Origin of the sequence: Streptomyces sp. NPDC005483, assembly GCF_040606035.1 — a bacterium.
GTDB lineage: Bacteria > Actinomycetota > Actinomycetes > Streptomycetales > Streptomycetaceae > Streptomyces.
This window is the reverse complement of the sequence record NZ_JBEXEA010000038.1, coordinates 1-57,671: the sequence shown is the minus strand read 5'-3', so window position 1 is coordinate 57,671 and position 57,671 is coordinate 1. Positions and strand designations below refer to the sequence as shown.

Sequence of the window (57,671 nt, the reverse complement as noted above, 5' to 3'; positions counted from 1 at the left end):
GGTGCTCCTCGAAGTCGACATGCCGCCATTCGCACCGGTCGGCACGAGCTTCGTTGACTGCCGCTGCGACCAGCGCGGCGCCAACACCGGTTCTCCGGAGGCGCTTGGCGACCACGGTGTCCAGGATGAAGGCGTGAACTCCGCCGTCCCACAGCACGTTGACGAAGCCGATCAGCACGCCGTCTTCCCAGGCGCAGACCCAACCCAGACTGTGACGCTCAAGTCGTTCCCGCCAGTCGGCCCCGGCGACCGGGTGGCCGAAGGCGTCGGCGTGCGGTGCACTGAGGGCTGCGCGGTGTCGAAGTCGCCTCGCCACTCGTACTTGATCGTCACTCCTCGACCGCAATGTGCGCGCAAGACCGGCGATCGGATCACGGAGTGCGGAGAACGCGCCTGCGGTCATCTCGCGTGTCGCGCAGATCGTCAAATACGGGCCAGTCGGAGAGGACGGCCTCAGGCGGGTGAGGCGTCGGCGAGTGACGGCAGGAGTTGATGGGGGAGGGGCTCGACCAGCTAGCGCCTGCCGCGCAGGCCGGGCTGACGCAGTCGCGGCGCCATCCGTACGAGAACCACCACATGCGCTTCGACCAGCACGTGCCCGGCGACAGGGCGAGCCGGTCTTCGCCAGCGGCGCGACCTCTCGCGCCTGATCGGCCGCCCGACCACCCCCCTCGCCGAGTCGACCAGGGTTGCGCTGCTGAGCCAACTGCCCGGAAGGGCTACCCGGGCGTCCTGGATGCAGGTCCGGCTGTCCACATGAGTCGCATGGACCGGCCCCCTTCACGGGGCGCGCCAGGAGCCGCGAAGGGCCCGGTCCAGCGGGCTTCGACGGTCCGCGCCGCGACGCGGAAACAGAACGCCCGGGCACCAGGAGTACGAGGGGAGCGACCGGGCTGCCGGGCCCGTCACGCGATCCGCGTCTCACGCGTTGCGGGAAGGCGGAATCGAATCGATTCGGCGCAAGCGCTTCGACGAGACGATACGACCGTCGAGGGGCGGGGGCAATGGCGTGCCGGACGTCGAAGAGGGCGCCCGGGACGGATCGGGGACCGCCTCACCGGCTGGTGCGGTGCGCTCTGACCCCTCGTCAACCGCAGTTCGGTGGCCGCACCCGAGGTCAGCGGCGTGAAAGCGGGTGCCCGAGCGATCGCGGCCCGGCCGTCGGTCCGACCCGCGCGCCGCGCCGCGCCGCGTCGGCGTGGGGGCGCGCCACCGCTCATCCGCTGTCACGCCGGATCTGTTCGAGCGAGCCGGTCGACGGGGAGCCGGGGAGATCGGCGATCGAACCGATTCGGCAGCCGGGCCGGACGGAGGAGGCCGGGGCCCTTGACAGCACTGCGGAATCGGGAGCACCGTCTCCCCCCGAAACCTCTCTGCAATCCCGCTGAAAGATCGGCACCTTCAGGCGCGTCCGCATGTGTCCGCGCCCCCCGCACAGAACCCGCCTGGGTTCCGTCGGCACGGTAGGGAGATCGGATGGGAACGACAGGTACGAGACGCCATGTGCTGTTCGGGCGCGGTGGCGTCCAACGACTGCTCGCTGCGGTACGGCGCCGCGGAAGGCCGGGAAATGAGGTGGTCCACGCATCTGCCCGATCGTGGGAGCGCTCCCGCAGCTCTGGGCCGAAGGCATTCGCACGGGTGGGGGCGGCGACCGTGCTCGCCGTCGGCGCACTGACCGGTGTCATGGCCACGACCGGGAGCGCCCGGGCCGCCACGTCCGGACCGTGTGATCTCTACGCGGCAGGAGGAACGCCCTGTGTGGCGGCTCACAGCACGACGCGCGCGCTGTACGCCTCGTACAACGGGCCGCTCTACCAGGTGCGGCGTGCCTCGGACAACACCACCCGGGACGTGGGCGTCCTGAGTGCGGGCGGCTACGCCGACGCCGCCGCGCAGGACTCGTTCTGCGCGGGGACGACCTGCCTGATCTCGATCATCTACGACCAGTCCGGTCGCGGAAACAACCTCACCCAGGCGCCCGGCGGCGGTGCCGCGGGTGGTCCCGACAACCTCGCGAACGCGACGGCCGCGCCCACCATGGTGGGCGGTCACAAGGCCTACGGCGTCTTCGTGGCACCCGGTACGGGTTACCGCAACAACCACACCAACGGCGTCGCGACCGGGGACAACCCCGAGGGCATGTACGCGATCTTCGACGGCACGCACTACAACGGCGGCTGCTGCTTCGACTACGGCAATGCCGAGACGGACAGCAACGACGACGGCAACGGCACCATGGAGGCCATCTACTTCGGCAACATCAAGGTCTGGGGCTACGGCTCGGGCAACGGCCCCTGGATCATGGCCGATCTGGAGAACGGCCTGTTCTCGGGGGTGAACCAGCACTACAACGCGAACGATCCGACCATCAACCACCGGTACACGACCGCGATCGTCAAAGGCGGCCCGAACCACTGGGCGATCCGCGGCGGCAACGCGCAGTCGGGCAGCCTGTCCACGTTCTACGACGGTCCGCGGCCCAACGTCGCGGGCTACAACCCGATGCGCAAGCAGGGCGCCATCATCCTGGGCATCGGCGGTGACAACAGCAAGGGCGCCCAAGGCACCTTCTACGAAGGCGTGATGACCTCCGGCTATCCGTCGGACGCCACCGAGAACGCGGTGCAGGCCAACATCACTGCGGTCGGCTACAGCAACGCGACCGGCGGTACGGGCACGGGCGCGCTGCACGCGGTGGGCGCGGGCAAGTGCCTGGACGTGCCGAACTCGTCCACCACGGCCGGCACGCAACTGCAGATCTGGGACTGCAGCGGCGGCGCCAACCAGAGCTGGAGCCGCACCTCCTCCGACCAGCTGACCGTATACAGCGGCAGCAGCCAGCTGTGTCTGGACGCGTACAACAACCAGACCACCGCCGGCACCAAGGTGGTGACCTGGCCCTGCAACGGCGGCGCCAACCAGCAGTGGCGGCTGAACTCCGACGGCACGATCACCGGCACCCAGTCCGGACTCTGCCTGGACGTCACCGGCGCCTCCACGGCCAACGGCGCCCTGGCCGAACTGTGGACCTGCAACGGCGGCTCCAACCAGCGATGGAGCCTCGGCTGAGGGGAACGGCTCCAGCCCGGGGCCGGTCTCACCACCGGCCACGGACCGCGCGGGACCCGGAGCCGGTGCTTCGCCGCTCCCGGTCCCGCGCCCTGCGCACCTCCCGATTTCTTCCGCCCGTCCGACCGAATCGCAGGCGGGCGTCCAGTCGTCGGGCGGCGGCGCGTTCCCCACCGGCTGCAGGACAGGCCGTGGCGGTGTCGGGCGGCCCCACGGCCGCCGTACACCGAACATCGTGCAGCAGGCCGCCGACGGAGCGGCCGCCGGCGCGCTGTGGCTGCCGGTACAGCCCTCGGACGGCTCGAATTCCTTCAAGAACCAGAACAGCCAACTGTGCTACCGATTCACGCCCCCGGTACGCCCACACGGACCGGCGGTTCGTTCACCCCCACCCACTGACCCGCACCCAGTGAGGAACGCTGATGAAGAAGTACCGGGCACCCTCGGCAGCCGCGTTGACGGCCACCCTCGTCATGGGCGCTGCGTGGCCCGCCGCGGCCACCGCCGCCGAGACGCAGCCCTCCGCCGTACGCGCCGCCGCGGCCACGCCCCTGCGGCTGATGCCGTTGGGCGACTCGATCACCTGGGGCGTCGGCAGCCCGTCCGGGAACAGCTACCGGGGCTTCCTCGCGAACAAGCTGGCGGCCGAGGGGCACACCCTGGACCTCGTCGGCTCGGGGCGCAACGGCACCATGTCCGACCCGGACAACGAAGGCCACTCCGGCTGGCGGATCGACCAGATCGCCGGCATCGCGGACTCCGTGCTGGCACGCTACCGCCCGAACGTGGTCACTCTGGAGATCGGCACCAACGACCTGAACGGCAACTACCAGATCCCGACCGCTGCCGACCGGCTCCACGCGCTCATCGACCAGATCACCAGGGCCGTACCCGACGCGACCGTCCTCGTCGGCACGGTGATCATCTCCACCAGCGGCACCGAGGAGGCCAACCGGCCCGCGTTCAACGCCAAGTTGCCCGGGATCGTCCAGGCCGAGCAGGCCGCCGGCAAGCACGTACGCCTGGTGGACATGAGCGCCCTGACCGCCGCGGACCTGTCCGACTCCCTGCACCCCAACGACAGCGGCTTCGGCAAGATGGCGGACGCCTTCAACGCGGGGATCCAGGCGGCGGACGCGGCGGGCTGGATCAAGCCGCCGGATGCCACGGGCGGGCAGGTGCGTTCCGGGATCGCGGGGAAGTGCCTGGGGGTGAGCGGCGGAAACAGCGCCAACGGGACCGCCGCCGAGATCCGGTCCTGCGACGGCTCCGCCGCCCAAACCTGGTCCGCGCGCTCCGACGGCACCCTGCGGGCGCTCGGGAAGTGCCTCGACGCCACCGGCCGCGGCACCTCCAACGGCACCAAGATCGCGATCTGGGACTGCAACGGCGGAACCAACCAGCAATGGCAGACGTACAACGGCGGATACCGCAACCCCGGCTCCGGGCGCTGCCTCGACGACCCCAACGCGTCCACCGCCGAGGGTACGCAGCTGGTCCTGTGGGACTGCAACGGCGGAACGAACCAGCAGTGGACCGCTCTGCCGGTCTCCTGAGCGCGGTTGATCCTCGATGTCCTGGCTCAACAAGAACCCCCTGCTCCGCAGGGCGCCGACCTCGGCCACCGGCTTGGTGGGCGCGGCAGCCGGGAATCCAACATGATCACCCCGGAGAACGCGATGAAGTGGGACACCACCGAACCGTCCGGCGGCAACCTCACCTTCGGCCCGGCCGACCGGATCGTCAGCCGCGCCACCGCACAAGGTCAGCGGAGACGTGCTCGGCAACGGCTTCAACGGCTCCCACGTGCTGACGAACATCGCCGGCGGCAGGGTGCTGGACGAACCGGGCGGCCAGCCGAGCAACGGCACCCAGATGGAGATCTGGAACTCCAACGGCCGCGCCGACCAGCACTGGAGCCTCAGATGAAGTGACCCGGCGCGCAGCGCGCGCTCCCGCCCCCCGGAGCACTTCGGGGTGACCGGAACATACACCCGCGCCCGGCCCGGTGGCCCTCGCCGGACGCGGGCTCCGGCATGCCTGCAGAACGCTCTGACCAGGTGCAATACATAGGATGGATCAGAGCCGGATTGGGTGTGTCGAGCGTATTGACTCGATGATGGACCTGTGGAATCACTAGGACATGGGATGTCTGAGTGGTTCCTGTGAGTGCTTTCGAGCGCCCGCACCACCATGAGGCGTCCGGATCCCGCGGCCATGCCGGTGGCGGCGGCGGTCCACGGACATCCCTTCGGCCAGGCACAGCACCCTCTGTCCCCTTCCCCCACATCCCGAGGAACAGAATGCGGCCTTCACCCCTTTCCCGTCGGAGTCCTACTGCTCGCAGACGACGCTTACCGGCGTTCGCCGCTACAGCCGTGATGGCGCTGCTGGCCATGATGCTGGCGACGTCGCAGACCTGGTCCGCGCCGGCACCCGCCCCGGCGTCGACGCCGGCGCCCTTGGTGAGTTCGGCGTCGGGACGGTGCCTGGACGTCAAGGGCAACGTCGACACACCGGGAACGGCGCTCGACGTCCGGGACTGCGACAACCAGCCGAACCAGGCGTTCGAGTTCACCCCGGCGGGCGAGCTGAGGACGATGGGCGGCACCCGATGCGTGGACGCCTACGACAACCGGACCGCGCCGGGCACCCCGGTGATCATCTGGTCGTGCAACGGGCAGTCGAACCAGGCGTGGCGGCAGAACGCCGACGGGTCCGTCACCGGTGTCCAGTCCGGCCTGTGCCTGGACGTCAACGGGGCGGGCACGGCCAACGGCACCGCGGTCATCCTGTGGACCTGCAACGGCCAGACCAACCAGAAGTGGACCACCTCGACACCTCCGCCCGCGCCCGGCGGGTCGGGCCCCTGTGACATCTACTCCGCGGGCGGTACGCCGTGCGTGGCCGCGCACAGCACCGTGCGGGCGCTCTACGGGTCGTACAGCGGCAGCCTGTACCAGGTCAGGCGCGCCTCGGACAACGCGACCAGGAACATCGGGGTACGGGCGGCCGGCGGCTTCGCCGACGCGGCGGTGCAGGACTCGTTCTGCGGGGGCACCTCCTGTGTGATCACGGTCGTCTACGACCAGTCCGGACGCGGCAACGACCTGTGGTACCAGGGGTCGGCCCAGGTTCCGGGATCGAGTCAGAGCAGTCCCGCGAAAGCGACCTCCGAGTCGCTGACCGCCGGGGGCACCAAGGCGTACTCGCTGTACATCAATCCGGGCAACAGCTACTGGCGGGACGGTCATCTGACGGGCGTTCCGACCGGCAGCGCGCCCGAGGGGGCGTACATGGTGACCAGCGGCACCCACGTCAACAGCGGCTGCTGCTTCGACTACGGCAACAGTGAGACGACACGGAAGGCCGACGCGGCCGGGGCGATGGACGCGATCAACTTCGGCACCGAGTGCTGGTTCGGCGGCTGCTCGGGAAGCGGTCCCTGGGTCCAGGCCGACCTCGAATGGGGTCTGTACTCGGGGGGCAGCCAGTCCTGGAACCCCAACCAGCGGGCCTTCCCCGTCAAGTTCGTCACCGCGATGCTGAAGAACAACGGGACGTCGAGGTTCGCCCTCAAGGGCGGCAACGCGCAGTCCGGCGGTCTGACCACTCTGTGGGACGGCGCGCTGCCCGGCGGATACAGCCCGATGAAGAAGCAGGGCGCCATCGTTCTCGGCAGCGGCGGTGACTGCTGCAAGCCCGGTGGGGGTGCCAACCTGAGCGCCGGCACCTTCTACGAGGGGGCCATCGTCGCCGGCTACCCCTCCGACGCGACCGACAACGCGGTCCAGGCCAACGTCATCGCGGCCGGATACCGCTGAGACCTTCTGTCCCACGCGGGAGGCGGCCCTCCGGCACGCCCGGAGGGCCGCTGGGGGCCTACCCCGCTGCCCCGCATGCCCCTGATCGACGGATGCGCTCCGCGAGTGGGCGTGTTCTGCCCAACCCGGCCCAGGAGTTGATGACATGCACATGATCATAATGAAAATCGGTCGCCTCTTGTCACGCCTGCCCCGATCGTCCCTGCGCCGGACGCCGGCGATCGCCTTCTCGGTTGCGCTGTTCTGCGCAGGCGTCCCGCTCGTCTCCCTCGGCACCGCGCAGCCCGCCGCCGCGCTGGGCAACGGGCTGGCCCTGACCCCGCAGATGGGCTTCAACGACTGGAACGCGTACGGCTGCAACGTCTCCGAATCGCTGATCAAGTCCACTGCGCAGGCGATGCACACCAACGGCATGCAGGCGGCGGGCTACTCCTACGTCAACATCGACGACTGCTGGATGACCCACAACCGCGATTCCGGCGGCCACCTGGTGCCGGACCCGGCCAAGTTCCCCGACGGCATCAAAGGCACCGCCGACTACGTGCACTCATTGGGGCTGAAGCTGGGGATCTACGAGGACGCGGGCACCGCCACCTGCGCCGGATATCCGGGCAGCCTGGGCCACGAGAGCACGGACGCCCAGTCGTTCGCGTCGTGGGGCGTGGACTACCTGAAGTACGACAACTGCAACAACAACGGGGTGTCCGCGCAGAGCCGGTACACCGCCATGCGGGACGCCCTGGCGGCCACTGGCCGGCCGATCCTGTACAGCCTGTGCAACTGGGGCCAGGACAACGTGTGGACCTGGGGCGCCGGCGTGGGCAACAGCTGGCGCACCACCGGGGACATCAGCGCCGACTTCTCCAGCATGCTGTCGATCTTCCACAGCAACGTGGGACTCGCCTCCTACGCGGGCCCCGGCCACTGGAACGACCCCGACATGCTGGAGGTCGGCAACGGCTCGATGACGACCACCGAGAGCCGCAGCGAGTTCAGCCTGTGGGCGGAGATGGCCGCGCCGCTGATCGCGGGCACCAACATCCCCTCGGCCAGTGCGGAGACCCTGTCCACGCTGACCAACGCCCGGGTGATCGCGGTCGACCAGGACCCCCTCGGCAAGCAGGGCACCATGGTCTCCTCCTCGGGCGGCCGGGACGTGCTGGCCAAGCCTCTGGCCAACGGGGACGTGTCGGTGGCGCTGTTCAACGAGACGGGCTCGACGGCGACCATCTCGACCACCGCGGCCGCGATCGGCAAGACCGGGGCGTCCGCCTACACCCTGACCGACCTGTGGTCGGGGGTGTCCTCCACGACCTCGGGCACGATCAGCGCCTCGGTCCCGGCGCACGGCACGGTGATGTACCGGGTCGCGGGCGGCACCAGCGGCGCCGGCGTGACCGGCGCGGTGCACGCGGTGGGCGCGGGCAAGTGCCTGGACGTACCCCACTCGACCACGACCGCCGGCACCCAGGTGGAGATCTGGAGCTGCAACGGCGGCGCCAACCAGACCTGGACGCACTCCGCGTCCCACCAGTTCACCGTCTACTCCGGCAGCGCCCAGATGTGCCTGGACGCGTACAACAACCAGACCACACCGGGGACGAAGGTGGAGATCTGGTCGTGCAACGGCCAGAGCAATCAGCAGTGGACGCTGAACACCAACGGCACGATCACCGGCGTCCAGTCGGGCCTGTGTCTGGACTTCGCCGGAGGGGCCACCGCCGACGGCACCCTCGCCGAGCTGCAGACCTGCAACGGCGGGAGCAGCCAGCGGTGGACGTTGGGATGACTCCGCATGCGAACCCCGAAGGAGGTCTCCATGCTCGAACCAGCCGGTGATCGCCGACGCAGGCGATGGAAGACCGTGCTCCTTGTCGCCCTGGCGATGGCCGTGGCCGCGTTCGGCGCACCGGCGTTCGCCACCTCATCGCGGGCCGACTCGGAGGCCGCCGCCCATCCGGTGGCCCATCACGTGGCGGACGCGTCGCTTCCGTGCGACCTCTACTCCGCGGGCGGTACGCCGTGTGTGACGGCGCACTCCACGACCAGGGCGCTCTTCGCGTCGTACAACGGACCGCTGTACCAGATCCAGCGGGCCTCCGATTACAGCTACCGCGACATCGGGCTGCTCAGTGCGGGCGGGTACGCGGACGGCGCGTCCCAGGTGTCGTTCTGCTCGGGCACGTCGTGCACGATCACGAAGATCTACGACCAGACCGCCCAGCACGACGACATGCCGATCTCCTGGGGCGGCTACTGGAAGGGGCCCGGCCCCAACGGCTCCGACGTCGGCGCGGACGCCATGGCCCTGCCGGTCACCGCGGCCGGCCACCAGGTCTTCGGCGTGAAGGTCACCCCCGGTGTCGGCTACCGGCTCGACCACGCGAGGGGCGTGCCCACCGGGGCCCAGCCCGAGGGCATCTACATGGTGACCTCGTCGAACTACACGAGCCAGTGGTGCTGCTTCGACTACGGCAGCGGTGAGAACTCCCACACCGACACCGGCAACGCCACCATGAACGCCATCTACTGGGGCACCGCCTGCTGGTTCGGCGGCTGCACCGGCAGCGGCCCGTGGGTCGAGGCCGACCTGGAGAACGGCATGTTCCACACCAACACCGGCTCCAACAAGGACCCGAACAACCCTGGTGTGCGCTACCCGTTCGTCAGCGCGTGGCTGAAGAACAACGGCACCAGCAACTTCACTCTCAAATACGGCAACGGCGCGAGCGGCGGCCTGACCACCACCTTCTCCGGCCCCCTGCCGAACGGCTACTCACCGATGAAGGTCGACAGCTCGGTCCTGCTCGGCACCGGGGGAGACAACAGCCCCAACGGCGTGGGCGAGTTCTTCGAGGGCGCGATGACGGCGGGCTATCCCTCCGACGCCACCGAGAACGCCGTTCAGGCCAGTATCACCGCGGCCGGCTACGGCGCGGGAGGAGGCGGCGGTACGTCGACCGCGCTGCACGCGGTGGGCGCGGGCAAGTGCCTGGAAGTGCCGGGCGCGTCCACGACGCCGGGTACGCAGACGCAGATCCGGGACTGCACCGGAGCGGCGAACCAGACCTGGTCCCGGACCGACTCCCGCGAGCTCGCCGTGTACTCCGGCGGCAGCCGGCTGTGCCTGGACGCCTCCAACCAGGGCACCACCCCCGGCACCAAGGTCATCACCTGGACCTGCAACGGCCAGGCCAACCAGCAGTGGAACGTCAACGCCAACGGCACCGTCACCAGCGCCCTGTCGGGCCTGTGTCTGGACGTGACCGGCGCCGCCACCGCCAACGGCACCACCGTGGAGCTGTGGACCTGCAACGGCGGATCCAACCAGCAGTGGTCGCTGAGCTGACCCCGTGACGTGCGACGCAGGAGGACCGAATGAGGACGAGAGCGAGACCCGGCCGTCTGGTACTGGCCGTCGGCATCGTGTCGGCGTTCGTGCTGCAGCTGTCGGCGACGGCCGAGAGCCGGGCCGTCTCGGGCGAGATGCTGAGCGTCAACCTGGCCTCGACGCGGGGCCCGTCGACGGGTGTGGGTGAGGGATTCCTCTACGGTTTCACGCAGGACGGCAGCCAGCCTGCCGACCAGTTCATCAAGCCGCTGGGGATCAACGCCTTCCGCGGCGGCGGATGGTTCTCCGGCGGCTGGATCAGGGACAACTACCAGTACGGATCGGCCACTCGGGCCGACCTCGACTCGATCGTCGCGCAGGCGAAACGGCTCACCCAGCCGCCGTACCACGCGCAGTACCAGGTACTGGTCAGCGACATCTACGGCGCCAACGGCGGGCAGCCGTCCAACACGAAGTACCCGTGCGACAACGGAGACTGCTCCAACTGGATCAGCTTCATCGACTCCACGGTGGGAGCACTGCAGGCATCGGGGCTGAAGTTCTCCTACGACATCTGGAACGAGCCGGACATCTCCGTCTTCTGGACCCGGGGGGTGAACAGCGCCCAGTACTTCCAGATGTGGGACACCGCCTACCGGGAGATCCGGCGCATCGCCCCCTCGGCGCAGATCGTGGGACCGTCGCTCGCGTTCACCCCGCAGAGCAACCCGGGTGAGTGGCGGGCCTGGCTCGCGCACGTGAAGGCGGCCGGGACGGTACCCGACATGATCACCAACCACGACGAAGGGGATGTCGACGACCCGGTCACCGTCTCCCAGTCCCTCAACAGCGCCCTGACCACGGCGGGCATCGGCCCGCTGCCGCTGTCCGCGAACGAGTACCAGCCCGCCGACCGGCAGACCGCCGGAGTGACGGCCTGGTACCTGGCGCGGTTCGCGCAGTCCGGGTACACCAACGCGATGCGCGGCAACTGGGTCTGCTGTGTCACCCCCAACCTGACGGGAGTCCTCACCCAGAGCGGCGGCACCTGGCAGCCGACCGGCAACTGGTGGGCGCTTCGCGACTACGCCGACATGACCGGCACTCTGGTCGACACCTCCGGCCAGGTCGGCTCCACCGCGATCTCGGCCTCCGAGGACCCCACCAACAAGCGCGCGGTGGCGATCATCGGCGACGCGAACGGCAACTCCGGTACCGCGTCCGTCACCTTCAACGGCCTGTCGTCCGTACCCTGGCTGACCAACGCGGGCAGCGTGCACGTCACCGTGCAGCGCATCCCGGACCAGGCACCGCTCGCCGCCCCACAGACCGTCTACGACCAGAACCTGAGCGCCTCGGGCGGCTCGATCACCGTCCCGTTGACGTACCAGGGCACGCACGACGCGTTCGCCGTCTATCTCACCCCGGCCTCCTCCGGCGGCGAGAGCTTCCCGGCCGGCAACCACCAACTCGTCGTCGCCAACAACAACTTGTGCGTCGACGTGTACGGCAACTCGGGCAGCGCGGGCGCCGCGATCGACCAGTGGACCTGCAACGGGCAGAGCAACCAGCAGTTCCAGTTCGTGCCGACCTCGGGCGGCTACGGCGAACTGCGGGCCCAGAACTCCGGCCAGGACGTCGCGGTCGCCAACAGCTCCACGACGGCAGGCACCCCGAACATCGTCCAACAGCCCCCCGGCGCAGCGGCCAACGGCCTCTGGCTGCCGGTCCGCCAGTCCGACGGTTCCTACGCCTTCCAGAACCGCAACAGCGGTCTGTGCCTGGACGTCTACGGCGCCGGCAGCACCGCGGGCCAGCAACTCGACCAGTGGCAGTGCAAGAACGCACCCGGCACCAACCAGGACTTCTTCGTCCGCTGAACCGTCCGCTGTCCGCACCATCCGTGGACACCCCCCACCTGCGAAGGGAACCCACCGTGTCAGCAATCGCACGGCTGTTACGGCGCCTGCGTGTCCCGACGGCCGTGGTCGCGGGCCTCGTCCTGGCCGCGGGCGGCGTCGTGGGCACAGCCGCCGCTCCGGCCCGGGCGGCCACCTCCATCACCCTCAACGGCGCGTCCGGCGGACGAACCTTCGACGGCGTCGGCGCGATCAGCGGGGGAGGTGGCAACAGCAGACTCCTGATCGACTATCCCGAGCCCCAACGCGGCCAGGTCCTCGACTACCTCTTCCGGCCCGGCTACGGCGCCTCCCTGCAGATGCTGAAAGCCGAGATCGGCGGGGACACCAACTCCACCTCGGGAGCCGAGCCCAGCCACCAGCACAGCCGCTCCGACCTGAACTGCGACCGGGGCTACGAATGGTGGCTGATGGAACAGGCCAAGGCCCGCAACCCGAACATCAAGCTGTACGGGCTCGCCTGGGGCGCCCCGGGCTGGATCGGCAACGGCAACTTCTGGTCCACCGACATGGTCAACTACCTGGTCTCGTGGCTGGGCTGCGCCAAGCAGCACGGGCTGAGCATCGACTACCTCGGCGGCTGGAACGAGCGAGGCTACAACGTCTCCTGGTACCAGCAGCTGCGGAGCGCCCTCAACAGCAACGGCTACGGCAGCGTCAAGATCATCGCGGCCGACTCGGACTGGTCCGTGGCGAACGACGTCAACTCCAACCCGGCGTTCGCCTCCGCGGTGAGCGCCATCGGCACGCACTATCCGTGCGGCTACCGGTCGTCCCAGTCCACCTGCTCGGTGCCGTCGGCCGCCATGTCGTCCGGCAAGCCGTTGTGGGCGAGCGAGAACGGCTCGGACGACTACAACGGGGGAGCGCAGGCCATGGCCCGCGGCATCAATCGCGGATACATCGACGGACGGATGACCGCGTACCTCAACTGGCCCGTGGTCGCCGCGCTCACACCCAACCTGCCGTACCCCACCATGGGCATGGCCCTGGCCGCGCAGCCGTGGTCCGGCTCCTACTCGATCGGCAAGAACACCTGGGTGATGGCGCACACCAGCCAGTTCACCAGCCCGGGATGGCGTTATCTCGACGCCTCCAGCGGCTACATCGGCGGCAACCGCGCCAACGGAAGCTACGTCTCGCTCAAGTCCACGAACAACTCCGACTACTCCACGGTCATCGAGACCATGGACGCCGGCAGCGCGCAGACGCTGAACTTCAACGTCACCGGGGGACTGACGGCCGGAACCGTCCACGTCTGGTCCACCGATGTCGGGTCCGCCAACCCGGCCGACCACTTCGTGCACACCGCGGACCTCACCCCGTCCGGCGGCGGATTCAGCCTGACCGTCCAGCCCGGCCACCTGTACACCCTGACCACCACGACCGGACAGGGCAAGGGCACCGCCACCGGCCCCGCCCGGAGCGCACTGAAGCTGCCGTACAGCGACTCCTTCGACGGCTACACCACCGGCACCGAGGCGAAGTACCTCATGGACTGGCAGGGCGCCTTCGAGGCGGTGGGCTGCGGCGGCGGCCGCAGCGGAAAGTGCGTGCGCCAGATGAGCCCGCAGAAGCCGATCACCTGGGACTCGCTGACCGATCCGCACGCCCTGCTCGGTGACGTGAGCTGGGGCAACTACACCCTCACGTCGGACGTGCTGCTGGAACAGCCCGGATACGCCGAGCTGATCGGCCGTGCGGGCGGGCACGACTACGACCGCACCGGCGGTCAGAACGCCTACCGCCTGCGGGTGAGCGATACCGGGGCCTGGTCGATCCTCAACTCGAACACCAACGGCAACGTCACCACCCTGGCCCGCGGCACGACCGCGGCACTCGGCACCAACCGGTGGCACACCGCGGCCCTCACGTTCTCCGGGACCACGATCAGCGCCGTCATCGACGGCGCCACCGTCGGTTCCGTGAACGACCGCACCTGGGCCGCCGGACAGATCGGCTACGGGACGAGCCAGGACGAGACGGCACAGTTCGACAACCTGTCCATCACGCCCGGCAGCGGCGGGAACGACGGCGGCACGACCGGCGCGATCGTCGGGGTCGGCTCCGGCCGGTGCGTGGACGTACCGAACCAGTCGCAGGCGGCCGGCACCCAGGTGGCGCTGTGGGACTGCAACGGCGGCAGCAACCAGCAGTGGACGAACACCTCCGCCGGTGAGCTGCGGGTCTACGGCAGCGAGTGCCTGGACGCCGCGGGCCAGGGCACCAGCCCCGGCACCAAGGTGGACATCTGGGACTGCACCGGCGGCGGCAACCAGAAGTGGACGATCCACGCCGACGGCACGATCACCGGCGACCAGTCCGGCCTGTGCCTGGACGCCACCGGAGCCGGAACGGCCAACGGCACCCTGCTGCAGCTGTGGACCTGCAACGGCAGCAGCAACCAGAAGTGGACGCGTGACTGATCCAGGTGGCCGGCCGACGACCAGCGACTGAAGGCACCACCTCCGTCAAACATCCCCGAGAGGCCCCCACATGTCCTCCTCCTCCCTGCCGCTGAGCCGGCGCCGACTGCCGGCGGCGGCCGGCGCTGCGACGGCCTACGGCCTGCTGCGATTCGCCCCCGAGGCCGCCGCGACCGACGGCCCCGGAAGCTACACCGCGAGCTGGTCCTCCGTGGACCAGCATCCCCCGGCCCCGGCATGGTTCCAGGACGCCAAGTTCGGCATCTACTACCACTGGGGCGTCTTCAGCGTTCCCGCGTTCGGCAACGAGTGGTATCCGCGCAACATGTACATCGGCGGCTCGGCCGAGAACAACCACCACAAGGCCACCTACGGCGACCCCTCGGCCTGGCCGTACAACAACTTCATCGACGGCGCCCGTGACAAGGCGGGCAGCTTCGTGCAGTTCGCCCCCAAGCTGGTCTCCCAGGGCGGCAAGTGGGACCCGGACGCCTGGGCCCGGCTGTTCAAGGCCGCGGGCGCCCGGTTCGCCGGCCCGGTCGCCGAGCACCACGACGGCTTCTCCATGTGGAACAGCCGCGCCAACCCGTGGAATTCGGTCCAGCGCGGCCCCAGGCTCGACCTGGTGGGTCTGCACGCGCAGGCCATCCGCGGCCAGGGCCTGAAGTTCATGGCCTCGCTGCACCACGCGTACCACTTCAACGGCTTCTACGACCACGTGCCGAACCAGTCGGACCCGACGCTGCGCATCCTCTACGGCCAGCAGGGCACGGCCGCGGAGAACAAACTCTGGTACGACAAGCTGGTCGAGGTCATCGACGGCTACCAGCCGGACCTGGTCTGGCAGGACTTCGCCCTGAACCAGGTGCAGGAGTCCTACCGGCTCCAGTTCCTGGCGCACTACTACAACCAGGCCGTCGCGTGGAACAAGGACGTGGTCGCGACCTACAAGGACGGCCTCAACAACAAGGGTGAGGTCTTCGACTTCGAGCGCGGCGGCCCGGCAGATCTGCTCACCCCCTACTGGCTCACCGACGACAGCATCTCCTCCTCCAGCTGGTGCTACACGGTGGGCATCGGCTACTACTCGACGCAGGCGCTGCTCCACTCGCTGATCGACCGGGTCAGCAAGGGCGGCAACATGCTGCTGAACATCGCCCCGATGGCCGACGGCACCATCCCCTCCGGACAGCAGTCCATCCTGCTCGCCATGGGCGACTGGCTCGGCCCCTTCGGAGAGGCGGTCTACGCCACCCGCTCCTGGGCCAGTCACGGCGAGGGCCCCACCAAGATGGGCGGAGGGTCCTTCAGCGGACCGGTGGCCGGCAAACCGCAGGACGTCCGGTTCACCCGCAGCCGGGACAACAAGGTCCTGTACGCCACCGCGCTGGGCTGGCAGGGCGGCACCATGACCGTCACGACGCTGAACTCGAACCAGATCAACCTCAGCAGCCTGACCAGGGCCCAACTGCTCGGCAACACCGCGGGCACCTACATCGACCTGCCCGCACCGACCCAGGACGCGTCCGGGCTGCATCTGACGATGCCCTCGTCCAACCCGCCCTTCAGCGCACTGGCGTACACGGTCAAGCTCACCTTCTCCGGCGAGATCCCCGTCCCGGGCGCGCCGGGCGGCTCCACGACCTGGGTGCGGATCGCCAACGTGACCAGCGGGCTGGCTCTCGACAGCGGGGGCAGCGTCGCCGCCGGTTCCAACCTCAAGCAGTGGAGCTACGACGGGAGCACCAACCTGCAGTGGCAGCTGATCGACCTCGGCAACGGCTACCACCGCATCATCAACCGCACCAACGGCATGGCCGCCGACAGTTACGGCAACGCCGCCAACGGCGCTCCCGCCCGCCAACAGGCGTGGAACGGCGGCAACAACCAGCAGTGGTCGCTGGTCAGCCTCGGCAACAACCGCTACCAGATCGTCAATCGGGGCACCGGCACCGCCCTGGACGGCAGCGGCAGCACCACGAGCGGCTCCACCACCGTGCTGTGGACACCCAACTCCAGCACCAACAACGAGTGGACCATCGCGGCCGTCTGAACCCAACGGAAGAAGGAATGCATGAAACGCACACCGCTCTTGATGTCCCTTGCCGCCGCGCTGCTTCTCGTTCTGACAGCCGCGGGCAGCTCGTTCAGCAGCGGCCTCGGCGCACTGGCGCCGACCAGGGCCGCAGGCGCCGCCGCCGCGACCCCCGGCTGTGGCAAGGCCCCCACACTGACGAGTGGTACCCACACGATCCAGAGCGGCGGCCAGAACCGCACGTACATACTGCGCGTCCCCGCCGGCTACGACAGCAACCACCCCTACCGGCTGGTCTTCGGCTTCCACTGGCGGGGAGGGACGGCCAACGACGTCGACTCGGGCGGAACGGACGGCTACAACTGGTCCTACTACGGCCTCAGGCGCCTGGCGGACAACGCGAACAACAGCACGATCTTCGTCGCGCCCCAGGGCAACGGCAACGGCTGGGCCAACCCCGGCGGCCAGGACGTGGCCTTCGTCGACGCCATGGTCAACCAGATCGAATCAGGCCTGTGCGTGGACACCACCCAGCTGTTCTCCGCGGGCTTCAGTTACGGCGGCGCGATGTCGTACGCCCTCGCCTGCTCCCGTGCGACGGTCTTCCGCGCGGTGGCGGTCTACTCCGGCGCGAACCTCAGCGGATGCAACGGCGGCAACCAGCCCATCGCCTACATGGGCCTGCACGGCCTCAGGGACAACGTGCTGCCCATCTCGTCGGGACGGCAGCTGCGCGACACCTTCGTCCGGGCGAACGGCTGCACCCCGCAGAACCCGCCCGAGCCCGCCAACGGAAGCCTGACGCACATCATCACCACCTATTCCGGATGCAGGTCCGGCTACCCCGTCGTCTGGGCCGCGTTCGACGGCGCGGGCCACGACCCCGGTCCCATCGACGGCTCCACCGGTGACGGCTGGCGCACCTGGACGTCGGCAGCCGTGTGGCAGTTCTTCACCCAGTTCGGCTCGAGCACGCCCCCGACACCGCAGCCCTCCGGAAACCAGGAGATCGTCGGTCAGCAGTCCGGACGCTGCCTCGACATCAACAACGCGACCACGACCAACGGCACGCAGGCACAGCTGTGGGACTGCAACGGCGGCTCCAACCAGCGCTGGACCCACACCACCGGAAAGCAGCTGGTCGTCTACGGCAACAAGTGCCTGGGCGTGGGCCAGGGCGCGGGCAATGGCACACCGGCGGCCATCTGGGACTGCACCGGGCAGCCGGACCAGCAATGGAACATCAACACCGCCGGCACGATCACAGCATCGCAGTCGGGGCTCTGCCTGGACGCCAGCGGCCAGGGAACCACCAACGGGACGAAAATCCAGCTGTGGACCTGCTCGGGCGGCGCCAACCAGCACTGGCGCCTGCAGAACTGACGGATCGGACACCGAAGCGGGGAGGGCGGTGGCGTGATCACCGGCAGATGATCGACGCGATCGCGTTCAAGTACCGCACCGGCACGCCCTGGATGGACCTGCCCGAGCACGAGAAAGTCTTCACCGCCCTGCTCGACCAGGCCGACGTCGAAGGCGATCTCGACCGGAGCGTCGCGGTCGACTTCACGATCGTCCGGGCTCATCAGCACGCCGCCGGGGCCCCTCCAAAGGGGCCCCGTACGCACGCCCGGCCAGGCAGGCGACGCACCTGCGTTCCCCGACAGGGTGGGCGGTTCCGCGCCGCCCGCCATGCTGTCCCGACTGGCGGTGGCCAAGGGCTGCACAGCCCGGCACCTCGTCGATCCCGGGCTGAACTCGGGGCGGGGCGCCGAGGCAATCACGCTCGTACCATCGCCGCCGCGCCGGGAGCCGACGGTGTGGCCGCGATGGAGCCGGACGACCACGCCATCGGACGGTCCCGCGGTGGGCTGACCACGAAGATCCACCTCGCGGCTGATGGACGTTGTCGGCCTCTCGCCTTCGTTCTCACCGCTGAACAAGCTGGCGACGCGCCCGCATTCACCGATGTTATGGCTCGGCTGCGCGTCCCCCGAGGCCGTGGACGGCCTCGGACGAGGCCGGACGTGGTCTTGGCTGATATGGCGTACTCCTCACGCGCGATCCCCGAACACCTGCGCAAGCGCCGTGTGGTGGAACCCGCCGTGGCCCTTGGCGTGGCAGCGCACCTGGTACCGGATCCGCGCTCATGCCCGGGACCAACGCGCTGCGCCCAGGGTGGGCGAACTTGGCCTCCAGCAGGCTGCCGACCTCGTGCAACGGCGCGGCATGCTTGGCGTAGGACCGGCCGTTGGCAGTCACCGAACCCTTGGTCGGCGCGTCCAGGCCGACGACCATGCGCATGGTCGTGGACTTGCCCGCACCGTTACTGACCTTGTCGGATTAGCTTCGGGTGGTCTGGGGTGAGGGTCAGTCCGGTCTCGGTGAGGCAGCCGTCGATGAGATCGGGATGGCGCTTGATATGGGCGAGGCCTCGGCAGAGGGTGCGGGTGAGGTGGTCGGGGTCGGTGAAGGCAGTGTTGGCCATCGGCCCTCGCCGTAACAGGGACCGGGCGCCTTCCACCGGGTTCAAGTCTGGGCTGTAGGAGGGAAGCTGGATGACCGCCAGCCAGTCGTGGCTGGCGGTGAACTTTGATCGGCCCTGCTGGGTGTCGGTGCAGCTACCTCTTCTTGATTTTCGTCACTTTCTTCGCGCTCTGTGCGTTGCCCTGACCTGTGGAGGCCTTCTTCTTTCCTTGACCGGTCGACGCGCTCGCGGGCTTCGTCTCGAAGTCGATTGTGTCCTGCCGAGGGGCGGCGCTGCCTGGTTTCAGGGCCGCGTCGGTGACCGATTGCCCGTTCAGGTTTCCCGGTGCCGGGCTGACGCTGTGTGCAGGGGCGGAGATGGTATGACTGATGGACGGCTGTGGCGCGGGGGTGTCGTTGCCGTCTTCTGAGGTGCCGGGGGAAGAGGAGGTCACGGCTGGACCGCTGGTAGGAGGGGCCGCCTTGCTCTCGGCGCTCTGATGCGAGGAACCGTCGGCGACGGCGAGGGTGGCGGCCATCGCTGCGGCTAGTGCGGCAGTTGCCCCGGCCATCAGGACGCGCCTCCGTGGACGAGCAGGTGGGGAACTGGCCCGGGAAGCCGCTTCGGAAACGGGCCCCTCCGGGCCGGGCAGCGGCGTCCTGTGGGTGCTGGTGCTGTCACCTGCGGGGCGCCGGCTTGCAGCTGTGCCCGTGGTACGGGCTGCGGACCGGTGGGACGTGAGGTTCATGCCGGTGGACAGAGCTGCCAGTGTCCGGGCGCAGTCCTGTGCCGTCGGGCGTGCCTGCTCGTCAAGTGCGGTCATGTCGCTCAGCAGGGTGCCGAGTTCCGCGGGGAGGTAGTCCGGGAGGCCGGGCTGGCGGTGAAGCCGTGCTATCGCGGCTTCCAAGGGACCACCGTCGTATTCGAGTCTGCCGGTGAGGCATTCGAGAAGCACCAGACCCAGGGCGTAGACGTCGGCAGGCCGTCCGACGGGCCGGCCCAAGACCTGTTCGGGCGACAGATAGGCCGCCGTGCCGATGAGGGTGCCGGTAGCGGTGCATGTGGTGGCATCAAGGAGCCGGGATATACCGAAGTCGGTGAGATGGGGGTGATCGGATGCATCGAGGATGACGTTGGACGGCTTGACGTCACGGTGGACGACTCCAGCGGCGTGCGCGTGAACCAGGGCATCGGCGAGGCCGGCGCCGAGCGCGGCGGTGGCTTCGGGAGACAGGGGGCTCCCGGCGAGGCGCGCCTTGAGGGTTTGGCCTTCGATCAGTTGCATGACCAGATAGGCGTCACCGTCGTGCCGTCCCGCGTCGTAGGCGGTCACCAGCCCAGGATGCTGCAGGCGGGCCAGGATCATGGCCTCGCTCAGAAAGGCTTCCTCTGTGTCGAAGCCGGTGTTCGGCCGGAACATTTTCACTGCCACCGGCCGACGCAGCCGCAAGTCGAACCCGCGATGGACGTCCGCAGCACCCCCCGAACCGATGAGCGCGTCCAAACGGTATCGGCCCGCCAGTATCCGGGCGGAGTACCGGGAAGCCAGTGCGAAACCCGACTCGCGGAACCCCATGCTCTCTCCCACTTCCGGCGTACGCCCGCTGGTGGCGGGCTCCGCACGCAGGTACCCACAAGGCACCGGACTACCCGTAGCACCTCCCTTGCGGCGCCGACTCAGGCTGCTCAGTGGACCTGGGTAGATCACCCCGGCCCCACTGGCTCTGCCCGTAACAAGGGTCCGGCCGCCGGAGCACGCGTGGGTGTGCCCGGCATGCGACGCGCCGCGGATCAGGCGCGTATATCTATCTAAAGCACCTTAATGACGATGAAAACGACCTCTTAGTGGGCATTTAAAGATGCTCTATGTCGGTAAGTAACTTTCATGGCTGTCAGGCTTGAGATGCTTGCCCCATACGTGCACCCTCGCGCCCATCGATCTGTGAACTTGGCTGCCCGTTTGCTCCGGCTCTCGTGCACGAAGTCCGTCTGGTTTGAAGATCAGGCAGAAACGCCCAGCAGTAGCGGAACGGAGCCGTCCGCCACATCCATGATCACGCTACGGCGTGAGCCAGCGGAAGCCGTACCCCAGCGACCTGTCCGACGCCCGATGGGCCCTGATCGAGCCGACGTTGACGGCCTGGAGAAAGGCTCGGCTCGACCGCAGGCCCACCGGGCAACCGGGCAACCGGGCAAGGTCGATTTACGCGACGTATTCAACGCACTCCTCTACAGCAACCGCACCGGAATCCCCTGGAAGTACCTCCCGCACGACTTCCCCACCCACGGCAGCGTCCACGCCTACTACGCCGCCTGGCGCGACGAGGGAATCCTCGCCAGTCGAAGTCTGACGCGGAGGCCAGCCGACAGTAAGCGTCATCAAAGTCAGTGACAAAGCCCCAGTGGCCCAGGCGCCACGAACCAGCACAGCCGACGGCACGGCCTCTCCCGGATCGGAGATGCTCACGGCAACCGAGTCGGGGGTTATGTCTCGCCGACGACGACCACCGCGTCCTGGACCGACCAGCGGCGCCGTTCGGCTTTGGGTGGGTTGATCCGCACGCCGTAGCCGGGACTTGTCGACGAGTCGTCGTGGCTTCGGTAACCGATGGCGCATTCGCCGCGGTGGCGTGCGGCGGCCACGACCGTGGCGAAGGAGGTCTCATTCCCTGGCAGCACGTAGTCGGTGGCGGGTCGCAGGTGAATGCCGGTGCCGTCGGCGGAGAACAGTTCTTCGAACACCGCTGTCAGGTGCCGGTTCTGGGAGATCTGTGCCATGAGCAGACCGATGAGCTTGCCGCTGATGATCACGTCGGCTCCGGGGCTGATGGGGGCCAGCGCCCGGTTGCGGTCGTCGATCAGTTCGGTGACCACCGGCAGTTCGCGCCCGGTGGCTTCCTCCAGTTGGCGCAGAAGCAGCAGGGTGACGAGTGTGCGGTTGTCGGGGTCGTCCTGCGGCTGTCCGGGAGCGGGGTCCTGGCCGAGCACGATCACGCTGTCGTAGGAGTGCACGTCCAGACGCTGCAGGGTCTCGGGACGGGTGATGTCCCCGTGGTGCAGTGTCAAGGTCAGGTCGCTGCCGCCGTGCGTGTCGGCCTCGCTCACCTGCCGGACAATTGCTTTACGCCCGTCCGTCACCACGTCGAGGGCCGATCCCGGCCGGGCGCGGCGACGTAATTGGTCGACTATGAGCGGCGCCCGGCGATTCCAGCCCAGCAGGAGAACTCGCTCCGGTCGCGCGGGCGTCGAAGGGCCGGATGCCATCGCCGCCTTCTCGACCAACTCCGTGCAGTCGTGCGGCCAGGCCGTGTCGTCGTCACGGGAGATGACGATGAGTAGGTCGTCTGGTGCCAGGGGCGTCTGCGGTGGCGGGTTGAGCAGGGGCGTGCCTTCTCGCATCATCCCGACGACGCTCGACGTCGGGTAGGACAGCAACGCGTCGCCGAACGGCCGGCCTGCCAGCGCCGGTTCGGTGATCAGGTAGAACTCGTCACCGGCGAAGTTCAGCAGTTCCTGGTGGACGAGGGAGAGCCCGCGCCGACGGGAGGCTTGGACGATGAGCCGGGCCGTGACGGTGTCGCTCTCCAGGACGACGCCGCTGGGTCCGGCGGCGAGACAGGCGGCCAGGCGGTAGCGGTCGTCCCGGACGGCGGCGACGACGGGCGGGTGAGTGCTCTTCCCGGCCAGGGCTGCCCGGAGCGCCAGCAGCGTCTTGACCACCTCGGCGTCGGCGTCCGGCTCGTCCTGGGGCAGGACCAGCACGACACCGGCCGTGTCCGGGCTGGTCAGGGTGAGCACGGCCGGGTCGGTGGTGGGCCCGCTGCGGCAGATCAGTCGCGTACCACCGGCAGGACCGATCTTTGTGCTCAGGGCCTCCTCTATGGCGGTCTTGTCCCGGTCGGCCAGGACGGCCACCGCCGCGCGTGGCTGGTTGGCATTGGCGGCCACCAGCTCGCTCACCACGGTGAAGACCTGCTCCGACCAGCCCAGGACCACCGCGTGCCCTTGTTCGAGCACGGTGGAACGGCCCCTTCGCAACTCGGTGAGGCGCTCCGTGAGCGCCGTCGTGATCAGGCCGACGAGCGTCGAGACGTACAGCAGAGCGACCAGTGCGAGCAGGACCGACATTGTCACCCGCAGCGGCGTCCCCGTGGTACCGCCCAGGCGCAGTGTCTCCCCGGTGAGGAGCCATACCTGCGCCAGCCGGTCCGCCAGGGGCGCCGGTGCGTGAGGGTCGGTCCACACCAGCACCGCACTGGCCGGGACGACGATGGCCAGACACAGCAACGCCATCCAGCCGACGAGAGCGGGAGCACCGCGGGCCAGCGTGCTGTCGAACCAGTAACGGGCTCTGTCACCGAACGGAGTGCGCCGCTGCGCCACCCTTCCCCCTCCACCAACCTCTCGCGAGGCCTGCGCGATACGTCGCCTTCACGACGCGACGGCAAGCCCATCGCAGAGCACGGATGCGAACACGCATATGCAGTTTGGGGGACCGATTGTGTGCGGCAGACGGAGTTTCCTCCGCATTCATCCCTTCGGGTCTCCGAGCCGTCCACGCCCACGGACGTGCTCGACGTCAGGGTTTGTCCCCGTCTTCGCTCCTTCGTGTCAACGCAGGAGCGAAGGACCATCGTCTAGGCATGACCACCGGTACAAAGATCGACATGACTGAAGATCACGCGGTGGTGCACTCAGGCGGCGGTCTCTCCCGGCGAGGCTTCACGGCGGTGGCTGGCACGGCCACGGTGGCGACGGCCCTGACCGGCGGTGTCTCCGCGGCCCTGCCCGCGCCGACCGCTGCGGCCGCCAGCCGAGGCGCCGACTTCGACCGGTGCCTGGCCGTCGCTCGCGCACTGCTCGTACTGGACTCCGACAACCGCCCGCTCGTCCCGCGCTACCAGCGCATCCTCGAGCAGGGCCTGCCGACTCAGCGGCGGACCCGCCCCAAAAACGTTCTGGTCATCGGAGCCGGTCCGGCCGGGCTGGTGAGTGCCTGGCTTCTGAAGAAGGCAGGTCACCGTGTGACCGTGCTGGAGGCCAACGGCAACCGCGCGGGCGGACGCATCAAGACCTTCCGCAACGGCGGCCACGAACAAGCGAAGCAGCCCTTCACCGATCCGCTCCAATACGCCGAAGCGGGCGCGATGCGCATCCCCGGCAGCCATCCCCTGGTGATGGAGCTGATCGACCAGTTCGGCCTGAAGAAGCGGCGCTTCCACTACGTGGACGTCGACCACGAGGGACGTCCCGCCAACCACACCTGGATCCACGTGAACGGGATCCGCATGCGGCGCGCCGACTATGCCCGCAACCCCCGGCGCATCAACCGGTCCTTCGGCGTTCCCCGTGCCCACTGGGACACCCCTGCCACCGCCATCCTGCGCTCCGTTCTGGACCCGGTGCGTGACGAGTTCAGTTACGTCAACGGCGACGGCAAGCGGGTCGACAAGCCGCTCCCCGAGCGGGTGCGGGGCTGGGCCCGCGTGGTGCAGCGCTTCGGTGACTGGTCGATGTTCCGCTTCCTGACCGAGCACGCCGGCCTCGGCGAGCGGACCATCGATCTGATCGGCACCCTGGAGAACCTCACCTCACGCCTTCCCCTGTCCTTCATCCACAGCTTCACCGGCTCCTCCCTCATCAGCCCCGACACACCTTTCTACGAGTTGGAGGGCGGCACGGCCGTGCTGCCGGACGCCCTCCTGGAACGCGTGCACAAGGACGTGCAGTTCGACCGTCGTGTCACGCGCATCGAGTACCACCACTCCGACCGCCCTTCGCCGGACACCGAGCACGTCCGGACCAAGGGCCCGCACGTATGGGTGGACACCGTGTCCGAGGGCCGCGACGGTCCCGTCGTACGCGAGCAGTTCACCGCGGACGTCGCCGTGGTCACGGTGCCGTTCTCCGGACTGCGCCACGTACAGATCACCCCGCCCATGTCGTACCGCAAGCGCCGCGCGGTCTGCGAACTGCACTACGACAGCGCGACCAAGGTCCTGCTGGAGTTCAGCCGCCGCTGGTGGGAGTTCGACGAGGCCGACTGGAAACGCGAACTGCACGCCGTCGACCCAGGTCTGTACGACGCCTACCGCACCGGCCGCGCCGCCACGGACGGCAGACTGCTCGGCGCCCATCCCTCCGTGCCCGACGGGCACATCACGACGGGTCAGCGCACCCACTACGCCGCCAACCGCGCGATCGCGCGCGACCAGCCGGAGGCGGTCGACGTCGTGGGGGGCGGCTCGGTGTCGGACAACGCCAACCGGTTCATGTTCCACCCCTCCCATCCGGTCCCGGGCAGCGCAGGGGGCGTGGTCCTGGCCTCCTACAGCTGGGCGGACGACGCGCTGCGCTGGGACTCCCTGGACGACGAGGCTCGGTACCCACACGCTCTGTGCGGCCTCCAGCAGGTCTACGGCCAGCGCATCGAGGTCTTCTACACCGGCGCGGGCCGCACTCAGAGCTGGCTGCGCGACCCCTACGCCTACGGGGAGGCGTCCGTGCTCCTGCCCGGGCAGCACACGGAGTTGCTGCCCGCCATCCCCGCGCGCGAAGGGCCGTTGCACTTCGCCGGGGACCACACGTCCGTCAAGCCGGCCTGGATCGAGGGAGCCGTGGAGTCCGCCGTGCGTGCCGCCTTGGAGATCCACACCGCTTAGAGCCGCGCGGTCCGCGAGCCACACTCGGGCCCCGGCGCACCTCGCACTCGTCCAGGTCACACTCGTCCTTGGCCGCTGAGACACACGCCTCGACGGCCCATCGTGCGCCGACGACCCGCACGAGCCGGTCGATCGTAGTGCCGTCGGGGCCCCGCTCGCACAGGCCCGTGCCCGCCTCGAGCACACCTTTGCCCCGGATGAAGACCTGGACGATCCTGCGCGACTGCCGCCTGTAGGGCGACGGAGTGCACCACGCCATGCTCGGCATCGCCTGGCTGTACGACCTCGCCCTCACGGGGTATCTCCCGCCCCATGCGCGGTCAGAGAGGTCCAAGGGAAGCGGACTCCCACCTCGCCGGCTCGAAGGACGCTCAGTCGATGCAGAACTCGTTGCCCTCGATGTCCAGCATCGGGATGCAGGCGTCATTGCCGTCGTACAATGTCTGCACGTGTACTGAGCCCAGCGGCTCCAGGCGCGCGTGTTCAGCCTCAAGTGCGGCGAGACGCTCTTCACCCACAAGACCGGTGCCGACCCGTACATCAAGATGCACCCGGTTCTTGAAAACCTTCCCCTCAGGAACGCGCTGGAAGAACAGTCGCGGGCCCACCCCTGAGGGATCTATGCAGGCCAACCATGAACCCTGCTGCTCAGAAGGCTGCGAACGCTTGAAATCGTCCCAAGTCGCAAACCCCTCCGGTGGCGGCGGTACGACGTACCCCAACACCTCGCACCAGAAGCGAGCGAGGCGCTCAAGTTCCGCGCAGTCAAAGGTGACTTGGAACTGCTTGATGCCCGCCAGGTGTGGTCCGCTCCCATCGGGTGATCGTCGCCGCCCGGGGCTGCACCGCCAGCCCCTCGGACGGTGGTCGCACATGTCGCTGCAGTCGTCGCCCGGTCACTCACCGGCCCCGATTTGGCTGGCCCGAGGGTGCCGGCACCGCGTCCTGGCGGCCGCGAGGCAGCCCGCCGCCTGCTTCTCTGAAGTCAGCATGGCTTGACGAGTTCAGAGCGCCGATCACTCGGCGGACCGGTGAGCTAACGCTTGTCCTGTTGCACCGGCAAGAGCGACGGCATCGACTGACCGATCGGGGACCTGACGGGATGACGAATGTGTCCATCGCGGCCTGCCTGGGCGAGGACTTCGCTCGCTGCCGGAATCACCGCGGCCGCGGCTGGGCTGGAACGTGGGCCTCGTCTCCGGCACCGCGATGATCACCGTTGCCGTGCGGCTGGCCGCCCGCGCCAAGACCCGGGCCATGGCCGACGTCTCCATCGCCATCGCCGGCGCCACCGGGGGCTTCAGCTCCGGCCTCGTCGTCTCCGCCTACGGCTACCCCGTCCTCGCCCTCACCGGCGGCATCCTCGCTCTCGCCGTCCTCCCCGCGATCGCCACCAGTGCGAGCAGCCGGTGACCCGGCCTGCCCGTCGGGGGTAACCGGCCGCCCTCCCCGTCGACGGCCCCGGGTACCGTCGTCCACGTCTTCGCCAGAACCTCATCCGCCTCGATGCTGAACTCGACAGAGACCGCCACCCGTCCTCGGTGGCCTCCAATCAATGGAGGCGGTGCGGTGGATCAGCTGCGGTGCCAAGCCGGGGTGGTCACGTCCAGTCGCTGTTCGATGGAGCCGTCGCTGTTGGCTCCGTTTCTTGGGCGGCCGCTTGCTTGTGCTCGATGAGGGCCGTGGTACCGGCTGCTACCGCAGAAAGAGCCACTGCGGCGGACAGCATGGCCGAGGTACGGCTGACGTCGCGCCGCAGGCCCGCAGCCAGGAAAGCGGCGGCATCGACCGAGTCCATGACGATGTTCACCGCAAGGAACTGCTGCTGCTGGGGCCGGGTGAAACGGTCCATCCGTTGCAGTCCAAGCCCGAGAGCAGCGTTGCGTATCGCGAACATCCGCGAATAAGGGATCGCGGGGGTACCGCTGGCCGTGAGCTGGAAAAGCCGCGTGGCCAGCCGCGGGGTGAACAAGTGGGTGGCCGCGACGATGAAGCGCCCGGTCGTCAGCGCTCTGCGGGAAGGGACCAGGTGGAGGGGGAATTTGGACATGGAGAACCCTTTCAATCCGGGACGGGCCGGTCAGTTGTGTTCCATGGGGTTCAGAGCTCGGCGACGACGCGTCGCAGTGTGCCCGGCGCGATGCGCAGCATGGCGGGCATGACTTTCGTCTGACCGGGGAATGCCATGTTCCGCCCCCGCCGAAGAGCCTTCATCGTGACCGCCGCCACCTGCTCGGGAGTCAGTTTCTTCCCCGTGGCTTCGGCGTTCATGGGCGTGTCGGTGGACGGTGGGAGGACCTCGAGGACATGGGTGCCCTGCGGGGCGAGTTGACGGCGCAGGCCGTCCGCAAAGCCGTGCAGGCCGGCCTTCACTGCGCCGTGGGTAGGCGCGCGAGTGGGCGAGACCAGAGCGAACCCCGAGGTGATGAATACGATCGCGTCGGGCTCTGGCCATCGTTCGAGCACTTCACCCGTCAAGTGGATGGGGGCGGTGAGGTTCAATGCCACCTCGGTATCGAGAGTCGCATTGGGGTTCTTTCCGGCGGCATAGTCTCGTTCCTCGAACGTACCGGCGTTGTTGACCAGCACGTCCAGACGCCCAAAGCGATCAGCGATCGCCTGCAGCAACGCTGCCCGGTCGGCTGCGTCCGTCACATCGGCCCGCACGGCCAGCGCCTGCGGGTGTGCCTGCGCGAATCGGTCAAGCGCAGCCTGCGAACGTCCACAAACGACGACAGACATCCCGAGCTCCACGAAAGACTGCGCGAGGCTCAAGCCGATGCCTGAGGTTCCGCCAGTGATGAGTACGGTCTGTGACATGATGCCACCTCTCTGTATAGCGTACTGATTGGTACGAAACACGGTAGCACGCCCGTACCGATCGGTACCAAAGGGGTAGGATGAAGAAATGACCTCGACGACACCGGTCCCTCCCGGCAGGCCTCGCTCGTTCGACATCGACGAGGCACTCGATCGTGCAGTCCTGGTGTTCTGGTCAAAGGGGTTCGAGGGTGCCAGCCTTGACGACCTCACCGAGGCAATGGGTATCAGCCGCCCCGGCCTGTACAGGGCGTTCGGCAGCAAAGAAGACCTCTTCTACAAGGCGCTGGAGCGGTACACCGAGGGCTTGACCGCCTACTTCGGCCAGGCCCTGGCGGAGCCCACAAGTGCAGCAGTGGCTACGGCCGTGCTCCACGGGACGGTCGAGGCGGCAACCATGCCGGGATTCCCCGCGGGCTGTCTTGGCGTGCACGGTGCGTTGGCCACCGGGGATGACAGCCGCCCAGTCCGAGATGCGCTCATCGCATGGCGTGAGGACGGGATAGCCCACTTGACGCGCCGGTTTCAACAGGCGGTGGACGCCGGTGACCTTCCGCCTTCCACAGATCCTCATCTCCTTGCGCTCTACCTGAGAACAGTCGCCAATGGGATCGCCGTCCAGGCCGCGAGTGGTAGTTCCCGCCCTGAGCTGCTGCAAGTCGCCGACCTCGCGTTGGGCAGCTGGCCAAAGCCGTAGTCAGCGAGTCAGACCGGGATCTGCGCACGTACTTGGGTTTTCCGTGGTTCGTGCGAGGCCGGTGTGACTGGCGCGACGGCGGGTGCCGGGGCCGGGGGCTCCGGGGGCGGCAAGGTCGACGGGAGGCTGGGCGTGGCGCGCAGCCGACTACCGGTGATCAACTGTTCATCAAGCCGTGCGTGCCGGCGGCGTCCCGGCTCCCGCCCTTGTCGCGTCGGTGCCCCAGCTGGCCAGCAGTCGTAGTGCCTCCGCGGACGGGGAACCGGGCTCGGCAATGTACGTCGCCAGCGTCTGTTCGTGGTCGTCTGCCAGGTGGAACGACTCGAGGCGCAGATCGAGTTCACCGACGAGCGGGTGGTTCAGGCGCTGGATGCCGTGACACTTGTCCTTGACGTCGTGGGCGGCCCACAGCCGCCGGAACTCCTCGCTCTTCACGGAGAGTTCGCCCACCAGCGCGGACAGCCGGGGGTCGTTGCGATGGGAGCCGGCGTCCATGCGCAGCTGAGAGACGACGTCGTTCGCTTTGCGTTCCCAGTCCACGAACAGGTCGCGGTACTCGGGCCGCAGGAACACCAGCCGCGCCCAGTTCCGTTCGTGCGCGGGCAACTCGGCCCAGTCGCCGAAGACCGCCGCGGCCATCCGGTTCCAGGCGAGGATGTCCGAGCGCCGCCCCACGAGGATCGCCGGGCCGCCTTCCATGGTGTCCAGCAGCATCCGCAGGGGGCCCCGCACCTGCTGGGTGCGGCCGGCCGGCTTCTTCCGCTGTTTCGGCTTCGCCAGGTGTGTGAGGTGGGCGTGCTCTGCGTCGCTCAGCCTGAGCGCGCGGGCGATGGCGTCGAGGACTTCCGCCGACACATCCCGCCCGTTGCCCTGCTCCAGGCGCGTGTAGTACCCCACCGACACCCCGGCCAGCTGCGCCAGCTCCTCGCGGCGCAGCCCCGGCACCCGCCGGTACCGCCCGAAGTCCCGCAGGCCCACGTCTTCCGGCTTCAGCCGGGCCCGCCGGGTGCGCAAGAACTCACTGAGCTCGGCACGCGGGTCCAGAGCGCCGTCGGCGGGCTCGTGCACCGGTTCGGGGTATTCGTCCATGCCTTCGAGTATCCACGGCCGGACGCACATCAGCCTGCACCAGTCAGTGGTAGGCACAGCGGATGTACATACAGCCGTGACCTGGGTGAATACCGGATCGGCCAGCACGCTGGGGACCGTGCCCGGCTGGAAGGCAGCCGGGCGTGGCCTTGCATCGAGAACGGAGACATCCCATGACCGCGACACAGGGGACCGAGTCGAGGACCCCCCAGACGGAAACGGCCGCGGAGGTGGTCGGCCGCCTTCGTGCGACCTTCGACACCGGCGTCACCCGCGGACTGGACTGGCGCATCGACCAGCTGCGGCGGCTGCGGGCACTGCTGGTCGAGAACGAGCAGGAGCTGCTCGAAGCGCTCTGGGCGGACCTGAGGAAGAACGCCCCTGAGGCGAAGACGCAGGAGATCGACTTCACCGTCGCTGACATCGACGAGACGCTGGCAAATCTCGAGAGCTGGCTTCAGCCGCGCCCGGTGGAGGTTCCCGCCCACTTCGGTCCCACGACAACCGCTTACACCACGTACGACCCGCTCGGGGTGGTCCTGGTGATCGCTCCCTGGAATTTCCCGCTGCACCTTCTCATCGACCCCATCATCGGCGCCCTGGCCGCCGGGAACACGGTGGTGGCCAAGCCGAGCGAGGTCTCGGTGCACACCTCGGCGGTCGCTTCACGCCTGCTGCGTGAGTACTTCGACCCTGACGTGCTCACCGTGGTCGAGGGGGGCGCCGAGGACACCACGGCCCTGCTGGCACAACGCTTCGACCACATCTTCTACACCGGCAATGGCACGGTCGGCCGGATCGTCATGGCCGCAGCCGCCAAGAACCTCACCCCCGTCACACTTGAACTCGGGGGCAAGTCGCCGGTCTTCGTGGCACCCGACGCTGACGTGGACGAGACCGCCAAGCGGTTGGTCGGCGCCAAGTTCGGCAACGCGGGGCAGCAGTGCATAGCCCCCGACTATGTTCTGGCCGATCCTGCCACCGCTGCCGCCCTGGTTCCCGCCCTGCGCGCGGCGGTCGACGCCCAGTTCGGCACCAGCCCGCAGACCGCAGCCGACTTCGGCCGGATCATCAACGAGCGGCACTTCGACCGGCTCACCGCTCTGCTGGACTCCGGCCGGGCGGCGGTGGGAGGCCAGCACGACCGTGACGACCTGTTCATCGCACCGACGGTGCTCACCGATGTCGACCCCGCATCGCCGGTCATGCAGGAGGAGATCTTCGGTCCGATCCTCGCCGTCGTGGAAGTCGAAGACCTCGATGCCGCCATAGCCTTCATCAATGAACGCGACAAGCCCCTCGCGCTCTACGCCTTCACCACCTCCGAGGCCACCAAGTCGCGCCTCGTGAACGAGACGTCCTCCGGCGGCGTCGCGTGGGGCCAGCCGGCGATGCAACTGCTCATGACCGGCCTGCCTTTCGGCGGCGTCGGCGAAAGCGGCATGGGCCGCTACCACGGCCGGTACTCCCTGGAGACGTTCAGCCACTTCAAGGGTGTCGCGGACGTGCCGCTCAGCTAGCCTCGCGCTGTCGTGAAGCAGGCTGCCCGGTGGGCGATCGGCCGACGGAAATACCTCGCCGGTGCGAACGAGGATCGCTGAGATCGCTGTTCCCGCCGCCGCAAGCGCGTTCCAGGTGAAGCCGTGCATCGGTCCTCTTCGCGGGTGCGCGTCGAGGGAGTCGGTCGCGGCGCGGCCCTGCAGACACCGCTCCCTACCGACTCCGGCGGCGGCCCCCCATGACTTCGTCACCTGGCTGACGGCTGATCGTGCGCCAGGAGCGAACGCCACTACTCCGGCGGGCAGTTGCGCTTGACCGGCATCGACACCGACGCCGACGGCATGCGGCTCTCACCGCGTTCGCCGCCAACACCACCCACACCCCGATCGCGGTCCTGGAACCGCGTCACCGTCAGCGGGCCCGCGCCTGCCCGAGGACCGCATCCGCGCCTCCTCCGGGACAGCGTGGACCCTCTACGTCGCAGACCTTCATCCCGTTTTCCTCCGTATTGCAGAAAGAAAGAATCCCATGACCGTCAATAATTCAGAAGTTTCGCCCGTTCCGTCGCTTTTCTCCCCCATATCCCTCGGGAAGATCGAGCTCCCCAACCGCATCGTCATGGCACCGATAACCCGGGTCCGGGCCGGTTCCTCCGGCATCCCCGGGGACCTCATGGTCGAGTACTACCGGCAGCGGGCGAGCGTCGGAATGATCATCACCGAGGGCACCTACCCCGACCACGCGTCGCAGGGGTATGTCGGTGAGCCGGGCATCGCCACCGACGAGCAGGCGGCCGGCTGGCAGCGGGTGTTCGAGGCGGTGCACGCCGAGGGCGGCCGCATCGTCCTGCAGATCATGCACGCCGGCCGCGGCACCCACCCCGACATCAACGGCGGCCGCCGCATCCTCGCCCCCAGCGCGATCGCCATCGACAACAAGACGTTCACCGAGAAGGGCGAGCAGCCCTACCCCGTACCGGAAGCGATGACCACTGCGGAGATCCGGACCGCCGTGGCCGACTTCGTCGCCGCGGCCCGCCGGGCCATCGAGGCGGGAGCGGACGGCGTGGAAATCCACGGCGCCAACGGCTACCTGCTCCAGGAGTTCCTCTCCCCGGCGGCCAACCAGCGCACCGATGGATACGGCGGCTCGCCGCAGAACCGCGCCCGCTTCGTCGTCGAGGTCGTCACGGCGGTCGCCCAGGCCGTCGGTGCCGAGCGGGTCGGGCTTCGGATCTCGCCGGAGGTCGACCTCGGGGACGTCTTCGAGACCGACCGGGACGACGTCCTGGCCACCTACGGCACCCTGCTCGACCAACTGCGCCCGCTGGGCCTGGCCTACCTCTCCGTACTGCACATCGAGCCGGGCGGCGACCTTGTACAGGAGCTGCGGCGGCGCTTCGGCGGCAAGCTGATCGTCAACAGCGGCCCCTTCGGGGGGCAGACCACCCGCGAGCAGGCGCTCCAGCAGATCGAGTCCGCCCACGCCGACGCCGTGGTTGTGGGCCGGGCCCTCATCGCCAACCCCGACCTGGTCGAGCGCTGGCGGGGTGGCCACGCGGAGAACGAGCCGCGGCCGGAACTTTTCTACGGGCCGGGCGCGGAAGGCTACACCGACTACCCCTTCCTCGAAACGGCTTGAGGCCCACGGCCACGCCTGCCCATGCGGCAGCCCCACTCGGAGGCGGTTCACGAGTTGCCTAGCACCTGATTCGCCGCTCGTTAACGGCTCCCCAGCCGATGCCACCACTGGTCCAGGGCCCTTCACACCGGAGGGCCCTGAGCCATGCCCGCAGTGGACAACGGACAGAACCAAACCCCATCCATAACTTCGGCTCCGCGGCGCAACCCGGCCGCAATTCGGGCTCGGGCACGGGGGTGCTCAGCATTGGGTCTGGCAGCGTCCACGTCGCAGTGGATGCCTTCCACCAGATGTCCCGGTGCTGTCCTTTTGCCTTTACGCGGGGACTGCGGCGAGGGCGTGTTCGTCGATGAGTGCCGCGAGGTGGTGTCCAGGGCGTCGTCGGGCGGTCTGGCTCCTGCGACGATCTGCCACTCGGCGCCGTCGTCGGTGCGCTGCACCATCAGCCACTGCCCTGGTAGGGAGCAGGGGAGATGGACCCACGCCAGATGGTTCACACCGTGCAGCTCGCCGACGATGGTCGGCAACGTGGTGCTGACGATCGTCTGGTCGAGGGACGAGAGCAGCATCACGGTCATGAGTGCGCCGAAGGTGAGACCGAAGTGCGGTGGAGTGCCGGGGAGTTCTCTTCCTCCACCTCCGTGGCCGGTGTCGAGTTGTTCAAGGAGGCACTTACGTCGATGAGTAAGGGGAGTGCAACGCCACGATGCTGTCGGCCGGGGCAGCGCCAACTCCCGCAACGGGAGCCGGGCCAAGACCGTGCTGATCGACGTCGGTCCGGTGGAAGTGAAGGTGCCCCGCGACACTGCCGGCAGCTTCGAGCCGCAGATCGTCAAGAAGCGACAGCGGCGCCTGACCTGCGTCGACGAGATGGTGCTCTCCTTGTCCGCGAAGGGCCTCACGCATGGGGAGATATCGGCCCATCTCGCCGAGGTCTACGGCGCTGAGGTGTCCAAGCAGACCGTCTCCACCATCACCGACCGAGTGATGGAGGGCATGGCGGAATGGCAGAACCGGCCGCTCGACCGCGTCTACCCGGTCCTGTTCGTGGACGCCATCAACGTCAGGATCAGGGACGGGAAGGTCGCGAACCGTCCCATCTACGTGGTGATGGCGGTGACGGTGGACGGCACCCGCGACATCCTCGGCATCTGGGCCGGTGACGGCGGCGAGGGCGCCAAGTACTGGCTGCATGTGTTCACCGAGCTGAAGAACCGCGGCCTGAACGACGTGCTCATGTTGGTCTGCGACGGGCTCAAGGGCCTTCCCGAGGCCGTGGAGACCGTCTGGCCTCGCACGATCGTCCAGACGTGCGTGGTTCACCTGCTGCGGAACTCGTTCCGTTACGCCGCCCGCCAGGACTGGGACAAGGTCGCAGGGGCCCTCAAACCCGTCTTCACCGCGCCCAGCGAGGACGCGGCGACGGAGCGGTTCCTGGAGTTCCAGGAGTCCTGGGGCCGGAAATATCCGGCGATGGTGAAGCTGTGGTCGGACGCCTGGGCCGAGTTCGTGCCCTTCCTCTCCTTCGACGTCGAGATCCGCAAGGTCATCCTCAGCACGAACGCGATCGAGAGCGTCAACGCCCGCATCCGCAGGTCCGTCCGCGCCCGCGGGCACTTCCCCCACGAGGCCGCCGCCCTCAAGTGCATCTACATGGCCCTGATGAGCCTGGACCCGACCGTGAAGGGCCGCAAGCGGTGGACCATGCGCTGGAAAGCACCCCTGAACGCGTTCCAGATCGCCTTCGAGGGACGTCTGACCCCGAGCAACGACTGACCACTCAACAACCAAGATCAGCCGTTGAATTGACACACCCTCAACAGCAGGCCGTTGAGGAAGAGCGGCGACGGAGGGCGGGGTCAAGAGGGGATGATCTGCCATTGCTGCCGCGTCAGTGACGCGTACGGCTGCTGCTCGATGTTGGCTCCGTCGGCGGTGCTGCCCTCGTCGACGGCGAGGCAGAGCCCGCTGTAGCGGTTGATGAGGAAGTAGTGGCCGTCACCGGTGGGCGTGACGGCCCAGTGCTGCTGGGGGACGTTGGAGTCCGACCAGATGGCCACGTTGCCGCCGTCCACCCGCGAGAGTCCGGCCACCTCCATCAGCTTGCCGCTGTTCACGTTCTTGATCTCGTAGTAGCCGTCGCCGGTGGAGGCGAAGGTCCACTTCTGCGCGGTGTTGTTCAGCCACGGCCACTGCTGGATGTTGGTGCCGTTGGCGGTGCCGAAGTTGAACACGTCGACGACCTTGCCGCTCTTGCGGTTGACGATGCGGTAGACCGTGCCGTCCCCCGTGAGGACCCTTGACACCAGAGCCGGCTTGGCGGTCCGGCCACCGATGTGGAGGCCGCCGATGTTGGCGTAGCCGCCAGTGGCAGCGTTGGCCTGGAGCCGTACGAAGCCCACGTTCCGGGCGGGCCATTCGGCCACCTTGGTGGCGCGGTCGCCGGCCCAGGTGCCGGTGGCGACCTGGGTGAAGTTCGTGCCGTCGGTGCTGGTGGAGATGGTGTAAGAGGTGATGTCGCCGTCGGTGGTGTCGCTGCGGTTCCACTGCTTGGGCAGGTACTCCAGGGTGGAGACGTTGCTCCACACCCCGCCCAGGTCGACCGTGATCGAGTGGGGCAGGGCCGGGGACAGGCCCCAAGTGGACCAGCAGGTCTCGTAGTTCCTGTCGCTCAGTCCGTCGATGGCGTTGAGGGGTCCCTCGCCGGTGTGGAATGCGGTCGCGTAGGCGCTGACCGGTGTGACGGGGTGCTCGGCGCGCAGTATCTGCGTCGGCAGTGGCGGGCGGGAGGTGTCGGGGTTCCAGGCCGCGCCGACTTCGGCGAGTCGGTTGACGATGTTGGTGTCGAGCCTGCCGTTCCGGTTGGGCGGGCAGTTCAGGATGAAGGAGGTGTACTTCGGTTCCAGGTCCGCCAGATGGGAGAGGATCGCGTCCTTGCTCATCAGGCTCTCGGTCGGCGTGGCCGGATGCCAGAACCAACCGTTGCTGATCGTCTGCCCCTGCGTGGCGGCGTAGGTGTTTCCGGCGGGCGCGCTGACGCCCAGCGGCTCCTCGAAATAGATCGCGTCACCGAGGAACGGCACTGACAGCGCACCGTGGTCGATCACGACGATGTCCGGCTGGAGCGACTTCACATGCTCGCGGATCCGCTGGTAGGAGACGGCCTGCTGGCCCATCTGCCACGCGTAGCCGTCGGTGATGAAGAGGTCGACAGTGCCGTAGTTGGTCAGCAGTTCGGTGATCTGGCCGAGGATGAAGGTCATGTCGCCGGGCTGGATGGCATCCGTGGTGTCGAGCCCGGACACCTTGTGCCGGCTCTCCCACGCCTCGACGCCGAAGGTGCGGTCCCATATCGAGTAGTAGAGTCCGACCTTCAGTCCCTTGGCCCGGAAAGCGTCGCAGTACGCCTTCACCACGTCCTGCTTCCAGGAGCTGTTGGCGACGTTCTGGGTGCCGTAGGCGCTCGGCCACAGGGCGAAGCCGTCGTGGTGCTTGGTCGTCAGGATGCCGTAGCTCATCTTGGCCGCCGCGGCGGCGTCCGCCCACTGGGCACAGTCCACGGCCGTGGGGGCGAACAGAGCGGGGTTCTGGTTCGGCGCCGCCCACTCCTCGTTGGTGAAGGTGCCGAGGTTGAAGTGGTTGAACATGCCGAACCGCATGTCGACGAGCTTGCTGAGGTTGGTCTGCAGGTCCGCGGCGGCCGCCTCAGGGAGCAGGCGGGAGAAGCCGGGGACCGCGGGCAGCGCGCTCGCGGCCACAGCGGCGCCCGCGGCGCTCAGCAGGGTACGACGGGACGGTCTTCTCTCTGATGACATGGGTGTACTCCCGGTCGGGTGGCTGTGATGTGTGGGGTGGTGAAGGCGGCGGGCAGGCCCGAAGGCGCGCCCGCCGCGGCCGTCGCTCAGGGCGGAGCGGGACTCACAGGGCGGTGAAGGTCCACTGCAGGTTGGTGCTGCTGCCGTAGGTCCACTGCTTGGTGATCGAGCCCGAGGTGACGTTGCCACCGCCGTCGAGGACCAGGCCGGTGGTGCGGTTGGCGATCGTGTAGCTGTTGCCGCCCCGGGAGGTGATCTTCCACTGCTGGTTGGGGCCGCCGTTCCAGGGCGCCTGCTGGGCCGGGGAGCCGTCGGCGGTGTTGCCCCAGCCGTCGGCGACCATGCCGTTGGTGCGGTTGACCAGCTTGTAGTAGCCGCCGCCCACGTCGACCGCCTGCCACTGGAGGTTGGTGCTGGAGTCCCAGCTCCACTGCTTGAGGTTGGATCCGGAGGCGACGTTGCCGCCGCTGTCCAGGGCGAGACCGTCGGTGACGTTGGTGATCCGTAAGTACCTCGACGGGTTGAACTGGACCCTGAGCGAGGTGATCTGGTCGTTGTTGCCGGTGACCCTGAGGTCGGGGTTGTCGGCGGTGAAGGTCCAGGCGGTGCCGGTGAAGTTGTCACCGGAGTAGCCGATCACCTGGTAACCGGCGGCGGGGCGCAGGCTGGAGATGGTGCGGGTGCCCAGTCCGGCAGCGCTCAGGTCGGCCGCGGTGTAGTCGCCGACCGGCAACGGGGCCGAGCCGCCCGTGTAGTTGACGTCCGTGAAGGCGGCGGCGCCGACGAGCGGCAGCATGCCGGGGATGGTGCCGGAGAAGGCCAGCTTCAGGACGTAGGCACCCGCGCTGTACGGCGCCGAGGACGGCAGGGTGACCGTGAGGCCGGAGGAAGTCTGCGTGGGTGTGGGCAGGTCGATGTAGGTGCCGGCGGTGGAGCCGAGCAGCTTCACCGAGGTCAGCGAGGAGAGGTTGATGCGGTCCGAGCTGAGCGTCTTGATCGTGACCGAGCTGCCGGGCCAGCCCAGGACTGTGGCGTACAGGACGTTGCCCGCCTTGTTGCGGGTGAAGCGGATGTCCTGCGCGGTGCCGGCCGTCGGAGTGGTGAAGGCGCCGCCGCCCATCTTCGTCGGGCCTTCGCCGTACACGGTCCAGGCGCGGGTCGAGTACACCGACTCGCCGAAGCGCTTCAGGTAGTCGCCCATGCCGAGAAGGATGTCCTTCTGCGCCTGGGGGATGGTGCCGTCGGCCATCGGCGCGATGTTCAGCAGGACGTTGCCGTTCTTGCTGACCCGGTCGAGGAACGAGTGCAGCATCTGCTGGCTGCTGTAGTAGCCGATGCCCTGCGTGTAGCACCAGCTGGAGCTGGAGATGCTGTCGTCGGTCAGCCAGTACGGGCTGGTGAGGTCGCCCGGCCCGCCGCGCTCGTAGTCGAAGACCTCGCCCTTGCCGTTGAAGCCGTCCTTGTAGGTGGCGACGACCTCACGGCCCCAGGCGTTGGCCTGGTTGTAGTAGTAGGACAGGAAGTTCAGGCGCTGCGTCTCGTCGACCGCGTCCAGTTTGAAGTCCTGCCACAGGATGTCCGGTTGCGCGAGGTCGATGACTTCCTTGAGCTTGTCGTACCAGAGCTGGTTCTCCGCGGCCGCACCGAGCTGGCCGTAGAGCTTCTTGAGGGTGGGGTCGGTCTGGGCGGGGGCGAACTCGTAGAAGCCGTTGTAGTGGTAAGCGTGGTGCATGGCGACCAGCAGCTTGAGGCCCTTGCCCCGGATCGCCGTGGTGAACAGCTGCAGCAGGTTGAGCTTCGGGCCCTTGGCGACCGAGTTCCACTCGTTGACCTGGCTGTTCCACATGGAGAAGCCGTCGTGGTGCTCGGCGACCGGCCCCGCGAACCTCGCGCCCGCGTCGACGAACAGCTGCGCCCACTCGTTGGGGTCGAAGTTCCCGCCGGCCGACTTCAGCTTGGGGGCGAACTGCACGAAGTTGCCCGCCAGGTCCTTCGCCCCGTTGATGAAGTTGTGGTACGGCCATGCCGAGGGCTGGCCGTAGGTCGCGATGTGGTGCTGGTTGACGCTGTCGCCCGCCTGATACATGGTCCGCGGATACCACTCGTTGCCGAAGGCGGGAACGCTGAAGACGCCCCAGTGGAAGTAGATCCCGAACTTCGCGTCCTGGAACCACTCCGGAGCCGGCGGGTGCTGATCGACCGAGTTCCAGTCGGGCGTGTAGGTGCTCGGTGCCGCCTGGGCGACGCCGGCGCCCAGGCCACCCCCGGCTATGGCTGCCGCCGCCACACAGGTGGCGGCGGACAGGAACTGGCGTCTGTTGAGCGAACGCGACATGAGGGCATCCCTGAGGTAGGGGCAAGGGGGACGGGGGGAGACGCGCGACACCGACGGTTCTGGAGCGTCGGAGGTTACGCATGAAGTTCGACCATGTGACGCACGGATGTCAACGGGTGTGCAGGGATGAAAACCCGCATCCCCATGGGGTTTTGCCCACATAGGAGCGATATCCAGGCATTGGGACAGCGCCAAACATGGCATGTCTAGGGACCCGACAAAGGATGCGCCACCACACGGGCAGCCCACAGGCAAGCGGTCAGCCCATCACGAGTGCGCATCATTGATGGGATGGATCTACTACACAGGAAGGCCATCTCCAGCACTTTTGCCGCACCCACTAGACAGCCTCACTTCCCCCGCTCTATAAACATCCCATCTCTCCGCCGACGACACACAGCCGTCGCATCGGCGTAACAACCCCGCTCCGGGACCAGCGCGAGGAAGTACCCATGAGACTCAGAACCGCACTCGGCTCCACCGCCGCCGTCGCCTGCGCACTGACCCTGCTCAGCGCCTGCAGCAGCGGCTCCGGCACCACCGCCTCGTCGAGCGGCAAGCCGCTCGTGGGCGTCGACTACCCGCGGTCCGACACCGACTTCTGGAACTCGTACATCAAGTACACGCCCCAGTCGGCCAAGGAGCTGGGGCTGGACCTGAAGACCACGAACTCCCAGAACGACGTCGCCAAGCTCACCGCCAACGCGCAGACGTTCATCAGCCAGGGCGTCAAGGGCATCGCGATGGCCCCGCAGGACACCGCCGCCATCGCGCCGACGCTGGCGCAGCTGGAGGCGAAGAAGATCCCGGTCGTCACCGTCGACACCCGGCCCGACAGCGGCAAGGTGTTCATGGTGGTGCGGGCCGACAACCGCGCCTACGGCGAGAAGGCCTGCCAGTACCTCGGCACGAAGCTCGGCGGCAAGGGCAAGGTCGTGATGCTGGAGGGCGGCCTCGACTCCATCAACGGCCGTGACCGCACCGAGGCGTTCAACGACTGCATGAAGAAGAACTACCCCGGCATCAAGGTGTTCGGCGAGGCCACCAACTGGGACGGGGCGGTCGCCGCACAGAAGCTCCAGACCGACCTGACCGCCAACCCGGACATCAAGGGCGTCTACATGGAGTCCAGCTTCGCGCTGGCCGGCACGCTCCAGGTCCTCAAGCAGAAGGGCCTGCTGGTCGACCCGAAGGACAAGAAGCACGTCTTCATCGTCTCCAACGACGGCATCCCCGAGGAGCTCAAGGACATCGCCGCCGGCCACATCGACGCCACCGTCTCCCAGCCCGCGGACCTGTACGCCAAGTACGCCCTGTACTACCTCAAGGCCGCGATCGACGGAAAGACGTTCAAGCCCGGCAAGACCGACCACGACAGCACCATCATCCAGGTCCGCGACGGCCTGCTGGAGGACCAGCTCTCCGCACCGCTCGTGACCGCCGACGGCGGCACCTACGGCGGCGCGCCCAGCGTCAAGAGCGACGACACCTCCCTGTGGGGCAACAACCTCGGCTGACCGGCCCTCTCAGGCATCCAACGGCTCACCACTACAAGGCGGTTGAAATGAGAGACGGGGAGCGAGCAGTCACCCCCGCACCCGCCCCGGCGGACGACGGACGGGCCCCCGCGACCCCGCCCGTCGTCGAGGCGACGGGCATAGTCAAACGATTCGGTCCGACCGTGGCTCTGAACGGCGCCCGGATCACCATCCGGCCAGGCGAGACCCACGCGCTCGTCGGCCGCAACGGAGCCGGCAAGTCGACCCTGGTCTCCGTCCTGACGGGCCTGCACGCCCCCGACGAGGGAACGGTCACCTTCGGCGGCGGCCCCGCCCCCCGGCTCAGCGACCGCGACGCCTGGCGACAGCGCGTGGCCTGCGTCTACCAGAAGTCGACGATCATCCCCACGCTGACCGTGGCCGAGAACCTCTTCCTGAACCGCCACCACCACGGCCCCAACCGGCTGATCAGCTGGACCGGCGTACGCCGCCGGGCCCAGGAGCTGCTGTCGACCTGGTCGGTGGACGTCGACCCGCAGTCCCCGGCCGGCGAACTCAGCGTCGAGCAGCGGCAGTTCGTCGAGATCGCCCGGGCGCTGTCCTTCGGGGCCCGGTTCATCATCCTCGACGAGCCCACCGCACAGCTCGACGCGGCCGCGATCAACCGTCTCTTCGACCGCATCCGCGACCTGCAACGCCAGGGCGTGACCTTCCTGTTCATCAGTCACCACCTCCAGGAGGTCTACGAGATCTGCGACATGGTGACGGTGTTCCGCGACGCCCGGCACATCGTCACCGCCCCCGTCGCGGACCTTCCCCGCACGGAGCTGGTCGCCGCCATGACCGGCGAGGCGGCGGCCGACCGGCAGCAGGTGCGCTCGAGCACCCTCGACCCCACCGCGGCCCCCGCGCTGTCCGTGCGGGATCTGGGCAGGGACGGCACGTACGAAGACGTCACCTTCCAGGTGGGCGCCGGCGAGGTCGTCGGCCTCGCCGGCGCCGCCGCCAGCGGACGCACCGAGGTCGCCGAGACCGTCGTAGGGCTGTGGGCGGTCGCCACCGGCGAGGTGGAGATCGCCGGGCGGCGGCCCCGTCCGGGCAGCGTGCCCGCCGCGCTCGCCGCCGGCGTCGGGTTCGTCCCCCAGGACCGGCACCACCAGGGCTTCGTCCCCGACATGTCGATCGCCGACAACGCCACCCTGTCCGTGCCCCACCGGCTCGGCAGGAACGGCCTCCTCAGCCGTGACCGGCGCGACCGGCTCGCCGACAACATGATCGAGAAGCTGGCGATCAAGACGCCGGGCCCCGATCTGCCCGTCTCCTCCCTGTCCGGAGGCAATCAGCAGAAGGTCGTCATGGCCCGCGCCCTGGCCGACGATCCGCGGCTGCTGGTCCTGATCAACCCGACCGCGGGCGTGGACGTGCGCTCCAAGGAATTCCTCCTCGGCAAGGTCGAGGAGACCGCCCGGACCGGCACCGGAGTGCTCATCGCCTCCGACGAACTCGACGACCTGCGCATGTGCGACCGGATCCTGGTGATGTTCCAGGGCCGGGTCACGACAGAGATAGCCCGCGGCTGGCACGACCACGACCTCGTGGCCGCGATGGAAGGAGTGGACCTCAATGCCTGAAACCGTCCTCGCGGACACAGCCGCCAAGGCCGCGGAACCGAAGCAGAGGCGCACCGCGCTGCTCGGCGGCCGGATCCCCCTGGCCCGGCTGCGCGACCTCGCCCTCGTCCCCGCGATCGTCGTCATCGCGATCGTCGGCCAGATCGTCAACCCGGTCTTCCTGCAGACGGACAACCTCATCAACGTCCTGCAGACGATGTCCGAGATGGCCCTGCTGGTCCTCGCCCAGACGATGATCCTGATCGTCAAGAAGATGGACCTGTCGCTGGAGTCCACCATGGGCCTCGCGCCCGGTGTCGCGGCCTGGCTGGTCGTGCCGGCCGGCGCCGGACACGGACTCGGCCTGCTCTCCGGCGCCTGGGCGATCCCCGTCACCCTGGCCGTGGGCGTGCTGGTCGGCGTGATCAACTCACTGCTGATCATCCGCTTCGGCCTCAACGGCTTCATCGTCACCCTCGGCATGCTGATCGTGCTGCGCGGCATCCTCACCGGTATCTCCGGCGGCCAGACGTTCTTCCAGCTGCCGCAGTCGATGCTCTACCCCGGCACCGCGCAGTGGCTCGGAATGCCCGCCTCCATCTGGATCTGCCTGGCCCTTTTCGCGATCGCGATCGTGGTGCTCGGCTGGACCAGCTTCGGCCGCTCGCTGTACGCCATCGGCGGCAACGTCGACGCGGCGAAGGCGGCCGGCATCCGCACCGACCGGGTGCTGTGGATCGTCATCGTCACCGGCAGCGTGCTCGCCGCAGTTGCCGGACTGCTGCTCTCCGGACGGCTGGCCTCCGTCGCCTCCGCGCAGGGCAACGGCTACATCTTCACCGTGTTCGCCGCCGCCGTCATCGGCGGGATCAGCCTCAACGGCGGCAAGGGCACCATGTTCGGCGCGTTCTGCGGCATCCTGCTGCTCTTCATGATCCAGAACGTGCTCACGCTCGGCGGCGTCCCCGCCCAGTGGATCGGCGCCCTCAACGGCCTGATCATCCTGGTCGCCCTCGCCATCTCCCGGATCACCGGCGGCAAGGTCCAGGACTGACGCGGGCGGCCGTCGCCGGCCGCCCGTCCCGCGCCGCGTTCACCGCTCGTCGCAAGGGGCCCGATTCCCCCTTGCCCTCACAGGAGTTGCCGCCATGTCCTCCACCCTGCCCTCATCCGCCCGCATCACCGCCCTGGACGTCCTGGACGTGCGGTTCCCCACCTCCGAACACCTCGACGGCTCGGACGCCATGAACCCGGAGCCCGACTACTCCGCCGCCTACGTCGTCCTGCGCACCGACGCCGGCGACGGACTGGAGGGCCACGCCCTCGCCTTCACCACCGGCCGCGGCAACGATGTCCAGGCCGCCGCCATCGCGGCCCTCGCCCCGCACGTGGTGGGCCTGTCCGTCGAGGAGGTCTGCGCCGACCTCGGGGCCTTCTCCCGCTCCCTCGTGCACGACCCCCAACTGCGCTGGCTCGGCCCGGAGAAGGGCGCCATCCACATGGCCACCGGCGCCGTCGTCAACGCCGCCTGGGACCTGGCCGCCAAGCGCGCGGGCCTGCCCGTGTGGCGCTTCCTCGGCGAGATGTCGCCCGAGGACCTGGTCGCGCAGGTCGACTTCCGCTGGCTCAGCGACGCCCTCACCCCCGAGGAGGCGCTGGAGATCCTGCGCCGTGCCGAGCCCGGCCGCCAGGAGCGCGTCGCCCGTCTGCTGGAGCGCGGCTACCCCGCCTACACCACCACCCCCGGCTGGCTCGGCTACTCCGACGAGAAGCTGGCCCGCCTCGCCCGCGAGGCCGTCGCCGACGGCTTCACCCAGATCAAGCTGAAGGTCGGCGCGGACCTGGAGGACGACGTACGGCGCATGCGCACCGCCCGTGAGACGGTCGGGCCGGACATCCGCATCGCCGTCGACGCCAACCAGAGATGGGACGTCCAGCCCGCCATCGACTGGATGCGCGCCCTGGCCCCCTACGACCCGTACTGGATCGAGGAGCCCACCTCCCCCGACGACATCCTGGGCCACGCCGCCGTCCGTAAGGCCGTCAGCCCGATCAAGGTCGCCACCGGGGAGCACATCGCCAACCGGGTCGTCTTCAAGCAGCTCCTGCAGGCCGGCGCGGTGGACATCGTGCAGATCGACTCCGCCCGGGTCGGCGGCGTCAACGAGAACATCGCGATCCTGCTGCTCGCCGCGAAGTTCGGCGTGCCGGTCTGCCCGCACGCCGGAGGAGTGGGCCTGTGCGAGATGGTCCAGCACCTGTCGATGTTCGACTACGTCGCCGTCTCCGGCACCACCGAGGACCGCGTCATCGAGTACGTCGACCACCTGCACGAGCACTTCGTCGACCCGGTCCGCATCGCCGACGGCCACTACCTCGCGCCGGTCCTGCCGGGGCTGAGCGCGCAGATGCACCCCGAGTCCCTCAAGGAGTACACCTACCCCGACGGCCCCGTGTGGACGGCCCGTGTCTGACGCCCAGATCCTCGTCGACGCCCACCACCACGTGTGGGACCTGGACATCCGGCCGCAGTCCTGGCTCGACGAGCCCGGACACGAGCCCCTGCGCCGCAGCTTCGGCACCGACGACCTGCGCACGGCCGCGACCACGCCGATCGCGGGACGGCGGCTGGAGTGCACGGTGCTCGTCCAGTGCGTGGCGTCGGTGGGGGAGACCCGCGAGTTCCTCGCCCTCGCCGACGGCGACCCGCTCCTCGGCGCGGTCGTCGGCTGGGCGGACCTCACGTCCCCGGCGATCGGCGACATCCTCGACGCGCTGCGCGCCGGGCCCGGCGGCACGTACCTGCGGGCCGTACGTCACCTCGTCCAGGGCGAGTCCGACGCCACCTGGCTCCAACGGCCTTCGGTGGAGCGGGGACTGCGGGCGGTGGCCGAACGGGGCCTCGGGTACGACCTGCTGATCCGCGACCAGCAGTTCCCCCAGGCGATCCGCCTGGCCGAACGCCTCCCCGGCCTTCCCCTGGTCCTCGACCACGCCGGCAAACCGCCCATCGTCCGACGTGACCTGAGCGACTGGGAGCGGGGCGTGCGACGGCTGGCCGCGCACCCCCAGGTGCGGTGCAAGGTGTCGGGACTGATCACCGAGGCCGACTACCAGAAGTGGACCGTCGACGACATCCGGCCGGTGTGGGAGGTCCTGCTGACCTCGTTCGGCCCGGACCGGCTGATGTTCGGCTCGGATTGGCCGGTCTGCGTCCTGGCCGGCGGCTGGAACCGCTGGGCCGCCACCGTGGAGGAACTCCTGGACGGCTGCTCCGCCGCCGAGACCGAGGCGGTCCTCGCCGGCACCGCCACCACGTTCTACGGCCTCGACCCCGCTCGAAGGAAGGAGCGCACCGCATGCTGATGACCGAACTCCTGCACCCGGGCATCCTCGAAGCCCTGGCGGGCGCGGGGCACGGCGCCCGGGTCCTGCTCGCCGACGGCCACTATCCGGCGAGCACCGCCACCGGGCCGCGCGCCAGGACCGTCCATCTCAACCTGGCGCCGGGTCTGCTGGACGTCACCACCGTGCTCGACGTCCTGCTGCGGGCTCTGCCCGTCGAGTCGGCGCACGTGATGGTGCCGCCCGAGGGCGAGCCGGAGCCGCCGGCCATCGCCGAGTACCGCTCGATGCTGGCGCCCGTCCCCGTGGAGACGTTCGGCCGCTTCGAGTTCTACGACGCGGCCCGCTCGCCCGACCTTGCCCTCGTCGTCGTCACAGCCGACATCCGCACCTACGCCAACCTGCTGCTCACGATCGGCGTCCGCGCCGAAGGGACCCTGAGGACACCATGACACGCGCAGTGCGCTATCTCGCCGCCCGCACCCTGGACACCGCGCCCGCCGAGAACCCGCCCCCCGGCCCGGGCCAGGTGGAGATCGCCCCTGCCTATGTCGGTATCTGCGGCACCGATCTGCACATCTTCCACGGCGACATGGATGCCCGGGTCGCCGCGCCCGCCGTCCTCGGCCACGAGATGTCCGGCCGTGTCATACGTGTGGGTCAGGGTGTGGAGGGCTGGTCGCCCGGTGACGCGGTCACCGTGATGCCGCTGCGCTGGGACGACACCTGCCCGGCCTGCCGTGCCGGCCACCAGCACATCTGCCAGCACCTCGATTTCATCGGCATCGACTCACCCGGTGCGATGCAGCAGCGCTGGACCGTGCCCGCCACGACCCTCGTACGGCTGCCCGGCTCCCTCCCGCTCGACCACGCGGCCCTCGTGGAGCCCACCGCGGTCGCGGTGCACGACGTCGGCCGGGCCCAGGTCCGCGCGGGCGAGAAGGCCGTCGTGGTCGGCGGCGGTCCCGTCGGCATCCTCATCGCCCTGGTCGCCCGTGCCGCCGGAGCCGAGGTCCGGGTCGTGGAGCTGAGCCCTCACCGGCGGCGCCTCGCCGAGAAGTTGGGGCTGACGACCTGGGATCCGGCCGCCGACGACCTGCCCGAGCTGGTGGGTGAGTGGACCGGTGACGCCGGTGCGGACGTGGCCTTCGAGGTCTCCGGCGCGCAAGGCGGGGTGGACACGGCGGTCGACGTGCTGGGGGTGCGCGGGCGGCTGTGCCTCGTGGCCATCCACCCCCGGCCCCGCGAGGTGAACCTGCACCGCTTCTTCTGGCGCGAACTCACCCTCGTGGGCGCCCGGTTGTACGACCGCACCGACTTCGAGCGGGCGGTGACCCTGGTGGCCGACGGCACCGTTCCGGCCGAGCAGCTGATCAGCAAGGTCGTCCCCATGGCTCAGGCGCCCGACGCGTTCGAGGCCCTGGAGGGCGGCGGCGACGTGATGAAGATCCTCGTGGACTGCACCGACGACTCCCCGGGAGCCGACCAGTGAACGCCTTCGACCTGACCGGCAGGCTCGCCGTCGTCACCGGGGCCCGGCGCGGCATCGGCCGCGCCATGGCCCGCGCCCTCGCCGAGGCCGGCGCGGACGTCATCGGCGTCAGCGCCCAGCTGGAGGACACCGGCAGCGACGTGGAGAAGGACGTCCTGGCCGCGGGCCGCACCTTCGAGGCGATCCGCACCGACTTCGCCGACCCCGAAGCCGTCCGCGCCCTGGGCGCCGACCTGGCGGGACGGGAGCGCCCGGTGGACATCCTCGTCAACAACGCGGGCACCATCCGCCGCGCCCCGGCCGCCGAACACATAGACGCGGACTGGGAGTTGGTGCTCCAGGTCAACCTCAACGCGCAGTTCGCCCTGTCCCGCGCGGTGGGCGCGTCGATGGTGGCCCGCGGCCACGGAAAGATCGTCTTCACGGCGTCGCTGCTCAGCTTCCAGGGCGGCATCACCGTCCCCGGCTACACCGCCGCCAAGCACGGCATCGCCGGACTGACCAAGGCCCTGGCCAACGAGTGGGCCCCGCACGGCGTCAACGTCAACGCCATCGCGCCGGGCTACATCGCCACCGACAACACCCAGGCCCTCCAGGACGACCCAGTACGCAGCAAGGCCATCCTGGACCGCATCCCGGCCGCCCGCTGGGGCAGCGCCGACGACCTCGCGGGCGCCACCGTGTTCCTCGCCTCGGACGCCGCCGCCTACGTCCACGGCGTCGTCCTGCCCGTCGACGGCGGATGGCTCGGCCGATGAGTGACACCGACCTGGCCGCCGTGCTCGACGGCGCCCGCGTGCTGCCGGTGCTGACCGTGCCGTCCGCGGCGATGGCCGGCCCGCTGGCCGACGCGCTCGCGGCGGGCGGCGCCCGGTGCGCCGAGGTCACCTTCCGCACCCCCGACGCCGAGCAGGTGCTCAAGACGATGGCCGCCCACGGAGGGCTGACCGTCGGCGCCGGTACGGTCCTCACGCCCGAGCAGGTGGACCGTGCCGTGGCGGCCGGTGCCCGCTTCGTCGTCTCGCCCGGCTTTGACGAGGACGTCGTCGCCAAGTGTCGTGAGCTGGGCGTGCCCGTGGTGCCCGGCATCGCCTCCGCGACCGAGCTGATGCGCGCCCTGCGGTCCGGCCTCGACACCGTCAAGCTCTTCCCCGCCGAAGCCCTCGGCGGCATCCCGATGCTGCGCGCCCTCGCGGCCCCCTTCCCCCAGGCACGGTTCGTGCCGACGGGTGGCATCGACGCTCCGCGCCTGCCCGCCTACCTCGCCGTCCCGGCGGTCCTCGCCGTCGGCGGCAGCTGGATGGCCACCCCCGCCCATCTGGAGCGCGGCGAGTACGGCGAGATCCGGCGGCTGACCGCCGAGGCCGTGCACGGGAGCGCGACGTGAGCGACGTGGTGGCCCTCGGCGAGGTGATGCTCCGCTTCGACCCGGGCGAGGGCAGGATCCGCACCGCCCGCACCTTCCAGGTCTGGGAAGGCGGCGGTGAGTACAACGTCGTCCGCGGACTGCGGCGCTGCTTCGGCCTGCGTACGGCCGTCGTGACCGCCCTCGCCGACAACCAGGTGGGGCGGCTGGTCGAGGACCTGATCCTCCAGGGCGGCGTCGACACCTCCCTCATCCGCTGGGTGCCCGACGACGGCATCGGCCGTACCGCCCGCAACGGCCTCAACTTCGTCGAGCGCGGCTACGGCATCCGGGGCGCGGTGGGCGTCAGCGACCGCGCGAACACCGCCGTCTCGCAGCTGCGCAAGGGGGACGTCGACTGGGACGCGGTCTTCTCCGTGGGGCCGCGCTGGTTCCACACCGGCGGCGTCTTCGCCGGTCTGTCGGACACTACCGTGGACGTGGCGGACGAGGCCATGGCGGCCGCTCGACGGCACGGTGTCAGGGTCTCCTACGACCCCAACTACCGCCCCAGTCTGTGGGCCGGCAGGGGCGGCGCCGACGCCGCCCGCGAGGTCGACCTGCGGCTCGCCCGCCACGCCGACGTCGTGGTGGGCGCCCTGGGGCTGGCAGGGCCGTACCCGGGGGCGGTACGCGTCGCGGCGGACGAGGTGCCCGACGCCCTCGTCGAAGTGGCCGCGCTCCTGCCCCAGGCCGAGGTGCTCGCGACGACCCTGCGGGACGTGCCCTCGGCCGGCGTCAACGACTGGTCCTCGGCCGCCTGGTCGCCCCGTACCGGCTTCGTCCGCGGCCCGGAACTGCCCGGTCTGCACGTCCTGGACCGCATCGGCTCGGGCGACGGCTTCGCGGCCGGCCTGATCTACGCCCTGCTGACCCTCGGCGGTGACGCGGCCGGACCGGCGGGCCGTGCCGTACCCATGGCGGACCTCGACACCGCCGGACTGAGCCGTGCTCTTGCCTACGGCACCGCGCACGGCGCCCTCACCATGACCACCCCCGGCGATGTGTCCATGGCCTCGCTCGCCGAGGTCGAGGCACTCATGGCAGGCGGCTCGGCCGCCGTCAGAAGGTGACAGACCCATGAGCGCTCACGCTGTCGCCGCTTCCCAAGGAGCTCAGTTGACACCGCACAACATCGGGCGCCGGAAGGTCGCGAGCACCCCTGTCGAACTCACCGGACTCGGCTTCGGGGCCTCCGTCATCGGCAACCTCTACAGAGTCACCCCGGCCCACGACGCGCAGGCCGCACTCGATGCGGCCTGGGAAGCGGGCATCCGGTACTTCGACACGGCACCGCACTACGGGCTCGGTCTCTCCGAGCGCCGTCTGGGGGCGGCGCTGGCGGGCAGGCCACGTGACGCGTACGTCGTCTCCTCCAAGGTCGGCCGCCTGCTCGTGCCCAACGAGCACCCGCGCGGCACCGACACCGAGGGCTTCGTGGTGCGCGACGACCTGCGCCGGCAGTGGGACTTCAGCCGGGACGGGGTGCTGCGCTCCATCGAGGACACCCTGGAGCGCACCGGCCTGGACCGCCTGGACGTCGTCTACCTGCACGATCCGGACGACCACTGGAGGCAGGCGGCGGAGGAGGCCATGCCGGCCCTGGCGGAGCTCCGGGACCAGGGAGTGATCGGTGCGATCGGCGCCGGCATGAACCAGTCGGCCATGCTCGCCCGTTTCCTGCGCGAGACCGCGGCCGACGTGGTGATGCTGGCCGGCCGGTACACCCTCCTCGACCAGTCGGCACTGGACGACGTCCTGCCCGCCGCCGAGGAACTCGGCAAGAGCGTGGTGGCCGTCGGCGTGTTCAACTCGGGGCTGCTCTCCCGCGACCACCCCACCGAGGGCATGAAGTACGACTACCAGGAGGCCCCGCCGGAGCTGCTCGACCGCGCTCGGGCGATCGCCGACGTCTGCGCGGCGCACGGCACCACTCTGCCCGCCGCCGCCATCGCCTTCCCCTACACCCACCGAAGTATCATCAACGTCACCCTCGGGATGCGAAATCCGCAGCAGGTCGTACGGAACGTAGAACTCCACAGCCGGTACGTTCCCGACGGGCTCTGGGACGATCTCCGCGCCCGGGGACTCATCAGGTCGGACGTGCCCGCGGCGCACGGGCACGGAAGGAGCGCGCGGTGTCTCTGACGGACAAGGCCATAGTGCAGATCCGGGAGCTGATCCGCAGCGGAGCGCTGCCGCCCGGCTCGAAGCTCCCGCCGGAGCCGGAGCTGGCCGCTCAGCTGGGCCTCTCCCGCAACCTCGCCCGGGAGGCCGTGAAGGCGTTGGCCGTCGCCCGGGTCCTGGAGGTCCGGCGGGGCGACGGCACCTACGTGACCAGCCTGCAGCCGAGCCTGCTCCTGGAGGGGCTCGGCGGTGCGGTGGAACTGCTGCAGGGCGACTCCGCCGCATTGCAGGACCTCATGGAGGTACGGCGGCTGCTGGAACCGGTCGCCACCGCGCTGGCCGCCACCCGGATCTCCGACGAGCAGCTGGCCGAGGTCGAGCAGCACCTGAACGCCATGCGCGAAGCCCAAGACGACGTGGAACGGCTCAACGCTCACGACGCCGCGTTCCACCGCGCCGTCGTCTCGGCCACCGGCAACGAAACGCTCCTCACGCTCCTGGAAAGCATCTCCGGGCGCACCCTGCGCGCCCGCATCTGGCGCGGCCTGGTCGACACCCAGGCCTCCGGCCGGACCCTCGCCGAACACGAGGCGATCTTCCGGGCCCTGTCCGTCCGCGACGCCTCCCTCAGCCAGGCCGCCGCCCTGCTGCACGTCAGCAACACCGAGCTGTGGCTCAAGGACCACCTGCGTTCGGGAGAGGCCCTTCCGTGGGGCGTGACCACAGGGCTCTGACCGGCCCTTCCCGAGATCGATCTTCCGTCTGGCAGAAGCCGCCTTGGGGAGCCACCGCCGGCGTCAGGAACCTGTTCCCCACCACGGCACGCGGGGCGACGACGCCCCGCCGACAGGGACAAGAACCCCATGCCTCACACGACCGCCTTGTCGCCGGTGATCAGCGACGTGCGGGCGACTACAGCTTCCGGGGGCATGGCGAGGATCCCCGTCTCCGCCGCCGCCTTCGCCGCTCCGTAGGGGGTGATGGGGTCAGGCAGGCACGATTCGTCGTAGTGAACCCGGGCCCCGGTTATCTGCGGTCCTGATTTGGCCCTCGTTGTGTGAGGCACATGGGCTCATCAGTCCGTGTGACTGTGAGATATCTGCTGGTTGTGAGGCACGTCTTGACGGTCAGTCATCGGTGTCATGAAGTTCCGTGCTGCATGCGCTGAGTCCCCAGTCGACGGGCGCCCGCTGTGGGTCGTGGTCGATGAGTCGTACCGGCTTCACCATGAGTCCTGCCTGTTCCTGGCTTCGTTGCGGGACATGGGTCGGTCGTTCAACACCGAGAAGGCGTACGGCATCCGTTCCGCTCTGCTGCTGACCTGGTGCTCCGAACGTGGCCTCGACTGGAAGTCGATCACGCTGCTCGACCTGGCCCGGTTCCTGCGTTGGCTGGTGGACGAGCCGCTACCTCCACGCAGCCCGCGGTTGTCGTCCCCGCCGCGCTTCCGGATGGAGAAGTCCGCGAACGCGGTGATGACCGGGGTCTGCGAGTTCTTGCGGTTCTGCTCGCGCAATGAGTGGGTGGACGCGGAGCTTGTGGGTCGGCTGTCGGAACCGAAGTACCTGAGCTGGCTTCCGCCGGGCAAGGATGCGGGCGAGGACGGCCAGTTCCGCACCGTGAGGACGAAGATCCTCAAGCTGCCTGAGCCGTCCGAAGAGGCCGTGGAGTATCTGCCTCCGGAGGAGGCTGACCAGTTGTTCCAGGTCGCGACGCGGGCTCGCGACCGGTTCCTGATCGCCCTGCTCGGCTGCACGGGAGAGCGGATCAGCGAGGCACTGGGACTACGCCGTCAGGACATGCACCTGCTCAGCGACTCACGGATGCTCGGATGCCGGGTGGAAGGCCCACACATTCACGTCCGGCGGCGGGCGAACAACGCCAACGGAGCCCTGGCCAAGTCCCGCTTCGCCCGGGTCATCCCGGTGACCGAGGACCTCGCCGGGCTCTATGCGGACTACCAGCTCGAACGGGACGAGGTCCCCGAGGCGACCGACTGCGACATGGTCTTCGTGAACCTCTTCCACGCCCCGCTCGGGCGACCGATGCGCTATGGCACGGCGAAGGAGCTCTTCGACCGGCTGGCGAAGAAGACCCAGCTCACCGCCCGTCCGCACATGCTGCGGCACGGGGCGGCCACGGCCTGGGTCCGCGCCGGCGTCGACGAGGACGTGGTCCAGGACCTGATGGGGCACGTCTCCCGGTCCTCGCTGACTCCCTACCTGCACGCCAGTGACGCGGACAAGCGGGCGGCAGTCGAGCTGGTGGCAGCAGGGAGGCGCTCGTGACCAGTCCCGCCCCGATCACAGCGGAGCCGCACTCCGACGTCGTTCCCCTCGACCTGACGGCCTGGACGAGCTGGCTGCAGGACCAGGTCGATCCTCTCTGGCGGCCGGGCGAGTGGTCCCAGCAGGCATGGTTCTTCGACGGCGACGTGGACAACCCGCGCACCTCGGCCTCGAAGTGCGCCACCACCTCGTGCTGGACGGTAATGCCCTCCCGCAACCTGCTCTGCCGACACTGCCTGGATGCTCACAGGATCAGCACGCTGAGCCGGGAAGAGTTCGTCGCCACCTACCAGCGGCACCGACGGATCCGCACGAAATGGGGGTCCGAGCGCGAGCCATGCGCTCTGGAAGGTCCCTCCGGCAGATGCGAACGGCCGGCCTACAGCGGCAAGATCTGCCGCACCCACTACTCGCGTTGGCGCCGGCGCCCGGATCCGGAAACCACAGTCGAGGAATGGCTGGCTGTCACCACTGCGGAGCCGCTGGAAGCAAGGCCGACCTGCATCGTCCGGGGCTGCTTCAACCAGCGAGTGGTCGCGGGACTCTGCGGCACGCACGTCCAGCGGTGGGACCGTGACAAGAGGGCGGGCGCGACCCGCGACCCCGAGCAATGGGCCCGGCAAGCGGCCACACGTCTGCTCACCCACCAGTTCACCCTGCGGGACCTGGAGGAGCCTGTCCGCTGGGAGCTTCTCTACGCTCTGCAGCAACGGGATGCCCGAGGCGGCATCATCGAGCCGATGGCCACCCGCCATCTGACCCGTCGGCTGGAGGGCGTCCCGAGCCTGCTGACGGTGGACGTCGCGGCCTTCATCGAAGGGATCTACCAGCACCACAACCTCGCGGCCTTGATCCGGGAGACCGTTCGAGGTTTGCGCCGAGCCTCTCTGTCGTTCCGCGGCCTGACGCCCACCGATGCCGACACGTGGGACCTGGGCTGGATGAATCTGCGGTCCACGGCGCTGGGCGGGCGCCGCAGCCGCCCGGGGCAGGTCGACGCTTCCGCCATCCGTCAGCCGTGGCTCCGAGAGGTGATCAAGACATGGGCGACCACGGTCAGCTTGGACAGTGGCAAGTTCAAGCAGGTGTTCGCTGCTTGCCTCGTCGCTTCCGATGCACTGCATGCCCGGCCCGGCGGGGGCCACGACTACACGAAGCTGCGGTTCGCCGACATGCAGGCGGTCTTCACCGCGATGAGCCGCATCCGACGCACCACCGATGACGAACTCGCCAGCCGAAACCATCGCCAGCAGTCGTTCGGCTACTTCATGGAGATCGTCGACTTCGGTCGCAAGACGGACATGCTGACCGGCATGCCCGGCAGCTTCGACCGGGACAAGACACTGGTCCTGCCGCCCGAGGAGACGAGCGAGGACGCCGCCGGCCGGGCCGTCCCTGAGCCCGTCATCGCCCAGCTCGATGCCCACCTTGCCCTGATGGGAGCCGGCTTCAGCTACGGCGAGATGGAGCCGGCCGACGTCGAGCTGATGATGCAGACGGCCTACTTGGTCCTGCGTGATACCGGCCGCCGTCCCGTCGAGGTCGCCAGCCTGCGGCTCGAGTGCGTGGAGACCCACGGAGTCGAAGACACCCTGATCTGGGACAACGTCAAGAAGCGCCGCTACGGCCGCAAGCTGCCGATCACCCGCGAGACCGCCACGGTGATCAGGACCTGGCAGTCCCGTCGACGTCAGCTGGAGGTTCCCTCCCGCAGCCGGAAGTACCTGTTCCCGTCGATCACCGGCCGCAGCGGGATCGCGCACATGGGGTCCAACCTGGCCAACGCGATGCGGGACTGGGTCGCGGCCATCCTGGTGCTGCTGAGCGACGAACTGGACGAGCACGGCAACAGGCTGCCGTTCGACCGCTCGCTGATCTTCCTCTACGCGTTCCGGCACGCCTACGCCCAGCGTTACGCCGACGCCGGCGTCCCCGTTGACGTGCTCAAAGAGCTCATGGACCACCGGTCGATCGTCACCACGATGTCGTACTACCAGGTGTCCCTGAAGCGGAAACGCGAAGCGATCACGACCATGCGGCAGCACACCATCGACCGTTCCGGACGGCCGGCACCGTTCACCAGCACCGCCGACTACGAGGCGCAGTCGGTCGCCGTCCCGTTCGGCAACTGTCGCGAGCCCAGCAACGTCAAGGCGGGCGGCAAAGCCTGCGCGATCCGCTTCCAGTGCGCCGGCTGCGGCTTCTATCGCCCCGACCCGTCCTACCTGCCCGCGATCGAAGAGCACGTCAACGACCTGCGGGCCGACCGCGAGACTGCCAAGGCCATGGACGCCGACGACTTCGTCGTCCGCAACCTCACCGACCAGATCACCGCCTTCACGACCGTCGCCGACACCATGCGTGACCGGCTCAGCAAGCTCCCCCAGGACGAGCGCGAGGAGATCGAGGAGGCCAGCGCGGTCCTGCGGAAGGTCCGCGCGACCCGGGACCACAAGCTGCTGCCGCTGACCGTGATCCGCAAGGAGGCCCCGGATGCCTGCTGAGACGTCCGAGAAGTCCTCCAGGACACCCGCAGACATCCTCAAAGCCGCACGTCAACGGGACAGTGCCGACAAACGCGGACGCGTCCTCAAGGCAGTCCAGGACATGCTCCGCGACAACCGGCGCATCACCTTCGCTGCGGTTGCTCGCGAGGCCAGCGTCTCCAGCTGGCTCGTCTATGCCCCCGGCCTGCGCGAACGCGTCGACCAGGCACGAGCTCGCCAAGCCGCGCAGGGCCACCAGGACCAGCAGAGCGGACGGAAAGTCTCCACTGCCAGCGAGCACACTGACCTACTCCTCGCCCGACAAGAGATCAAACGGCTCAGAGCCGAGAACGGTCAGTTGCAGCAACAAGCTCGCGTTCACCTTGGGCAGCAGGTTGAGCAACTCGGCAACCACGACCTGGTCGACCGCATCAACGAACTCACCGAGGAGAACCTCCGACTGTCCATGGCGGAACGGCAGGCAACCACTCAGAACACAGGGCTTCAGCAGCGAGTCGCCGAGCTTGAGGACGACCTGGCAGCTGCCCGCACAAGCCTTCGTCGCATGATCCGCAACGAGAATCGGTTGCCACCAGAGCGCTGAATCCCGCCGATCATCGGCTCTGGAATCATTCGCTCATGGAATTCGAACTCACGCCGCCCACCGGTCTCGGCGCCCTGGTCATCGGCATGCCCCGCGAGGCGGCAGACCAAGCGCTCGCCTCGTTCCGCGATCCCTCAGCGATCTCGGAATCAGACCAATTGGGCAGGTTCGTCTTCCGGCCAAGCGGCCTGCTGGTCAGCATTCACTGCTCGCGCGGCAAGCTCGAAGCAATCGAGCTGGGCCGACCCGCCAGCGGCCGGGACATCGTCCGGTTCCGCGGCATCGATGTCTTCGGTCTGCCCGCTGCCGAGGTGGTCACCCAGCTGCGAGGGCTCGCCACGATCACCGAGGCCGAGGACGACCCGGCCTCCTTCATCGCACCAGACCTTCTTCTCAGCTTCTGGCGCCCCTTCGAAGCGGACGACGAACCCGACGAAGAACAGGGCTACTACTTCAGCTCGGTCCTCCTGGCTCGCCCCGGCTACTACGACACACCCGCTGAAGCTGCTGCCAGACTCCGCGCAGCTGGAGACCAGGAGCCATGACCTGACGGAGCTCGGCTGGCGACGATCCAGCGTTGCAGCACATCAGAGTGGAAGGGCCTCATCAACCATGGTCTTCAACTCTGCGGGCAGATCAGGTGAGTCCCGCCAGTTCTGGGCGATCAGCAAGAGCGCGACCCATGCGCCACGCGCCTCAGCGTTCGGCTGCCCGGAGAAAGCCGCGTCCAGCACCTGCCTGGCAAGACCGTCGACAACCTCATACAGGGCATCGGAGACCTTGCTCACGTCATCCAGAGGCGAGCCCGCAGCATGAGACGGTGCACCGTCGAGCCGGATGGTGACTGAGGCAGCCGAGTACGTCCTTCCATGGAGGAAGTCACGAAGGCTGCCAACTTGATGACGAGACGGCAGAAGCGGCTGATCAGGACTCTGAGACACCCCGTCACCCTATTTGAAGCGGGACCGTGGCTAACGTCCCTCACACAGCAGCGAAGCCCTGAGCTGCAACGACGCCACACCAACCCGAGATAACACCGGAGAACACGGCATCACTGGAAACGTGGACGAGGCGGACACCTTGTCTTAGACGCCATCCGCTTTCCGAACGTGATCGTTTGGTTCGGGGTGGGTGGGCATGAACTCCGGCTGGCGGCGGGAGAGATGGGCGTGGTTCGTCCGT

At 68.8% G+C, this 57,671-nt stretch carries 41 protein-coding genes and 10 pseudogenes (1 of these 51 running past the window's edge); 36 read left to right on the top strand and 15 right to left on the bottom strand.

Translation table 11 applies throughout. The annotated features are described in order from the left end of the window. Positions 1 to 333: pseudogene (locus ABZT06_RS42310) on the bottom strand (GNAT family N-acetyltransferase); it reaches 65 nt to the left of the window's first position. Between the two features lie 1,353 nt (positions 334 to 1,686). Between ABZT06_RS42310 and ABZT06_RS42305 the strand changes: the two are divergent. The 12 genes and pseudogenes from ABZT06_RS42305 to ABZT06_RS42250 form a co-directional block, all read left to right on the top strand. Beyond that, positions 1,687 to 3,072: an arabinofuranosidase catalytic domain-containing protein gene (locus ABZT06_RS42305; RefSeq protein WP_355753350.1), complete on the top strand. Its 1,386-nt coding sequence runs from the start codon at positions 1,687 to 1,689 to the stop codon at positions 3,070 to 3,072. A 422-nt stretch (positions 3,073 to 3,494) separates the two neighbouring features. Continuing rightward, positions 3,495 to 4,628: a ricin-type beta-trefoil lectin domain protein gene (locus tag ABZT06_RS42300; protein WP_355753309.1), complete on the top strand. Its 1,134-nt coding sequence runs from the start codon at positions 3,495 to 3,497 to the stop codon at positions 4,626 to 4,628. Between the two features lie 90 nt (positions 4,629 to 4,718). Further along, positions 4,719 to 4,850 (top strand): annotated as a pseudogene (locus ABZT06_RS42295) (endo-1,4-beta-xylanase); the annotation flags it as partial. Then, positions 4,849 to 5,001 (top strand): RICIN domain-containing protein, encoded by a 153-nt coding sequence (locus ABZT06_RS42290; RefSeq protein ID WP_355753307.1) that lies wholly within the window; start codon positions 4,849 to 4,851, stop codon positions 4,999 to 5,001. The pseudogene ABZT06_RS42295 and the gene ABZT06_RS42290, both read left to right, overlap by 2 nt. A 452-nt stretch (positions 5,002 to 5,453) precedes the next feature. Next, complete coding sequence (locus tag ABZT06_RS42285) at positions 5,454 to 6,896, top strand: arabinofuranosidase catalytic domain-containing protein (RefSeq protein ID WP_355753347.1); 1,443 nt, start codon at positions 5,454 to 5,456, stop codon at positions 6,894 to 6,896. 160 nt (positions 6,897 to 7,056) lie between these two features. Then, complete coding sequence (locus ABZT06_RS42280; RefSeq protein ID WP_355753345.1) at positions 7,057 to 8,685, top strand: RICIN domain-containing protein; 1,629 nt, start codon at positions 7,057 to 7,059, stop codon at positions 8,683 to 8,685. Between the two features lie 30 nt (positions 8,686 to 8,715). Beyond that, on the top strand, positions 8,716 to 10,245 hold the full coding sequence (locus ABZT06_RS42275) for an arabinofuranosidase catalytic domain-containing protein (RefSeq protein ID WP_355753305.1): 1,530 nt from the start codon (positions 8,716 to 8,718) through the stop codon (positions 10,243 to 10,245). Between the two features lie 29 nt (positions 10,246 to 10,274). Next, a complete protein-coding gene (locus ABZT06_RS42270; protein ID WP_355753303.1) occupies positions 10,275 to 12,107 on the top strand; it encodes an RICIN domain-containing protein in 1,833 nt (610 codons plus the stop codon). 56 nt (positions 12,108 to 12,163) lie between these two features. Next, positions 12,164 to 14,572 (top strand): ricin-type beta-trefoil lectin domain protein, encoded by a 2,409-nt coding sequence (locus ABZT06_RS42265; protein ID WP_355753301.1) that lies wholly within the window; start codon positions 12,164 to 12,166, stop codon positions 14,570 to 14,572. Positions 14,573 to 14,642: 70 nt separating this feature from the next. Continuing rightward, positions 14,643 to 16,625 (top strand): alpha-L-fucosidase, encoded by a 1,983-nt coding sequence (locus tag ABZT06_RS42260; protein ID WP_355753299.1) that lies wholly within the window; start codon positions 14,643 to 14,645, stop codon positions 16,623 to 16,625. Between the two features lie 42 nt (positions 16,626 to 16,667). After that, positions 16,668 to 17,990: an RICIN domain-containing protein gene (locus ABZT06_RS42255; RefSeq protein ID WP_355753343.1), complete on the top strand. Its 1,323-nt coding sequence runs from the start codon at positions 16,668 to 16,670 to the stop codon at positions 17,988 to 17,990. Between the two features lie 455 nt (positions 17,991 to 18,445). Continuing rightward, positions 18,446 to 18,694, top strand: a pseudogene (locus ABZT06_RS42250) (transposase); the annotation flags it as partial. Positions 18,695 to 18,770: 76 nt separating this feature from the next. Here the strand turns inward: ABZT06_RS42250 and ABZT06_RS42245 are convergent. The 3 genes and pseudogenes from ABZT06_RS42245 to ABZT06_RS42235 form a co-directional block, all read right to left on the bottom strand. Further along, positions 18,771 to 18,935 (bottom strand): annotated as a pseudogene (locus ABZT06_RS42245) (ATP-binding cassette domain-containing protein); the annotation flags it as partial. Then, positions 18,934 to 19,095 (bottom strand): hypothetical protein, encoded by a 162-nt coding sequence (locus tag ABZT06_RS42240; RefSeq protein WP_355753297.1) that lies wholly within the window; start codon positions 19,093 to 19,095, stop codon positions 18,934 to 18,936. The gene ABZT06_RS42240 and the pseudogene ABZT06_RS42245, both read right to left, overlap by 2 nt. Before the next feature lie 133 nt (positions 19,096 to 19,228). Next, the gene (locus tag ABZT06_RS42235) at positions 19,229 to 20,650 is read right to left on the bottom strand and encodes a protein kinase (RefSeq protein ID WP_355753295.1); all 1,422 of its coding nucleotides are present in this window, start codon (positions 20,648 to 20,650) and stop codon (positions 19,229 to 19,231) included. Positions 20,651 to 21,140: 490 nt separating this feature from the next. On the opposite strand from ABZT06_RS42235, the pseudogene ABZT06_RS42230 reads away from it, so the two are divergent. Then, positions 21,141 to 21,406 (top strand): annotated as a pseudogene (locus ABZT06_RS42230) (transposase); the annotation flags it as partial. Between the two features lie 152 nt (positions 21,407 to 21,558). On the opposite strand, the gene ABZT06_RS42225 reads toward ABZT06_RS42230, so the two are convergent. Continuing rightward, on the bottom strand, positions 21,559 to 23,457 hold the full coding sequence (locus ABZT06_RS42225) for an NAD-binding lipoprotein (protein WP_355753293.1): 1,899 nt from the start codon (positions 23,455 to 23,457) through the stop codon (positions 21,559 to 21,561). A gap of 284 nt (positions 23,458 to 23,741) precedes the next feature. Here ABZT06_RS42225 and ABZT06_RS42220 point away from each other — a divergent pair, with 284 nt between their 5' ends. Further along, positions 23,742 to 25,736: an FAD-dependent oxidoreductase gene (locus tag ABZT06_RS42220; protein ID WP_355753291.1), complete on the top strand. Its 1,995-nt coding sequence runs from the start codon at positions 23,742 to 23,744 to the stop codon at positions 25,734 to 25,736. 25 nt (positions 25,737 to 25,761) lie between these two features. Here the strand turns inward: ABZT06_RS42220 and ABZT06_RS42215 are convergent. Next, positions 25,762 to 25,884, bottom strand: a pseudogene (locus ABZT06_RS42215) (IS701 family transposase); the annotation flags it as partial. A 12-nt stretch (positions 25,885 to 25,896) separates the two neighbouring features. Between ABZT06_RS42215 and ABZT06_RS42210 the strand changes: the two are divergent. Then, a pseudogene (locus tag ABZT06_RS42210) lies at positions 25,897 to 26,035 on the top strand (IS5/IS1182 family transposase); the annotation flags it as partial. A 72-nt stretch (positions 26,036 to 26,107) separates the two neighbouring features. On the opposite strand, the gene ABZT06_RS42205 reads toward ABZT06_RS42210, so the two are convergent. After that, entirely contained in the window at positions 26,108 to 26,536 is a 429-nt protein-coding gene (locus ABZT06_RS42205; protein WP_355753341.1) for a VOC family protein, read from the bottom strand. Between the two features lie 373 nt (positions 26,537 to 26,909). Here ABZT06_RS42205 and ABZT06_RS42200 point away from each other — a divergent pair. Further along, a pseudogene (locus ABZT06_RS42200) lies at positions 26,910 to 27,149 on the top strand (MFS transporter); the annotation flags it as partial. Positions 27,150 to 27,336: 187 nt separating this feature from the next. Here ABZT06_RS42200 and ABZT06_RS42195 read toward each other — a convergent pair. Beyond that, a complete protein-coding gene (locus ABZT06_RS42195) occupies positions 27,337 to 27,786 on the bottom strand; it encodes a hypothetical protein (RefSeq protein WP_355753288.1) in 450 nt (149 codons plus the stop codon). A 50-nt stretch (positions 27,787 to 27,836) separates the two neighbouring features. Further along, positions 27,837 to 28,556 carry an SDR family NAD(P)-dependent oxidoreductase gene (locus ABZT06_RS42190; RefSeq protein ID WP_355753286.1) on the bottom strand — a complete coding sequence of 240 codons (720 nt, stop codon included), beginning with the start codon at positions 28,554 to 28,556 and terminating at the stop codon, positions 27,837 to 27,839. Positions 28,557 to 28,644: 88 nt separating this feature from the next. On the opposite strand from ABZT06_RS42190, the gene ABZT06_RS42185 reads away from it, so the two are divergent. Then, positions 28,645 to 29,253 (top strand): TetR/AcrR family transcriptional regulator, encoded by a 609-nt coding sequence (locus ABZT06_RS42185; protein WP_355753284.1) that lies wholly within the window; start codon positions 28,645 to 28,647, stop codon positions 29,251 to 29,253. A 168-nt stretch (positions 29,254 to 29,421) separates the two neighbouring features. On the opposite strand, the gene ABZT06_RS42180 is transcribed toward ABZT06_RS42185, so the two are convergent. Then, on the bottom strand, positions 29,422 to 30,342 hold the full coding sequence (locus ABZT06_RS42180; RefSeq protein WP_355753282.1) for a helix-turn-helix transcriptional regulator: 921 nt from the start codon (positions 30,340 to 30,342) through the stop codon (positions 29,422 to 29,424). A gap of 173 nt (positions 30,343 to 30,515) precedes the next feature. Here ABZT06_RS42180 and ABZT06_RS42175 point away from each other — a divergent pair, with 173 nt between their 5' ends. Then, entirely contained in the window at positions 30,516 to 31,862 is a 1,347-nt protein-coding gene (locus ABZT06_RS42175; RefSeq protein ID WP_355753279.1) for an aldehyde dehydrogenase family protein, read from the top strand. A gap of 508 nt (positions 31,863 to 32,370) precedes the next feature. After that, positions 32,371 to 33,483, top strand: a complete 1,113-nt coding sequence (locus ABZT06_RS42170; RefSeq protein WP_355753276.1) for an alkene reductase — start codon at positions 32,371 to 32,373, stop codon at positions 33,481 to 33,483. A 122-nt stretch (positions 33,484 to 33,605) separates the two neighbouring features. On the opposite strand, the gene ABZT06_RS42165 is transcribed toward ABZT06_RS42170, so the two are convergent. Continuing rightward, complete coding sequence (locus tag ABZT06_RS42165; protein ID WP_355753352.1) at positions 33,606 to 34,061, bottom strand: hypothetical protein; 456 nt, start codon at positions 34,059 to 34,061, stop codon at positions 33,606 to 33,608. A 118-nt stretch (positions 34,062 to 34,179) separates the two neighbouring features. Between ABZT06_RS42165 and ABZT06_RS42160 the strand changes: the two are divergent. Then, a pseudogene (locus tag ABZT06_RS42160) lies at positions 34,180 to 35,259 on the top strand (IS256 family transposase); the annotation flags it as partial. A gap of 83 nt (positions 35,260 to 35,342) precedes the next feature. Here the strand turns inward: ABZT06_RS42160 and ABZT06_RS42155 are convergent. Together ABZT06_RS42155 and ABZT06_RS42150 are read right to left on the bottom strand one after the other, a co-directional pair. Beyond that, entirely contained in the window at positions 35,343 to 37,298 is a 1,956-nt protein-coding gene (locus ABZT06_RS42155) for an alpha-L-fucosidase (protein WP_355753273.1), read from the bottom strand. A gap of 103 nt (positions 37,299 to 37,401) precedes the next feature. After that, entirely contained in the window at positions 37,402 to 39,633 is a 2,232-nt protein-coding gene (locus ABZT06_RS42150) for an alpha-L-fucosidase (RefSeq protein WP_355753271.1), read from the bottom strand. Between the two features lie 452 nt (positions 39,634 to 40,085). On the opposite strand from ABZT06_RS42150, the gene ABZT06_RS42145 reads away from it, so the two are divergent. From ABZT06_RS42145 to ABZT06_RS42090, 12 genes are all read left to right on the top strand, one after another. Further along, positions 40,086 to 41,150 carry a sugar ABC transporter substrate-binding protein gene (locus ABZT06_RS42145; RefSeq protein WP_355753270.1) on the top strand — a complete coding sequence of 355 codons (1,065 nt, stop codon included), beginning with the start codon at positions 40,086 to 40,088 and terminating at the stop codon, positions 41,148 to 41,150. A 47-nt stretch (positions 41,151 to 41,197) separates the two neighbouring features. Then, the gene (locus ABZT06_RS42140) at positions 41,198 to 42,763 is read left to right on the top strand and encodes a sugar ABC transporter ATP-binding protein (protein WP_355753268.1); all 1,566 of its coding nucleotides are present in this window, start codon (positions 41,198 to 41,200) and stop codon (positions 42,761 to 42,763) included. Next, on the top strand, positions 42,756 to 43,796 hold the full coding sequence (locus ABZT06_RS42135) for an ABC transporter permease (RefSeq protein WP_355753265.1): 1,041 nt from the start codon (positions 42,756 to 42,758) through the stop codon (positions 43,794 to 43,796). Before ABZT06_RS42140 ends, ABZT06_RS42135 begins: the two co-directional genes overlap by 8 nt. A gap of 94 nt (positions 43,797 to 43,890) precedes the next feature. Further along, positions 43,891 to 45,216 carry an L-fuconate dehydratase gene (locus ABZT06_RS42130; RefSeq protein ID WP_355753263.1) on the top strand — a complete coding sequence of 442 codons (1,326 nt, stop codon included), beginning with the start codon at positions 43,891 to 43,893 and terminating at the stop codon, positions 45,214 to 45,216. Continuing rightward, entirely contained in the window at positions 45,209 to 46,108 is a 900-nt protein-coding gene (locus ABZT06_RS42125) for an amidohydrolase family protein (RefSeq protein ID WP_355753260.1), read from the top strand. The genes ABZT06_RS42130 and ABZT06_RS42125 overlap by 8 nt, the downstream gene beginning before the upstream one ends. Further along, positions 46,102 to 46,539: an RbsD/FucU domain-containing protein gene (locus ABZT06_RS42120; RefSeq protein ID WP_355753258.1), complete on the top strand. Its 438-nt coding sequence runs from the start codon at positions 46,102 to 46,104 to the stop codon at positions 46,537 to 46,539. Before ABZT06_RS42125 ends, ABZT06_RS42120 begins: the two co-directional genes overlap by 7 nt. After that, positions 46,536 to 47,579 carry an alcohol dehydrogenase catalytic domain-containing protein gene (locus ABZT06_RS42115; protein ID WP_355753256.1) on the top strand — a complete coding sequence of 348 codons (1,044 nt, stop codon included), beginning with the start codon at positions 46,536 to 46,538 and terminating at the stop codon, positions 47,577 to 47,579. Before ABZT06_RS42120 ends, ABZT06_RS42115 begins: the two co-directional genes overlap by 4 nt. After that, positions 47,576 to 48,337, top strand: a complete 762-nt coding sequence (locus tag ABZT06_RS42110; RefSeq protein ID WP_355753254.1) for an SDR family oxidoreductase — start codon at positions 47,576 to 47,578, stop codon at positions 48,335 to 48,337. Before ABZT06_RS42115 ends, ABZT06_RS42110 begins: the two co-directional genes overlap by 4 nt. Further along, positions 48,334 to 48,966: a bifunctional 4-hydroxy-2-oxoglutarate aldolase/2-dehydro-3-deoxy-phosphogluconate aldolase gene (eda, locus tag ABZT06_RS42105; RefSeq protein ID WP_355753252.1), complete on the top strand. Its 633-nt coding sequence runs from the start codon at positions 48,334 to 48,336 to the stop codon at positions 48,964 to 48,966. The genes ABZT06_RS42110 and eda overlap by 4 nt, the downstream gene beginning before the upstream one ends. Continuing rightward, a complete protein-coding gene (locus ABZT06_RS42100) occupies positions 48,963 to 50,057 on the top strand; it encodes a sugar kinase (RefSeq protein WP_355753250.1) in 1,095 nt (364 codons plus the stop codon). Before eda ends, ABZT06_RS42100 begins: the two co-directional genes overlap by 4 nt. Before the next feature lie 7 nt (positions 50,058 to 50,064). After that, on the top strand, positions 50,065 to 51,132 hold the full coding sequence (locus ABZT06_RS42095) for an aldo/keto reductase (RefSeq protein ID WP_355753249.1): 1,068 nt from the start codon (positions 50,065 to 50,067) through the stop codon (positions 51,130 to 51,132). Next, on the top strand, positions 51,123 to 51,845 hold the full coding sequence (locus tag ABZT06_RS42090; protein WP_355753246.1) for a FadR/GntR family transcriptional regulator: 723 nt from the start codon (positions 51,123 to 51,125) through the stop codon (positions 51,843 to 51,845). Before ABZT06_RS42095 ends, ABZT06_RS42090 begins: the two co-directional genes overlap by 10 nt. 152 nt (positions 51,846 to 51,997) lie before the next feature. Here the strand turns inward: ABZT06_RS42090 and ABZT06_RS42085 are convergent. After that, positions 51,998 to 52,138 (bottom strand): annotated as a pseudogene (locus tag ABZT06_RS42085) (dTDP-4-dehydrorhamnose reductase); the annotation flags it as partial. A 235-nt stretch (positions 52,139 to 52,373) separates the two neighbouring features. Here ABZT06_RS42085 and ABZT06_RS42080 point away from each other — a divergent pair. The 4 genes from ABZT06_RS42080 to ABZT06_RS42065 are packed head-to-tail and all read left to right on the top strand — an operon-like array spanning position 52,374 to position 57,034. Continuing rightward, positions 52,374 to 53,399: a tyrosine-type recombinase/integrase gene (locus ABZT06_RS42080; RefSeq protein WP_355753244.1), complete on the top strand. Its 1,026-nt coding sequence runs from the start codon at positions 52,374 to 52,376 to the stop codon at positions 53,397 to 53,399. Further along, positions 53,396 to 55,903, top strand: a complete 2,508-nt coding sequence (locus ABZT06_RS42075) for a tyrosine-type recombinase/integrase (protein ID WP_355753241.1) — start codon at positions 53,396 to 53,398, stop codon at positions 55,901 to 55,903. Before ABZT06_RS42080 ends, ABZT06_RS42075 begins: the two co-directional genes overlap by 4 nt. Next, positions 55,893 to 56,489 (top strand): DUF6262 family protein, encoded by a 597-nt coding sequence (locus tag ABZT06_RS42070; protein ID WP_355753238.1) that lies wholly within the window; start codon positions 55,893 to 55,895, stop codon positions 56,487 to 56,489. Before ABZT06_RS42075 ends, ABZT06_RS42070 begins: the two co-directional genes overlap by 11 nt. Before the next feature lie 35 nt (positions 56,490 to 56,524). Continuing rightward, the gene (locus tag ABZT06_RS42065; RefSeq protein ID WP_355753235.1) at positions 56,525 to 57,034 is read left to right on the top strand and encodes a hypothetical protein; all 510 of its coding nucleotides are present in this window, start codon (positions 56,525 to 56,527) and stop codon (positions 57,032 to 57,034) included. 42 nt (positions 57,035 to 57,076) lie between these two features. Here the strand turns inward: ABZT06_RS42065 and ABZT06_RS42060 are convergent, their stop codons facing one another. Beyond that, entirely contained in the window at positions 57,077 to 57,277 is a 201-nt protein-coding gene (locus ABZT06_RS42060) for a hypothetical protein (RefSeq protein ID WP_355753232.1), read from the bottom strand. Positions 57,278 to 57,671 lie beyond the last annotated feature (394 nt).

Coding starts and splice junctions, on each gene's coding strand:
- ABZT06_RS42305 (WP_355753350.1), top strand. CDS start 1,687: ATGGCCACGACCGGGAGCGCCCGGGCCGCCACGTCCGGACCGTGTGAT.
- ABZT06_RS42300 (WP_355753309.1), top strand. CDS start 3,495: ATGAAGAAGTACCGGGCACCCTCGGCAGCCGCGTTGACGGCCACCCTC.
- ABZT06_RS42285 (WP_355753347.1), top strand. CDS start 5,454: ATGGCGCTGCTGGCCATGATGCTGGCGACGTCGCAGACCTGGTCCGCG.
- ABZT06_RS42280 (WP_355753345.1), top strand. CDS start 7,057: ATGAAAATCGGTCGCCTCTTGTCACGCCTGCCCCGATCGTCCCTGCGC.
- ABZT06_RS42275 (WP_355753305.1), top strand. CDS start 8,716: ATGCTCGAACCAGCCGGTGATCGCCGACGCAGGCGATGGAAGACCGTG.
- ABZT06_RS42270 (WP_355753303.1), top strand. CDS start 10,275: ATGAGGACGAGAGCGAGACCCGGCCGTCTGGTACTGGCCGTCGGCATC.
- ABZT06_RS42260 (WP_355753299.1), top strand. CDS start 14,643: ATGTCCTCCTCCTCCCTGCCGCTGAGCCGGCGCCGACTGCCGGCGGCG.
- ABZT06_RS42255 (WP_355753343.1), top strand. CDS start 16,668: ATGTCCCTTGCCGCCGCGCTGCTTCTCGTTCTGACAGCCGCGGGCAGC.
- ABZT06_RS42240 (WP_355753297.1), bottom strand. CDS start 19,095: ATGGCCAACACTGCCTTCACCGACCCCGACCACCTCACCCGCACCCTC.
- ABZT06_RS42235 (WP_355753295.1), bottom strand. CDS start 20,650: ATGGGGTTCCGCGAGTCGGGTTTCGCACTGGCTTCCCGGTACTCCGCC.
- ABZT06_RS42220 (WP_355753291.1), top strand. CDS start 23,742: ATGACTGAAGATCACGCGGTGGTGCACTCAGGCGGCGGTCTCTCCCGG.
- ABZT06_RS42195 (WP_355753288.1), bottom strand. CDS start 27,786: ATGTCCAAATTCCCCCTCCACCTGGTCCCTTCCCGCAGAGCGCTGACG.
- ABZT06_RS42190 (WP_355753286.1), bottom strand. CDS start 28,556: ATGTCACAGACCGTACTCATCACTGGCGGAACCTCAGGCATCGGCTTG.
- ABZT06_RS42185 (WP_355753284.1), top strand. CDS start 28,645: ATGACCTCGACGACACCGGTCCCTCCCGGCAGGCCTCGCTCGTTCGAC.
- ABZT06_RS42180 (WP_355753282.1), bottom strand. CDS start 30,342: ATGGACGAATACCCCGAACCGGTGCACGAGCCCGCCGACGGCGCTCTG.
- ABZT06_RS42175 (WP_355753279.1), top strand. CDS start 30,516: ATGACCGCGACACAGGGGACCGAGTCGAGGACCCCCCAGACGGAAACG.
- ABZT06_RS42170 (WP_355753276.1), top strand. CDS start 32,371: ATGACCGTCAATAATTCAGAAGTTTCGCCCGTTCCGTCGCTTTTCTCC.
- ABZT06_RS42165 (WP_355753352.1), bottom strand. CDS start 34,061: ATGACCGTGATGCTGCTCTCGTCCCTCGACCAGACGATCGTCAGCACC.
- ABZT06_RS42155 (WP_355753273.1), bottom strand. CDS start 37,298: ATGTCATCAGAGAGAAGACCGTCCCGTCGTACCCTGCTGAGCGCCGCG.
- ABZT06_RS42150 (WP_355753271.1), bottom strand. CDS start 39,633: ATGTCGCGTTCGCTCAACAGACGCCAGTTCCTGTCCGCCGCCACCTGT.
- ABZT06_RS42145 (WP_355753270.1), top strand. CDS start 40,086: ATGAGACTCAGAACCGCACTCGGCTCCACCGCCGCCGTCGCCTGCGCA.
- ABZT06_RS42140 (WP_355753268.1), top strand. CDS start 41,198: ATGAGAGACGGGGAGCGAGCAGTCACCCCCGCACCCGCCCCGGCGGAC.
- ABZT06_RS42135 (WP_355753265.1), top strand. CDS start 42,756: ATGCCTGAAACCGTCCTCGCGGACACAGCCGCCAAGGCCGCGGAACCG.
- ABZT06_RS42130 (WP_355753263.1), top strand. CDS start 43,891: ATGTCCTCCACCCTGCCCTCATCCGCCCGCATCACCGCCCTGGACGTC.
- ABZT06_RS42120 (WP_355753258.1), top strand. CDS start 46,102: ATGCTGATGACCGAACTCCTGCACCCGGGCATCCTCGAAGCCCTGGCG.
- ABZT06_RS42115 (WP_355753256.1), top strand. CDS start 46,536: ATGACACGCGCAGTGCGCTATCTCGCCGCCCGCACCCTGGACACCGCG.
- eda (WP_355753252.1), top strand. CDS start 48,334: ATGAGTGACACCGACCTGGCCGCCGTGCTCGACGGCGCCCGCGTGCTG.
- ABZT06_RS42095 (WP_355753249.1), top strand. CDS start 50,065: ATGAGCGCTCACGCTGTCGCCGCTTCCCAAGGAGCTCAGTTGACACCG.
- ABZT06_RS42080 (WP_355753244.1), top strand. CDS start 52,374: ATGGGTCGGTCGTTCAACACCGAGAAGGCGTACGGCATCCGTTCCGCT.
- ABZT06_RS42070 (WP_355753238.1), top strand. CDS start 55,893: ATGCCTGCTGAGACGTCCGAGAAGTCCTCCAGGACACCCGCAGACATC.
- ABZT06_RS42065 (WP_355753235.1), top strand. CDS start 56,525: ATGGAATTCGAACTCACGCCGCCCACCGGTCTCGGCGCCCTGGTCATC.